This is a genomic window from Candidatus Krumholzibacteriia bacterium, from assembly GCA_035268685.1.
GTDB lineage: Bacteria > Krumholzibacteriota > Krumholzibacteriia > JAJRXK01 > JAJRXK01 > JAJRXK01.
The window spans coordinates 1-56,867 of record DATFKK010000021.1 but is presented as its reverse complement, the minus strand read 5'-3'; the positions used below and the strand labels follow the sequence as shown (position 1 = coordinate 56,867).

General features: G+C 69.0%; 53 protein-coding genes and 2 pseudogenes (1 of these 55 running past the window's edge). 24 read left to right on the top strand and 31 right to left on the bottom strand.

What is annotated here, in order from left to right; genetic code table 11:
* Positions 1-1,070: the 5' portion of an outer membrane protein transport protein gene (locus VKA86_02195; GenBank protein ID HKK69999.1), read on the bottom strand. 190 nt of this gene lie to the left of the window's left edge; 1,070 of the gene's 1,260 nt are visible here — the first part of the coding sequence; the start codon lies at positions 1,068-1,070; the stop codon falls past the left edge of the window.
* 178 nt (positions 1,071-1,248) lie between these two features.
* Here VKA86_02195 and VKA86_02190 point away from each other — a divergent pair, with 178 nt between their 5' ends.
* The gene (locus VKA86_02190; GenBank protein HKK69998.1) at positions 1,249-2,397 is read left to right on the top strand and encodes an MFS transporter; all 1,149 of its coding nucleotides are present in this window, start codon (positions 1,249-1,251) and stop codon (positions 2,395-2,397) included.
* On the opposite strand, the gene VKA86_02185 is transcribed toward VKA86_02190, so the two are convergent.
* Positions 2,348-3,064 carry a phenylalanine--tRNA ligase beta subunit-related protein gene (locus VKA86_02185; GenBank protein ID HKK69997.1) on the bottom strand — a complete coding sequence of 239 codons (717 nt, stop codon included), beginning with the start codon at positions 3,062-3,064 and terminating at the stop codon, positions 2,348-2,350. The genes VKA86_02190 and VKA86_02185 overlap by 50 nt on opposite strands.
* Before the next feature lie 60 nt (positions 3,065-3,124).
* On the opposite strand from VKA86_02185, the gene VKA86_02180 reads away from it, so the two are divergent.
* Positions 3,125-4,417 carry a HEAT repeat domain-containing protein gene (locus tag VKA86_02180; GenBank protein ID HKK69996.1) on the top strand — a complete coding sequence of 431 codons (1,293 nt, stop codon included), beginning with the start codon at positions 3,125-3,127 and terminating at the stop codon, positions 4,415-4,417.
* Between the two features lie 138 nt (positions 4,418-4,555).
* Positions 4,556-4,972 carry a hypothetical protein gene (locus tag VKA86_02175; GenBank protein HKK69995.1) on the top strand — a complete coding sequence of 139 codons (417 nt, stop codon included), beginning with the start codon at positions 4,556-4,558 and terminating at the stop codon, positions 4,970-4,972.
* Between the two features lie 13 nt (positions 4,973-4,985).
* Here VKA86_02175 and rfbB read toward each other — a convergent pair whose 3' ends face one another.
* Genes rfbB through VKA86_02160 form a run of 3 tightly spaced genes read right to left on the bottom strand, consistent with a single transcriptional unit; the run spans position 4,986 to position 7,609 of the window.
* Positions 4,986-6,008 (bottom strand): dTDP-glucose 4,6-dehydratase, encoded by a 1,023-nt coding sequence (rfbB, locus tag VKA86_02170; protein ID HKK69994.1) that lies wholly within the window; start codon positions 6,006-6,008, stop codon positions 4,986-4,988.
* Positions 6,009-6,038: 30 nt separating this feature from the next.
* Positions 6,039-6,767: a sugar phosphate nucleotidyltransferase gene (locus VKA86_02165; protein HKK69993.1), complete on the bottom strand. Its 729-nt coding sequence runs from the start codon at positions 6,765-6,767 to the stop codon at positions 6,039-6,041.
* Complete coding sequence (locus tag VKA86_02160) at positions 6,764-7,609, bottom strand: BtpA/SgcQ family protein (GenBank protein ID HKK69992.1); 846 nt, start codon at positions 7,607-7,609, stop codon at positions 6,764-6,766. The genes VKA86_02165 and VKA86_02160 overlap by 4 nt, the downstream gene beginning before the upstream one ends.
* Before the next feature lie 185 nt (positions 7,610-7,794).
* Between VKA86_02160 and VKA86_02155 the strand changes: the two genes are divergently transcribed.
* A complete protein-coding gene (locus tag VKA86_02155; protein ID HKK69991.1) occupies positions 7,795-8,355 on the top strand; it encodes a thymidine kinase in 561 nt (186 codons plus the stop codon).
* A gap of 8 nt (positions 8,356-8,363) precedes the next feature.
* On the opposite strand, the gene VKA86_02150 is transcribed toward VKA86_02155, so the two are convergent.
* Positions 8,364-10,193: an HDOD domain-containing protein gene (locus VKA86_02150; GenBank protein HKK69990.1), complete on the bottom strand. Its 1,830-nt coding sequence runs from the start codon at positions 10,191-10,193 to the stop codon at positions 8,364-8,366.
* A 253-nt stretch (positions 10,194-10,446) separates the two neighbouring features.
* On the opposite strand from VKA86_02150, the gene queD reads away from it, so the two are divergent.
* On the top strand, positions 10,447-10,815 hold the full coding sequence (gene queD, locus VKA86_02145) for a 6-carboxytetrahydropterin synthase QueD (GenBank protein HKK69989.1): 369 nt from the start codon (positions 10,447-10,449) through the stop codon (positions 10,813-10,815).
* On the opposite strand, the gene VKA86_02140 is transcribed toward queD, so the two are convergent.
* Genes VKA86_02140 through VKA86_02085 form a run of 12 tightly spaced genes read right to left on the bottom strand, consistent with a single transcriptional unit; the run spans position 10,812 to position 25,823 of the window.
* On the bottom strand, positions 10,812-11,726 hold the full coding sequence (locus tag VKA86_02140; protein ID HKK69988.1) for a histone deacetylase: 915 nt from the start codon (positions 11,724-11,726) through the stop codon (positions 10,812-10,814). The genes queD and VKA86_02140 overlap by 4 nt on opposite strands.
* Positions 11,727-11,749: 23 nt before the next feature.
* Positions 11,750-14,644 carry an excinuclease ABC subunit UvrA gene (uvrA, locus tag VKA86_02135; GenBank protein ID HKK69987.1) on the bottom strand — a complete coding sequence of 965 codons (2,895 nt, stop codon included), beginning with the start codon at positions 14,642-14,644 and terminating at the stop codon, positions 11,750-11,752.
* Between the two features lie 35 nt (positions 14,645-14,679).
* Positions 14,680-16,812, bottom strand: a complete 2,133-nt coding sequence (locus tag VKA86_02130) for a glycosyltransferase family 39 protein (GenBank protein HKK69986.1) — start codon at positions 16,810-16,812, stop codon at positions 14,680-14,682.
* Positions 16,809-17,681 (bottom strand): bifunctional DNA-formamidopyrimidine glycosylase/DNA-(apurinic or apyrimidinic site) lyase, encoded by an 873-nt coding sequence (mutM, locus tag VKA86_02125; protein HKK69985.1) that lies wholly within the window; start codon positions 17,679-17,681, stop codon positions 16,809-16,811. The genes VKA86_02130 and mutM overlap by 4 nt, the downstream gene beginning before the upstream one ends.
* Before the next feature lie 24 nt (positions 17,682-17,705).
* Positions 17,706-18,467, bottom strand: a complete 762-nt coding sequence (locus VKA86_02120; protein ID HKK69984.1) for a tetratricopeptide repeat protein — start codon at positions 18,465-18,467, stop codon at positions 17,706-17,708.
* Positions 18,460-20,214 (bottom strand): BatD family protein, encoded by a 1,755-nt coding sequence (locus tag VKA86_02115; protein HKK69983.1) that lies wholly within the window; start codon positions 20,212-20,214, stop codon positions 18,460-18,462. Before VKA86_02115 ends, VKA86_02120 begins: the two co-directional genes overlap by 8 nt.
* The gene (locus VKA86_02110) at positions 20,204-21,043 is read right to left on the bottom strand and encodes a tetratricopeptide repeat protein (GenBank protein ID HKK69982.1); all 840 of its coding nucleotides are present in this window, start codon (positions 21,041-21,043) and stop codon (positions 20,204-20,206) included. The genes VKA86_02115 and VKA86_02110 overlap by 11 nt, the downstream gene beginning before the upstream one ends.
* On the bottom strand, positions 21,040-22,047 hold the full coding sequence (locus VKA86_02105; protein ID HKK69981.1) for a VWA domain-containing protein: 1,008 nt from the start codon (positions 22,045-22,047) through the stop codon (positions 21,040-21,042). The genes VKA86_02110 and VKA86_02105 overlap by 4 nt, the downstream gene beginning before the upstream one ends.
* 15 nt (positions 22,048-22,062) lie before the next feature.
* A complete protein-coding gene (locus VKA86_02100; protein ID HKK69980.1) occupies positions 22,063-23,049 on the bottom strand; it encodes a VWA domain-containing protein in 987 nt (328 codons plus the stop codon).
* A complete protein-coding gene (locus tag VKA86_02095; GenBank protein ID HKK69979.1) occupies positions 23,049-23,897 on the bottom strand; it encodes a hypothetical protein in 849 nt (282 codons plus the stop codon). Before VKA86_02095 ends, VKA86_02100 begins: the two co-directional genes overlap by 1 nt.
* The gene (locus VKA86_02090; protein ID HKK69978.1) at positions 23,894-24,814 is read right to left on the bottom strand and encodes a DUF58 domain-containing protein; all 921 of its coding nucleotides are present in this window, start codon (positions 24,812-24,814) and stop codon (positions 23,894-23,896) included. Before VKA86_02090 ends, VKA86_02095 begins: the two co-directional genes overlap by 4 nt.
* 22 nt (positions 24,815-24,836) lie before the next feature.
* Positions 24,837-25,823 (bottom strand): MoxR family ATPase, encoded by a 987-nt coding sequence (locus VKA86_02085; protein ID HKK69977.1) that lies wholly within the window; start codon positions 25,821-25,823, stop codon positions 24,837-24,839.
* Between the two features lie 264 nt (positions 25,824-26,087).
* On the opposite strand from VKA86_02085, the gene VKA86_02080 reads away from it, so the two are divergent.
* From VKA86_02080 to VKA86_02070, 3 genes are read left to right on the top strand one after another with little or no spacing between them, the layout of a single operon-like run.
* Positions 26,088-26,363, top strand: a complete 276-nt coding sequence (locus VKA86_02080) for a DUF507 family protein (GenBank protein ID HKK69976.1) — start codon at positions 26,088-26,090, stop codon at positions 26,361-26,363.
* Between the two features lie 15 nt (positions 26,364-26,378).
* Positions 26,379-26,663: a DUF507 family protein gene (locus tag VKA86_02075; protein HKK69975.1), complete on the top strand. Its 285-nt coding sequence runs from the start codon at positions 26,379-26,381 to the stop codon at positions 26,661-26,663.
* Between the two features lie 6 nt (positions 26,664-26,669).
* A complete protein-coding gene (locus VKA86_02070; protein ID HKK69974.1) occupies positions 26,670-27,938 on the top strand; it encodes a glycosyltransferase family 4 protein in 1,269 nt (422 codons plus the stop codon).
* Here the strand turns inward: VKA86_02070 and VKA86_02065 are convergent.
* The 3 genes from VKA86_02065 to VKA86_02055 all read right to left on the bottom strand — a co-directional run bounded on the left by VKA86_02065 (position 27,890) and on the right by VKA86_02055 (position 31,151).
* Complete coding sequence (locus VKA86_02065) at positions 27,890-28,579, bottom strand: class II aldolase/adducin family protein (GenBank protein HKK69973.1); 690 nt, start codon at positions 28,577-28,579, stop codon at positions 27,890-27,892. The two genes, VKA86_02070 and VKA86_02065, sit on opposite strands and share 49 nt — an antisense overlap.
* Entirely contained in the window at positions 28,569-29,846 is a 1,278-nt protein-coding gene (locus tag VKA86_02060; GenBank protein ID HKK69972.1) for a hypothetical protein, read from the bottom strand. The genes VKA86_02065 and VKA86_02060 overlap by 11 nt, the downstream gene beginning before the upstream one ends.
* A gap of 147 nt (positions 29,847-29,993) precedes the next feature.
* On the bottom strand, positions 29,994-31,151 hold the full coding sequence (locus tag VKA86_02055) for a tetratricopeptide repeat protein (GenBank protein ID HKK69971.1): 1,158 nt from the start codon (positions 31,149-31,151) through the stop codon (positions 29,994-29,996).
* 71 nt (positions 31,152-31,222) lie between these two features.
* Here VKA86_02055 and VKA86_02050 point away from each other — a divergent pair, with 71 nt between their 5' ends.
* A complete protein-coding gene (locus tag VKA86_02050; GenBank protein HKK69970.1) occupies positions 31,223-33,112 on the top strand; it encodes a FlgD immunoglobulin-like domain containing protein in 1,890 nt (629 codons plus the stop codon).
* A gap of 9 nt (positions 33,113-33,121) precedes the next feature.
* Here VKA86_02050 and VKA86_02045 read toward each other — a convergent pair whose 3' ends face one another.
* Positions 33,122-33,670, bottom strand: coding sequence for an HNH endonuclease (locus tag VKA86_02045; GenBank protein ID HKK69969.1), 549 nt, complete (start codon positions 33,668-33,670; stop codon positions 33,122-33,124).
* Positions 33,671-33,728: 58 nt separating this feature from the next.
* The gene (locus VKA86_02040; GenBank protein HKK69968.1) at positions 33,729-35,294 is read right to left on the bottom strand and encodes an HAD-IG family 5'-nucleotidase; all 1,566 of its coding nucleotides are present in this window, start codon (positions 35,292-35,294) and stop codon (positions 33,729-33,731) included.
* 140 nt (positions 35,295-35,434) lie between these two features.
* On the opposite strand from VKA86_02040, the gene wecB reads away from it, so the two are divergent.
* On the top strand, positions 35,435-36,580 hold the full coding sequence (gene wecB / locus VKA86_02035; protein HKK69967.1) for a UDP-N-acetylglucosamine 2-epimerase (non-hydrolyzing): 1,146 nt from the start codon (positions 35,435-35,437) through the stop codon (positions 36,578-36,580).
* Positions 36,577-37,443: an SDR family oxidoreductase gene (locus VKA86_02030; protein ID HKK69966.1), complete on the top strand. Its 867-nt coding sequence runs from the start codon at positions 36,577-36,579 to the stop codon at positions 37,441-37,443. Before wecB ends, VKA86_02030 begins: the two co-directional genes overlap by 4 nt.
* A gap of 7 nt (positions 37,444-37,450) precedes the next feature.
* Here the strand turns inward: VKA86_02030 and VKA86_02025 are convergent, their stop codons facing one another.
* The 3 genes from VKA86_02025 to VKA86_02015 all read right to left on the bottom strand — a co-directional run bounded on the left by VKA86_02025 (position 37,451) and on the right by VKA86_02015 (position 40,235).
* Positions 37,451-38,842: a glycosyltransferase gene (locus VKA86_02025; GenBank protein HKK69965.1), complete on the bottom strand. Its 1,392-nt coding sequence runs from the start codon at positions 38,840-38,842 to the stop codon at positions 37,451-37,453.
* Positions 38,843-38,925: 83 nt separating this feature from the next.
* Positions 38,926-39,165 (bottom strand): sulfurtransferase TusA family protein, encoded by a 240-nt coding sequence (locus tag VKA86_02020; protein ID HKK69964.1) that lies wholly within the window; start codon positions 39,163-39,165, stop codon positions 38,926-38,928.
* Complete coding sequence (locus VKA86_02015; GenBank protein HKK69963.1) at positions 39,162-40,235, bottom strand: hypothetical protein; 1,074 nt, start codon at positions 40,233-40,235, stop codon at positions 39,162-39,164. Before VKA86_02015 ends, VKA86_02020 begins: the two co-directional genes overlap by 4 nt.
* 98 nt (positions 40,236-40,333) lie before the next feature.
* Between VKA86_02015 and VKA86_02010 the strand changes: the two genes are divergently transcribed.
* Together VKA86_02010 and VKA86_02005 are read left to right on the top strand one after the other, a co-directional pair.
* Positions 40,334-40,873 carry a TrmH family RNA methyltransferase gene (locus tag VKA86_02010; protein HKK69962.1) on the top strand — a complete coding sequence of 180 codons (540 nt, stop codon included), beginning with the start codon at positions 40,334-40,336 and terminating at the stop codon, positions 40,871-40,873.
* Positions 40,874-40,974: 101 nt separating this feature from the next.
* Positions 40,975-41,349 carry a hypothetical protein gene (locus tag VKA86_02005; GenBank protein ID HKK69961.1) on the top strand — a complete coding sequence of 125 codons (375 nt, stop codon included), beginning with the start codon at positions 40,975-40,977 and terminating at the stop codon, positions 41,347-41,349.
* A gap of 27 nt (positions 41,350-41,376) precedes the next feature.
* Here VKA86_02005 and lat read toward each other — a convergent pair whose 3' ends face one another.
* Together lat and VKA86_01995 are read right to left on the bottom strand one after the other, a co-directional pair.
* A complete protein-coding gene (lat, locus tag VKA86_02000) occupies positions 41,377-42,714 on the bottom strand; it encodes an L-lysine 6-transaminase (GenBank protein ID HKK69960.1) in 1,338 nt (445 codons plus the stop codon).
* A gap of 405 nt (positions 42,715-43,119) precedes the next feature.
* Positions 43,120-44,013 (bottom strand): DUF72 domain-containing protein, encoded by an 894-nt coding sequence (locus tag VKA86_01995; GenBank protein ID HKK69959.1) that lies wholly within the window; start codon positions 44,011-44,013, stop codon positions 43,120-43,122.
* A gap of 156 nt (positions 44,014-44,169) precedes the next feature.
* Here VKA86_01995 and VKA86_01990 point away from each other — a divergent pair, with 156 nt between their 5' ends.
* From VKA86_01990 to VKA86_01975, 4 genes are all read left to right on the top strand, one after another.
* On the top strand, positions 44,170-44,829 hold the full coding sequence (locus VKA86_01990) for a sigma-70 family RNA polymerase sigma factor (GenBank protein ID HKK69958.1): 660 nt from the start codon (positions 44,170-44,172) through the stop codon (positions 44,827-44,829).
* Positions 44,826-45,410 (top strand): hypothetical protein, encoded by a 585-nt coding sequence (locus VKA86_01985; GenBank protein ID HKK69957.1) that lies wholly within the window; start codon positions 44,826-44,828, stop codon positions 45,408-45,410. Before VKA86_01990 ends, VKA86_01985 begins: the two co-directional genes overlap by 4 nt.
* 135 nt (positions 45,411-45,545) lie before the next feature.
* Positions 45,546-47,033 carry a peptide MFS transporter gene (locus VKA86_01980; protein ID HKK69956.1) on the top strand — a complete coding sequence of 496 codons (1,488 nt, stop codon included), beginning with the start codon at positions 45,546-45,548 and terminating at the stop codon, positions 47,031-47,033.
* Between the two features lie 3 nt (positions 47,034-47,036).
* Entirely contained in the window at positions 47,037-47,426 is a 390-nt protein-coding gene (locus VKA86_01975) for a co-chaperone GroES family protein (GenBank protein ID HKK69955.1), read from the top strand.
* A 46-nt stretch (positions 47,427-47,472) separates the two neighbouring features.
* Here the strand turns inward: VKA86_01975 and VKA86_01970 are convergent, their stop codons facing one another.
* Positions 47,473-49,905, bottom strand: coding sequence for a SpoIIE family protein phosphatase (locus tag VKA86_01970; protein HKK69954.1), 2,433 nt, complete (start codon positions 49,903-49,905; stop codon positions 47,473-47,475).
* Between the two features lie 286 nt (positions 49,906-50,191).
* Here VKA86_01970 and VKA86_01965 point away from each other — a divergent pair, with 286 nt between their 5' ends.
* The 7 genes and pseudogenes from VKA86_01965 (at position 50,192) to VKA86_01935 (ending at position 55,103) form a co-directional block, all read left to right on the top strand.
* Complete coding sequence (locus tag VKA86_01965) at positions 50,192-50,554, top strand: response regulator (GenBank protein ID HKK69953.1); 363 nt, start codon at positions 50,192-50,194, stop codon at positions 50,552-50,554.
* Between the two features lie 4 nt (positions 50,555-50,558).
* Positions 50,559-51,599, top strand: a pseudogene (locus VKA86_01960) (chemotaxis protein CheW).
* A pseudogene (locus VKA86_01955) lies at positions 51,585-52,151 on the top strand (methyl-accepting chemotaxis protein). Before VKA86_01960 ends, VKA86_01955 begins: the two co-directional pseudogenes overlap by 15 nt.
* A gap of 56 nt (positions 52,152-52,207) precedes the next feature.
* Positions 52,208-52,858, top strand: a complete 651-nt coding sequence (gene cheD, locus VKA86_01950) for a chemoreceptor glutamine deamidase CheD (protein ID HKK69952.1) — start codon at positions 52,208-52,210, stop codon at positions 52,856-52,858.
* Positions 52,859-52,872: 14 nt separating this feature from the next.
* A complete protein-coding gene (locus tag VKA86_01945; protein HKK69951.1) occupies positions 52,873-53,163 on the top strand; it encodes a hypothetical protein in 291 nt (96 codons plus the stop codon).
* Positions 53,164-53,248: 85 nt separating this feature from the next.
* On the top strand, positions 53,249-54,433 hold the full coding sequence (locus tag VKA86_01940; protein ID HKK69950.1) for a methyl-accepting chemotaxis protein: 1,185 nt from the start codon (positions 53,249-53,251) through the stop codon (positions 54,431-54,433).
* On the top strand, positions 54,417-55,103 hold the full coding sequence (locus VKA86_01935; GenBank protein ID HKK69949.1) for a hypothetical protein: 687 nt from the start codon (positions 54,417-54,419) through the stop codon (positions 55,101-55,103). The genes VKA86_01940 and VKA86_01935 overlap by 17 nt, the downstream gene beginning before the upstream one ends.
* A 4-nt stretch (positions 55,104-55,107) precedes the next feature.
* On the opposite strand, the gene VKA86_01930 is transcribed toward VKA86_01935, so the two are convergent.
* Positions 55,108-56,088, bottom strand: coding sequence for an alpha/beta fold hydrolase (locus VKA86_01930; GenBank protein HKK69948.1), 981 nt, complete (start codon positions 56,086-56,088; stop codon positions 55,108-55,110).
* Between the two features lie 6 nt (positions 56,089-56,094).
* On the bottom strand, positions 56,095-56,733 hold the full coding sequence (locus VKA86_01925; protein HKK69947.1) for a hypothetical protein: 639 nt from the start codon (positions 56,731-56,733) through the stop codon (positions 56,095-56,097).
* Between the last annotated feature and the right edge of the window lie 134 nt (positions 56,734-56,867).

The window sequence follows — 56,867 nt, the reverse complement described above, 5'->3', positions numbered from 1 at the left end:
TCGGCGTCGGGCAGCAGCGCCGAGATGCTCTCGACCGGCTGTGGGGTCTGGTCGTAGACGAAGCCGCCGAGCAGGCGCGTCGACTCGTTCCAGAAGTACTCCACGCCGAAACGCCACTGCTGGCCGTCGTCGTAGTTCTCCTCGAGAACCGTGTCGAAGCTCGGATCGTCGAAGCTCAGCTCGACCTGGTCGAACACGCTCCAGTCGAACCACACGAAGTCGAACATCAGGGCGAGCCGTTCGGTGGCCATGAAGCGGATTCCCGCCGACAGGATCGAGGGGTAGTCGAGGTCGCCCGAGACCTTCAGCGCACGATCGAGCGCCGTGCTGCCCCGGAAGTCGAGGTCGGCGTCCTGCTCCTCGAAGGAGTTGGTCACCCCGCCCTTGAAGTTCAGACCCAGACTGAACTGGTCGTTGGGGCGCACCATCACGCCGAAGGCGGGCCCGAAGGAGATCTCGCTCCAGCCCGACAGCTCGAAGTCGGCGAGGTTCTGCGCGAGGTCGGTCCCCCCGGTGACGATCCGCTCCAGCTCGAGATGCGTGACCACCGCGTGGCCGCCGGCGGACACGGCGAAGCTCGGCACCGGACGCCACGTGACCATGGGGCTGATGTAGATCCCCTGGATCTGCGAGTTGGTGGCCAGCGGTCGACCGGCGAAGTCGTCGGGGTCGGCCCACTCGACACCGAGGCCGAAGGGCGTGAACACGCCGAAGCCGAAGGCCCATTCCTCGTTCGGATGGTACGAGGCGTAGATCCCGCCGGGCGTGAAGACCGCGGCCTCGGTCTCGGCCGTGTCGTCGCCGGGATAGCCGACGACACCCGGCGACTTCTCGTACCTGGACTCGGGCAGGATGAACGAGACGTTCACGCTCGTGTGCCAGCCCTCTTCGAGCCAGGCCAGCCCCGCCGGATTGTAGAACAGGGCCGAGCCGTCGTCGGCGGTCGCGGTGAAGGCCCCGCCGAGGGCGGTCGCGCGTGCGCCCATCTCGTAGACGTTGAAGCCACCGGCACGCGCATCGCCGGCGATCACGCACGCCGCGAGCGCGGCGACCCAGATGCACTTCTTCACGTCGACCTCCAGGAGTGCACGAACGCGGGCCGGTCCTCGTGACCAGGGCCCGTACATGAAGTGATCATGAAGCACCAAGGGGTACCACGGCACCGACGCCGGGACAAGGCAAGAAGCGGACGTTCGGCGGGTCGAAGCGGTGCTTGGAGCCGACGCCCGGGAGTGCGATGCTGCCGGGATGCACGCTCGACACCGACTGGGCCTGGCCGCGATGTTCACGGACCTGGGCCTCTACCTGCTCATGCTGAGCCTGCCGTACCGGCTGCTCGATCTCGGGGCGTCGTCGGCCGTGATCGGCCTGGTGCCGCTCATGTACGCCGCGCCCTACGGACTCGTCGCGCTGATGGCGGGACGCGTGAGCGACCGCTTTCCGCGGCGGGGACCGATCCGGGTGGGGCTGAGCTTCGCCGTTCTCGCCACGGCCTCCCTGGCCGCCGTGGGTCCGATCCCGATGATCCTGACCCTCGTGGCGGCGGTGGGCGTGGGCCTGGGATTCTTCTGGCCCTCGGTACAGGCCGGATTCTCCGAGGTCGCCGCCGGCCGTGACCTGCACGGCCTCACCCGTCTCTTCAACGTGAGCTGGAGCACGGGCAAAGGGCTCGGGCTCCTCTTCGGCGGCCTCCTGCTCGACGTGATCGGGGCCGAGAGTGTCCCGCTCGTGGCCGCCGCGTCCTTCGCCGCCTCGGCGCTGGCCCTGCCGCGCATGGAGCGCCCCGGAGATCACAGCGAGGCCATCGCCGAGGAGGGCGGGGCTCCCCCACCCCGGACCCAGCAGGCCTTCCGCCGCGCCGCGTGGATCGCCAACGGGATCTCGTTCGGCGTGGCCGCGACCGTGAACCATCACCTGCCGAAGGTCCTCCTGGGCGTCGGGATCGGCGGACGTGACTTCGGGATCTTCTTCGGGTCGGTGTTCCTGGCCCAGACGCTGCTGTTCGTGACGGTCGGCAATCTCCGCAGCTGGCACTACCGCGCGATCCCGCTCGTCGGCATGCAGGTCGTGCTGGCCGCCGGCGCGATCGCAGTCACGGGAGTCGACTCCTTCGTGACGCTCATGGCCTTCGCGCCCCTGCTCGGGGCCGGGCTCGGTTTCGCCTACCAGTCGAGTCTCTACTACTCGCTCCACGCGCCGGTGTCGCGGGGAGCACAGGCCGGCGTGCACGAGGCTGCGCTGGGACTGGCGAGCGCGACGATCCCGGTGGCCGGTGGCTTCGCCGTGGCCGGGGCGGGGATCAGGGCGCCCTTCGTGCTGGCCGCGGCCTGCATGGTCGTGAGCGCGGTCATCGGAGCGGCATGGATCCGTCGTTCGTTCCGGTCACGGGGCCGCTGAACAGGATCCGGCCTCCGGCGTGGTCGACGAGTCGGGTGGCGAGGGCCTCGCCGGCCGCTCGCAGTCGCGCGGGATCCACGTCGTGGGGACCGAACAGGATCGCTGCCACCCGGCGCGTGGCAGCGCGGATACAGGTGCGTGCGCTGTCGCTGGTCGGGCTCCCGAATGGACCCTCGCGGTCCGCCACGCACAGCCGCCCGTCGAGGTGCACCGCTCCCTTCCGGATGCCCTCGTACTCCTCGCCCGCACGGCCGACGCGGACGACGGCGACGTCGCCGACGATGCGATCGCGATCGTACAGACCGAGCGGAAGCAGCCACTCCAGCGAGACCCAGTTGCCCACGTCGACCACTTCGTTCAGGCGGTAGATCGACTGCCCCTTGCGCGCGCGGCGCATCAGCGCTTCACTGCTCGGCCGGTGCCGGGTGGGATCCACCCCGAAGGCCCGGTACAGCCGGCGCGCGGCGTCGATGCCCTCGACCTCGCCGATGGCGACCGAGGTCGCCGCGGTTCCGCGCGCGCGGGCGAGCGCTTCGAGGCTTTCGTGGGCGCGACCTTCGTCGCGGACCTCGACACCGTCGACCTCGATCGCCCATGCGCGGACGCGATCGACCACCGACGGATCGAGGCTCCACCCCAGCACCGGTGTCGGATTTCCGTCATCCATGACCCTCTCCCGTGCGACGAGGTTGACACCCTCGCCCGATTTTCGAATCCTCAACGTACCATGATCGACTTCGGACGAAAGCCACTGCGCGGACAGGTCCGCGGATTCCTCGACCGGATGCGCGCGTCGTTGCACGACGGGCTCCGGGTGGGCGACGCCTACCGGGCGCTGGCCGATGCCCTGCACGCCGAACCGGCCGTGGCCGAGCAGACGCTCACCGAGCTGTGCCTGTGGTCCGACGACGATCTCATGACCTTCCTCGACGGGGCCTGGACCAGTGAGGTCCCCGAGGCCCTCGACGTGGCCGCCGCGGTGGTGCAACGGCGGGGACTCACCGGCCTGTTGCCGTGGATCGATCGTCTGCTCCAGGACGAGACATCGACCCGCTGGCTGGTCGACGTGCTGTCGGAAGTGCGGGACGACGATTCGACCCGACTGCTGATCCGCCTCATGGATCACGGTTCGAGCTCGATCCGTCGCCGGGCGGCCGACGGTCTGGCCGCGCACCGCAGCCACGTCGACGGTCGTGCCCTGGTGCGCTTCCTCGCCTCTCCGCTCGTGCAGACACTGTCGTACCCCGACCCGCTGGCCGCGGTGAGGGCACTGCACCGTCTCGCGGATCCCTCGCTCGAACCCGAGTTCGGTCCCGACACCGCGCGCCGGGCCGAACGGGTCCTCGTGAACTGCGTGGTGCACGAGCGCCGGGCGCCGGTTCGCGGCGACGCCATCGCATCCCTGGGCGATCTCGGCAGTCGTGCCGCCGTCCGGTGTCTGATCGACATGCTGCACCGTGACTCGGAGAGCTTCCACCGCGACGTCGTCATCGCCCTTCGGAAGATCCGTCCCGACCGCGCGTTGATCGCGCTGCTGGGCCTGCTGCGCAGCCGTGACCCCATCATCCGCGAGGAGGCCGCCCACGCCCTCGGCGAGATCGGCGACCAGCAGGCCGTACGACGCGTCCGTTCCCTGCTCGACGACGAGAACTCGGACGTGCGCCAGGAGGCCGTGCTGGCCCTCGGAAAGCTCGGTGGCCGCGAGGTCCTCGACGCCCTCGACCGCGCCCTGGCCGACGACGACCCCCACGTACGCATCAACGCCTGCAGTGCCCTGGCCGAAGGGATCGGGCGCAGCGCCCAGGGCAAGTTGATCCGCGCGCTGTACGACGGGTCACCCGACGTCCGGGCCGAGGCGGCCCACCTGCTCGGTGACATCGGCGACGAGGAAGCACAGCGTCACCTCGAGCTGATGCTCGGCGACGGTGCGCGAGACGGTTTCGGCGACCGCGTCGGCAGCATCGTGCGCAAGGCCCTGGCGCGACTCGAGCGGAGTCGGCGCTACGGGCCCGCCGCCTGATCTCACGTATCGACAACGGTTTTCAGCGATCTTTTCGCGTGGATCGGCGTGCACCGGACCCCGGAATTCCTATACTGTTCCCGACGATGAAGGCTTCCTCCTCCATCCGTCCCGGCCCTTTGCGGTAGGAGGAATCGCATGCCCATCCGGTACGACGTCGACCACGGTCTGCGTCTGGTCTGCTCACGTGCCAGTGGAGTGCTCGGTCCCGACGACCTCGTCGATCACGTGCGCTCGGTGGCCACCGACCCCTCGGTCGGCGTGGGCTTCAACGAGGTCCTCGATCTCCGTGACGCGAACGAGTGCCTGATCCAGGTTCCCGATCTCTATCGTGTCGTCGAGGAGTCCCAGGACCACCCGCACCGGCTCCGCCGTTCGGCGCTCGTCTGCGCCGACCACGAGATCCTGCCGAAGCTCCTGCTGTACCAGGAGTTCTCGAAACAGCTGCCCGTCGAAGTCGGCGTGTTCGACCGACTGTTGAGTGCGGCCGCCTGGCTCGACGTGCGCGGGACCGAGATCGAGGGGTCCGCCCTCTCGGTCCCGAGCCCAGTCTGACTCCGTCCCGGAGTCAACGCGCGAAGCGCGAACGATCACCGTACATGGTGTCGTAGTAGGTGCGGTATCCCCCGCTGCGAACCTGTTCGAGCCACGGACCGTTGTCGCGATACCAGCGGATGGTTTCGCCGAGACCGTCCTCGAACACGATCCGCGGCGCCCAGCCGAGTTCCTGGCGGATCTTCGTGGCGTCGATCGCGTAGCGCCGATCGTGCCCCGGCCGATCGGTCACGTAGGTGATCAGATCGTGCGACTTGTCCAGATGGTCGAGCAGTGCGCGCACCACCTGGATGTTCTCGCGTTCGCTGTCGCCCCCGATGTTGTAGACCTCGCCGCTTCGTCCACGACGCAGGACCACGTCGATCGCCCGGCAGTGGTCCCGTACGTGCAGCCAGTCGCGCACGTTGCGGCCGTCGCCGTACACCGGGAGTTCCCGGTCCTCCATGGCGTTGGCGATCATCAAGGGGATCAGCTTCTCGGGGAACTGATAGGGCCCGTAGTTGTTGCTGCACCGCGTGATCACCACGTCCACCCCGAAGGTGTGGTGGTAGGCGCGGCACAACAGATCGGCCGAGGCCTTGCTGGCCGAGTAGGGACTGTTGGGAGCCAGTGGCGTGGCCTCGGTGAAGGCTCCGTCGGGTCCGAGGCTCCCGTAGACCTCGTCGGTGCTCACCATGACGAAGCGACCCCGGCCGAGTGCGCGCATCCGCTCGAGCAGGACCTGGGTCCCCATGACGTTGGTGCGCAGGAACACGTCCGGCCCCTCCACCGAACGATCGACATGGCTCTCGGCCGCGAAGTGCACGGCCGCATCGACGCTGTCGTCGAGCACCGCCGCCACCGTGTCGGCGTCACAGATGTCCCCGCGCACGAAACGGTAGCGGGGGTCGTTCTCCACCGAGCGGAGGTTCTCGAGATTGCCCGCGTAGGTGAGAGCGTCGAGATTCACGATCTCGAGGTCGTCGTGGGTCGCGAGCATCTCGAGCACGAAGTTCGCGCCGATGAAACCGGCGCCGCCGGTGACCAGGATCTTCAAGACTGCACCTCCCGCCCGCCGGGCGGTGGATCAGGGATTGTTGGCACCCGTCTCGGCGACGAGCTTGCTGGCGCGCAGCAGCGACTCGAAGGTCCCGGCGTCGGTCCACCAGCCTTCCATTTCACTCCACTGCATCTCGCCGCGCTCGATGTACCAGTTGTTCACGTCGGTGATCTCGAGTTCGCCGCGATCACTGGGCTTGAGGGTCTCGATCACCTCGAACACTCGGTTGTCGAAGATGTACACGCCCACGACCGCGAAGTCGCTCTTGGGCTGCTTCGGTTTCTCCTCGATCCGGACGACCTTGTCACCCTCGATCACGGGCACACCGAAGCGCTCGGGGTCGGGCACCTTCTTCAGCAGGATGCGCGCGCCCTTGGCCTGCTGGCGAAAGCCCTCGACCGCGTGGCGGATGCTGCGTTCGAAGACGTTGTCGCCGAGGATCACGCAGATCGGTTCGTCTTCCGCGAAGTGACGGGCCAGACGCAGGGCATCGGCGATCCCGCCTTCGCCCTCCTGGTACGTGAAGTTCATGGTCGGCAGACCGAACTCGCGCCCGTTGCCCAGCAACTCGAGGAAGTCACCGGCGCTGTTGCCGCCGGTCACCACGAGCACGTCCTCGATCCCCGCCTGCACCAGCGCCCGGATCGGGTAGTGGATCATGGGCTTGTCGTAGACCGGCAACAGGTGCTTGTTGGTGATCTTGGTGAGGGGATAGAGCCGGGTTCCGAGACCTCCGGCCAGGATCACGCCCTTCATCGATGCGAACTCCCGTGGGATGGGGTACGGAGCGAGGCGGCCCGTGTCCAGGCCGCGAGGAAGCGACGCGCTCGGTCGGGATCGACCCCGGCTCCGGCGCGGCCTCCGTGCATGAGATCACTGCCGACGATCGCGCCATCGACGCGCTCGATCCAGGCCGGAGCCGAATCGGCCGTCACACCGCTGGCCACCAGCAGTGGGGTATCACCGACGGCGTCGCGCAGCTCCACGACGTCGCCGGGGTCGGCTTCGGCGCCGGTGGCGCGCCCGGTGAGCAGGAGCGCGTCCGCGCGGCCCCGCGTGCGGGCGTCGGCGGCCTCGTCCGCGAGACTGCGCGCGGCGAGCGGAGCGGCATGCTTGACGGCGACGTCGGCGAGAATCCTGACGCCGCTGCCGCCCCATGACCTCCGTGCACGCAGGACCTCGGCCGCGCGCCCCTCGATCAGGCCCTGGTCGGTGACCGCCGCCCCGACGTGCACGTTCACGCGGATCGCGTCGGCTTGACAGGCCGTCGCGATCGCCAGCGCCGACAGCGCGTCGTTGCGAAGGCAATTGACCGCCACCCGCATCTCCGGATGACGCTCGCGAACGGCGGCCACCACGCGGGCCATCGCCGCCACCACCACGGGTTCGACCGCCGTCGCGTGGAAGGGGGCGTCGCCGAAGTTCTCCACGACGACGCCGGTGAATCCCACCCGCGCGAGGTGACTCGCGTCCTCCAGCGCACGGCGCAGGGGGCGATCGGGATCGTCCAGGTAGTCCGGGGCGCCAGGGAGCGCCGGCAGGTGGATCACACCCCACACCGGCGGATCCATCCACGACCGGTACTCGTCGCGCGTCATCGATTCCACGGTGGAAACACCCGTTCCCGGGTCGGAGTGCGGGAGCCGCGACCGAACCGGTCGACTCCGGGCCAAACCCGGCGAGTGTAACACAGGGGTTCGCTCCCGGCCGACCGCCGATCCCCCTTGCCCGCCCGGCCCACCCCGGGTACCCTGCTCGGCCCCCGCACCCGAAGAGGTCGACCATGAACCCGAGGCCCGGCTCCGGAGGCTGGATCGAGACGATCACGGGCTGCATGTTCAGCGGCAAGAGCGAGGAACTGATCCGTCAGCTCCGACGCGCCGTGATCGCACGCCAGGCGGTCCAGATCTTCAAGCCGCGGCTCGACGACCGCTTCGACGAGGAACACATCGTCACCCACAGCCAGATCCGGTTGAAGAGCCGGGCGGTGCTGGACGCCGACGAACTCCGGCAGGCGGTCGCCGAAGACACCGACGTCGTCGGGGTCGACGAGGCCCAGTTCTTCGACCAGCGCCTGGTGGGCGTCGCCACCGAACTCGCGGGGGCCGGCCGGCGGGTGATCGTGGCGGGTCTCGACCTCGACTACCGGGGCGAACCCTTCGAGCCCATGCCGCAGTTGATGGCCGTGTCCGAGTACGTGTCCAAGCAGCTGGCGATCTGCATGGTGTGCGGCGACCACGCACACTTCTCCCAGCGGCTGACGTCCTCGACGGAGCGGATCGAGGTCGGTGCGGGCGAGACCTACGAGGCCCGCTGCCGGCTGCACTTCGATCGCCCGGAGTGACCGGCGGATCAGACCGAGAACAGTTCGCGGTCGAGGGCGCGCTCGGCCACTTCCTCGGAGACGGCCGCGATGGCCTCCTCGTCCATCCCGAGGATGCGAGCCGCCTCGGTATCGGCGAGGGGATCGTCCCGCGTCTCGGTCGGGCCGCCGCCGAGACGGAGAGCGAGATCCTCGGCCAGCGCGATGACGGCGGCGAAGGTCCTGTCCTCACCCGTGACGCTCGACAGTCGATGGTGGGCCGACACGGCGCTCACCAGTTCCGGCGCGAGTCCCCAGCGTTGCAACAGGATTCCACCCACGTCGGCGTGGTCGAAGCCGAGCAGACGTCGTTCGAGATCCACGTAGCCCTGCTCGGCAGCGCGACTGCGGAGGTCGATCTCCTCGAAGATCTCGGCGTGGCTGCGGGCGAGCACGAGCAGACCGATGTTCTGCATGAGACCGCCGACGAAGGCCGTCTCGGAGTCCATGGCGCGGCTGCGCGCGGCGATCAACTCGGCACCCAGGGCACCGAGCACCGACTGTCGCCACAGCACCATGGTGTGCTCGCGGGCATCCTCCCCGACGAAGACCTGCCGCGTGACCGTGGCCAGCAGCCACGAGCGGATGGCGGTGAAACCCAGGCGCATGATCGCCTCACCGATCGTGCCCACCTCGCGCAGGCTCCCGTACAGCGAACTGTTGGCGATCTGCATCAGCCGTACGGCGATGGACTGGTCGGTCGAAACGAGTTCCTGCAGCTGGGTGATCTCGGTCTGGGGATCGTTCAGCAGCGTGATGAGCCGTGCCGCCACGTGGGGCATCGCAGGCAGATCCCCGATGCGGGCGAGGATCTCGTTGCCGTCGAGCGGATGCACGAGATTGCCGTCGTCGTCGAAGCGGTCCTCGCCCACCGGGTCACGGAGATCCGGTCCCTTCCGGGATCGCTTCCGCGACAACGGATCGAATTCGTCGCCGTCGCTCTCGGGTGACGTTCGCTCGGCCTCCGTACTCGCCGCCTTCCCCTTCTCTGCGCGGCGGCGTTTGCGCTCGCGCAGCGTGGCCACCCGGAACGCCCGCACGCGTTCGGCGGGCTCGTGCGGACGCACCCGTGCCGCCCTCGACTGCAACACGGCGAGCCGCGCGATCATCTCGATCTCGAGGAGCCTCTCGATGTCGCCGTCGACGACGTCGAAGTAGAGGAAGGTGCCCCACCGATTGCGGTACGGCAGTGGAACCACCACGCACCAGGGGGGCGCCTTCTTGCCCATGACCAGAACGAGGTCGACGGGCAGCCCGCGGTGGGGCCGCGGACCCGAGTAGACGGCGCGGTCCTGGGCCGTGGCACCGAACAGCGCGTCGGGATCGAAGGGAACGACCACCTTGCGAAGCCGGCCGCTGCGGGCCCCTTCGAAGTTCGCGAAGCCGAAGGCGTCCTCGGCGAACAGCGATCGCCCCCGCTCCTGCAACCGCATGCCCCGCACGCCACGCGAACGGGCGAATTCCCACAGGAACTCCTGCAGGCCCTCGGCACTCTCGATACGATCGACGGTCTGGGCGTGACGCTGGAGTCCGGCGTAGACGCGACGCGCCTCGGCCCCCGTGGTTCCACCACTCCCCCGGGGCTCGTTCGTCGCGGGCGATCCGATGGACCCCTTCGACGCCGGTTCCCTCGACTCCCACGGAGCCGGGCGCACCGCCGCGCTCGATCGGGCCGAGCGGGCGCGCTCCTCGGCGGCCTCACGCGCACGCTGCTCGTCGGCCAGGTGCTGCGTCGCCGCCTCGAGAGCCTGCTCGCCCTCCTTCTGCGCAGCCGCCAGGGTCTCGAGGACGTCCCGCAGCGACGCGAGCGCCTCCCGCACCGGAAGATCCTTCCGGTCGGCGGGGGCCGGGCTTTCCGTGGACGGGGCCATGGGACTCCAGATCGCGCGCCGGCAGGGGTCGAAAGCGGACTCCACGGGCACCGCGGAGTACGATCGGGAATGGCGAGCAATCCCCGGACCGATCGCCCGCGAGCCGGCTCGGACCTGGCGCCACCCCCCACCCGGCCTCACACTGTGGCGGTCGCGACCCCGCGACCGGGATCCTGAGAGTCCTTCGCCCCCGGAGACACCGATGCACGTCCGTCTGGTGAAGACCTTCCACTTCGAAGCGGCCCACCGCCTCCCGCGGGTTCCCGAGGGCCACAAGTGCGCCCGGCTGCACGGGCACAGCTTTCGCGTGGACGTCGAGGTCGAGGGACCGATCGACGTGTCGAAGGGCTGGCTGATCGACTACGCCGACATCAAGGAAGCCTTCGCCCCCCTGCACGAGCGACTCGACCATCACTACCTGAACGAGATCGAGGGGCTCGAGAACCCCACCAGCGAGATCCTGGCCGCGTGGATCTGGGAGCGGTTGCAGCCGCGTCTGGAGGGATTGGCGCGGGTGGTCGTCCACGAGACCTGCACGGCCCGCTGCGCCTACGAGGGTCGACGCGACTAGACCGACGGAGGTCCGGCCGCCTCTTCCACCGCCTGCACGGTCTGCAGGTGCAGTCGCGCGGTCGTCTCGGCCGAAGGCGCGTAGCCTCCGGCCAGGAACACGGCGACCGGAGTCCCCCGGCCCACGTACCTCCCGAGCACCATGCGATCGCGCCGCGCGAGACCTTCGGCGGTCAGCCCGAGTCCACCCAGTGCGTCGTCGGCGTGGGGATCGACGCCGGCCACGATGCACACCAGTTCGGGTTCGGCGAAGCGTTCGTCCAGGATCTCGAGGTCGCGTGCGAGGAGTCCCAGGTACTCCTCGTCCCCCACGCCGTCGTCGAGTCCGTGGTCGAAGTCGCTCCGCTGCTTCAGCGGGTAGTTGTTCGTCTGGTGGATGGAGTAGGTGAAGGTCTCCCGGTCGTCGGCGTACACGACGGCCGTTCCGTTGCCCTGGTGCACGTCGACGTCGACGAACAACACACGCCCGAGTCCCGTCTCGGCGCGCTGCCGCTCCACCGCGATCGCCATGTCGTGCAGGTAGCAGAATCCCTCGGCGTGGTCGGGGAAGGCGTGGTGGAATCCGCCCCCCAGGTGCATGGCGACACCATGCTCGGCGGCCAGACGCACCGTGGCGATGCTCCCGCCGACCATCTGCGCGAAACCGGCGATCACGTTACGGTCGACCGGGAGCTCGCTCTTCACCGTGGCCCAGGTCCGGCGGGCGAGCCGCAGGTCCTCGACGTAGCGAGGGGTGTGCACCCGCTCGAGGTCCTCGGGAACCACGTCGTCCCAGGGATGGATCCGGACCGGATCCACACCCAACTCCTCGCGCACGAGGCGCGCCAGGATCTCGTACTTCTCCGTGGGGAAGACGTGGTCGCCCAGGTCGATCGCCGACAGCGATTCGTGCACGTAGTGGACGGCGGCCATCAGGTCTCTCCTCGCTCGGTGGCTCAACCCGTCGCGCGGCGCGCACGGCGCGAGCGCGTCGTCGCCCGGCGGACCCGGCTGCGTCCGGAGCGCAGCAGCGGCCGAAGGTATCGACCGGTGTGACTCGCGTCCACCGCGGCGACCTCCTCGGGCGTTCCGGCGGCGACCACGAAGCCACCCCCCTCACCACCCTCGGGGCCGAGATCGACGATCCAATCGGCGCTGCGGACCACGTCGAGGTTGTGCTCGATCACGATCACCGTGTTGCCACCGTCGACGAGCCGGTGCAGCACCTCCAGCAGGCGCTTGACGTCGTGGAAATGCAGACCCGTGGTCGGCTCGTCGAGGATGTACACGGTCCGCCCCGTGGCGCGGCGGGCGAGTTCGCGGCTCAGCTTGATCCGCTGCGCCTCGCCCCCGCTCAACGTGGTCGCCGGTTGACCGAGTTTCAGGTAATCCAGGCCGACGTCGTGCAGGGTCTGCAGGATCGCCCGGATCCGCGGATGGTTGCCGAAGAACTCCAGGGCCTCCTGAACGTCCATCTCGAGGACATCGGTGATGCTCTTGCCCCGGTAGCGGACCTCGCGGGTCTCCTCGTTGAACCGGCGCCCCTTGCACACCTCGCAGGTGACCCAGACGTCGCTCAGGAAGTGCATTTCGATCTTCTTCTGCCCGTGGCCCTCGCAGGCCTCGCAACGCCCACCCTTCACGTTGAAGCTGAACCGTCCGGGCGAGTACCCGCGCGCCCGGGCCAGGGGGAGCTGGGCGAAGATCTGACGGATCAGATCGAAGACCTTCACGTAGGTCGCCGGATTGCTCCGCGGCGTGCGTCCGATCGGGTCCTGGTTGATGTCGATGACCTTGTCGACGTTCGACAGTCCGGTGATCCGCGAGTGCGCGCCGATCTTCGGCATGGCACCGTGCAGGTCGCGGGCGAGAGCGGGGTAGAGGGTCTCGTTCACCAGGCTGCTCTTGCCGGAGCCGGACACCCCCGTCACACACGTGAACAGTCCCAGCGGGAAGCGCGCGTCGACCTTCTTCAGGTTGTGATGACGCGCGCCCTTGACTCCGAGCCACTTCCGCGGCGGCGACCGGCGCTCCCGCGACTCGACCACGTCGAGGTCCCCCGACAGATAGGCGCCGGTGAGGCTCCGCTTCGAGGCGCGGCGGAGACGGGCCACGGTTCCCTGGAACACGATCTCCCCGCCCTTGATCCCCGCCCCCGGACCGAAGTCGACGACGTGGTCGGCGGCCTCGATCGTCTCCTCGTCGTGCTCGACCACGACGACCGTGTTCCCCATGTCGCGCAGGGACTCGAGCGTGCGCAACAAGCGACCGTTGTCACGCTGGTGCAGGCCGATCGAGGGCTCGTCGAGGATGTAGAGCACGCCGACCAGAGCGCTCCCGATCTGACTGGCCAGACGGATGCGCTGACTCTCGCCACCGCTGAGGCTGGGCGCCGAGCGGTCGAGGGTCAGGTAGTCGAGGCCGACGTCCAGAAGGAACCCCAGACGGTCGCGCACCTCACGCAACGCGTCCTGCGCCATGGTGCGCTGGTGCGCCGGCAGGTCGATGTTCTCGAAGAAAGCACACGCCTCACGGATGGACAGCGCTCCGAGTTCGGCCAGGTCCAGTCCACCCATGCGCACGGCCAGGCTCTCGGGCCGTAGCTTCGACCCCTCGCAACTCGGACACCATCCTTCGTGCAGGAACTTCGCGTAGTAGCGCCGCCGGCGCTCGCTGCGGGTCTGGCGGACCAGGCGCTCGACCTCGTTGGCCACGCCCACGACCTCACCCTCGAAGTCCCCCTTGAAGTTCTGTCCCTCGTAGCGATAGCGGATCCGCTGCGAGTCGCCGTACAGGAGTACCTCGCGGTGCTTCTTCGGCAGCCTCCGCCAGGGACGGTCGAGGTCGATTCCGTAGTGGTCGGCGATCTGCAGGAACTTCTGTGTCCACCACCCCAGGGTCTCCTTCTCGGCCAGCGCGCCCATGAACGCGACGGCCCCCTCGTTGATCGAGAGATCGGGATCGGTGATCAGTCGTTCGGGATCGGCCGTGAGCAGGGTGCCCAGCCCGTTGCACCGGGGGCACGCGCCGCGGGGCGAGTTGAACGAGAAGTGCTGGGGAGCGAGTTCCTCGAAACTGATTCCGCAGTGGACGCAGGCGCGATCCTCCCCGAGCAGGATCTGCTCGCCCTCCGTGGTCTCGGCCAGGAGGTTGCCTCCGCTCAGACGCAGCGCCGTCTCGATCGAGTCGACCAGGCGGCTGCGTTTGGCGCGGCCCACGACGACCCGGTCGACCAGGGCCTCGACGTCGTGGCTCATGGTCTTGCTCAGGCGCGGTGCGTCCTGCGCGTCGAGCTCGTAGAGAGCGCCGTCGATCCGGAGCCGCACGAAGCCCTCGCTCTTGAGCCGGGTGATCAGGTCGCGGTACTCGCCCTTGCGGCCGCGGACCATGGGCGCGAACAGGAGCAGCCTGGTCCCCTCGGGCAGCTCCTGCAGGCGCTCGGCCATCTGCTGCGGGGACTGGCTTCCGACCTCGCGACCACAGACGTGGCAGTGCTGCACGCCCAACCGTGCGTAGAGCACGCGCAGATAGTCCATGATCTCGGTCACGGTCCCGACGGTCGAACGCGGATTCCGCGACGGCGCCTTCTGGTCGATGGAGATCGCCGGCGACAGTCCGTCGACATGATCGACCTGCGGCTTCTCGAGTTGTCCGAGGAACTGTCGGGCGTAACTCGACAACGACTCGACGTACCGTCGCTGGCCCTCGGCGTACAGGGTGTCGAAGGCCAGCGACGACTTGCCGCTGCCCGACACCCCGGTGAACACCACGAGCCGATCCCGTGGAATCGACAGGTCGATGTTCTTCAGGTTGTGTTGCCGTGCGCCTTTCACACGGATCTCACGGTGCATGGATCTCCTGTCTCGCGCGCCCGGTCACGACCCGCTCAGAAGTCGGTGGGGCGATCCGTCCCCGAGGGGTGCTCGTGGTCGAGGCCCATGCGGTTGAGCATGATCGACACGTCATGATTGTTCGGATCGAGCCGCATCACCTCGCGGTAGTGGTAGATCACCCGCGGCGTGTTCTGTTCGCGCAGATAGACCTGGCCGAGCACATGGTGGGCACGGGGGGTGTCCCAGTCACGCTCGAGGGCGTCGATCGCCATGCGCTTGGCCCGCTCGACGTTCCGGCGACCGTTCAACTCGACGTTGGCCAGTCCGGCCATCGCCTCGGCGTTGCCGCGGTCCAGTTCGAGGACCTGCTGGAAGGTCCGCTGCGCCGCCGTGTAGCCGCCTCCCTCGAACTGACACCACGCCAGGCCGAGCAGGGACTCGGGAGTGACGTGGCCGGCTTCGAGTGCCCGCTCGAACTCCCGGAACGCGTGGTCGAAGCGATGCCGCCACAATTGCTGGCGACCCCGGAGCACCCACAGTTCGGGATCCCGGGCCCGTTCCGACTCCAGACGGTCGAGGTGCTGGTCGGCGGCGGCGTACTCGCCCAGCCCGAAGAGGGCACGCACCATGTTCTTGCGAACCATGCGCTCGACCTCCTCGAAGTGCTCCAGGGGATACCGCCGGGAGATGTCCAACGCGGTCTGGTACTCCGACAGCGCCGCGCGGTACTCGCCCTTGCGCAGGTACATGTTCCCCAGGGTCGACCGGCTGAAGGCGTCGACGTCGACACGATCGTTGTGGAAGCCGATCCGGTCGGCCGAGCTCGTTCCCCAGATCACCAGCACCGTGGCCAGCACCATCGCGCCGACCCGCCATTGCCGCGACCGGGCGAGGGCTATGAGATGCGCCACCGTGATCCCGGCGAAGACGGCGAGGATCGTGGCCACCGGCAGGCGGAAGCGCTCGTTGAGGAAGAAGAGCAGCAGACCGACGGCGTACAGGGCGAGGAAGGCCCAGAGCGGGGTCGCCTCGACGCGGCGGCGACAGAGAACGATCCCGACCAGTCCCAGCGCCAGGATCGGGGCGAAACCGGGGTAGATCGGCCAACGCAGGATGTCGCTCTGCGCCCGCCAGAAGTGCAGGTTCTTGTTGTTGGGCCGTTCCGATGCACCCAGGAGCTTGCGCAGCTTCAGGCCGTAGAGCTGCAACGCGTCGACGGGCTCGTCGATCCAGTAGCGCAGCCCCTGTTCGTAGTAGTAGCGGCTGACCTCGCTCGGCTTCAGCTCGCGTCCACGTGCATCCTCGGCCCGCGCGATCGTGTCCTCGTAGCCACCGAGCCATGTCCCGCGCGTCCCGGGCACCACCGCCCGCTGCCCGTCGCTCTCCGGGTTGTTCCCGATGTAGAAGTTGACACCACCCTGGCTGGCGATGAACACCCAGTCGTCACCCACGACCTGGTTGCGCACCGTGAGCACGAGCCCGGGCAGGAGGACCAACGCGAGCATCGCCGCGAGGTGACGGCCGCGCTGCGCGTTCAGACGGGGTGCTTCGAGACGGGGCCAGGCCCACCAGGCCAGCAGCGGCAGGGCGGGAAGGAAGGTCAGCGCCGTAGGCCGTGCGATCGAGGCGACACCCAGGAGCGCCGCCGCTGCCCACACCAGCCACGGCCGATCCGCCGACGTCCCGACCACGAAGCACCACAGCGAGGCCACGAGGAGCGCCACGAAGAAGGTGACGATCAACAACTCGCCCGCGAAGTAGATCGACGGCCAGTACACCGCGAGCAGCAATCCCCCGGCGAGTCCGGCCACCGGACCCGCCAGCCGACGGCCGAGGTCGGCCACGAACGACACGGTGAGCGCGCTCAACAGCGCCTGCGCGATCCGGGGCAACAGGTAACCCGGATCCAGGGCGTAGATCGCGTCGAGGAACCACATGTACAGCGGGGCCCGGAAGTAGGGCACACCCTCGTGGAACATCGTGGACTGGCCGCGCGCCCACATGTCGTGGATCGCCTCGTCCATGATCGGCAACGCGAAGGCGATGCTGTCGCGGAAGTCGAACACGTAGAGCAGCCGCAGGAGCGCGGCCGCCGTCCCCGCGATCATCGCCGGTAGCCAGAACGGGACGGTGCGCCCTCCGAGGGCCGCGCCCTCCGTGGATCGGTCGTGCGTGTCGGAACTCACGGTGTTCCTCCCCTCGGACGACGAGCCGTGCGCCGCCGGGGCCGACGGCGGCGGCGAGGCTGACACTGCGGACAGAAGTGGGTGCCCCGTCCGGACAGACGGACCTTGCGCACGGGGGTGCCGCAGACGAGGCAGGGCTCGCCGGCACGCCCGAACACGCGATGCCGCGCCGTGAACTCCCCGGCGCGGCCATCCGGACTACGATAGTCACGAATCGTGCTTCCCCCACTCTCGATCGCCTCGTCGAGGACGGCGCGCATGGCCTCGACCAGGCCGACGATCTCGGGCGCGAGCAGGCGATCGGCCTCGAGCCGCGGGTGCAGGCCCGCACGGTGGAGGATCTCGTCCACGTAGATGTTCCCGAGACCCGCCACGAGCCGCTGGTCGAGCAGGACCGACTTCACCGGCCCCCGTCGCGCGGCCAGACGCGCCGCCAACGCGTCGGCGTCGAGATCCTGCGGCTCGGGACCCAGGGATCGCAGGAACGGTGTGCCCGCCCGGTGCTGCCGCGTGGCCACCTCGACCCTTCCGAACCGCCGGGGGTCGACGAAGCGCAGTTCGCGCCCGTCGTCGACGGCCGCGGTGACGTGCGTGTGCGGGCGCCGGGGTGTCGACGGATCCTCCAGCGAGAGCCTTCCGGTCATCCGCAGATGGACACTCATCCCCAGGTCCCCCTCGAGATCGAGCAACAACAGCTTGCCCCGGCGGTGCACGGCGACGACACGGCGCGGACGCCACGGGTCGATCTCGACCCCACCGCCGGCGATCAACACGCCGGGGAAGTGGCAGTCGAGGGCGAGCAGACGCCGGCCGCACAGGGCGGGGCGCAGTTCACGCGCGACGTTCTCGACTTCGGGGAGTTCGGGCATGGATGGCCGGGAACCGGGACGGGGTCACAACACTTCGAGCGATCGCGTCGGAACCCAGCCGACGAGTTCGCCCCCGAGATCGATGCGGACCCAGTCGGGACGCCGTTCCGAGACCTCGACCTGCAGGCCCTCGTGGACCCGGAAGGCGAGACTGTAGTCGGAACCGGGCCCACTGCGCACCTCGACCTCCTGCTCCACGACCACGGCCCCGGTCCGCGCGACCTCGGTCCGGTACCGCACGACGCCCATGGTGGCCGAGACTCCGGCCACGACCGTCAGTCCGAGGACGAGCCGCCGCACCCACGGTGGATCCAGGCGCTCCCACTGACCGGCGACGGACACGAGCACGATCAGCCCGAAGACGACGAGCGTCAGGATCCACCACTCGTTCAGCGAGAACCGGTCGTAGAGCCATCGTACGGGGACGAAGACCGCCGGAAGGCTCTCGTCGGCGAGTTCACGGTCGCGGATCTGGGCGCGCGCCACGCGGAGGTTGGCGCGGATGCGATCGTCGCGTGGAGCCCGCCGCTGGGCCCGCACGTAGCTGGCGATCGCCTCGCCCAGCTCTCCCGACTTGAAGAGGGCGTTGCCGAGATTGTAGTGCACGATCGGATGGTCGGCGCCCGCGGCGAGAGCGTCGCGGTAGTGCTCGACGGCCGCTCCGAAATCACCGGCCTCGTACGCGACCCGCCCGGCCTCCATGCTCGGCGGCGGATCCATGGCGGCTGCGGACGGCGGACCCACCAACCCCACGACCAGCACCAGGACCAGGGCCGGCTCACGCATTACGGGTCTGCTCCTCGAGCCGGGCCAGGAGTCCACGGGTCTGCTCGACGAGGTCGGCGGCCGTTCCGCCCAGTGGGGCGTAGCGCGCGGCGTCGCAGCGGTCGAGCAGTGCCCGGAGTTCGCGCGTCAGGGCCGGATCGGCCCCGTGACGCGTCGCGAGCTCCACGACGTCGTCGTGGGTCAGGCCCGACGCGGCACGATCGAAACGATCGGCCGCCCAGCCGTGCACGGCGCCCACGACCGCGTGTTCGTCGACGCCCGGGGCCCCGAGCGTCTTCCGCGCCCGCTCGAGTGCACGGCGGGCGCGCAGGCGACGCGGATCGCGCATCAGCTCCCGCCGGCGCCGCGAGACGCGCGCGCTCACCGCCCACGCCAGGGCCGGGACGCCGAGGGCCGCGTAGAACACGGCACGGTGCGGAAGGGGCCCGGCCCACGGCGACAGGCTCCCCGGGACCGGGGCGATGTGCAGGATGTCGCGCGCGAGCAACTCGATCTCGCTCTTGCGCCCGCCCACGAAGACGCCGCTCCCGCCACCACTCCCCTCGACGGCGCGCACCTCCAGCGCGATCGGCTCGGTGCGCAGGGTGACGTAGTCGCGGCGCCCGGTGTCGAAGTAGGTGTATTCGATCGAAGGGATCACCACGCGCCCCGCCGTGCGCGGAACGAGCAACGACTCGACCAGGCGCGTCCCCTGCAGACGACCCCCCTGGGGCCGACTGTCCGCACCTCCACCCGCATCGTGCACACGGAACTCCTCGAGGCCCTCCAGCGACGGCACGGCCGCACCCGGCAGGTTCCCGCTGCCGGCGAGCCGCAGTCCGAGCGTGACCGCCTCGCCCTCGTCGAGCGTCCGCCGGTCGACGGTGGCGTCGAGCGTGAGATCGCGCGCCACCGTGCCCGTGAAGTCCTGCGGTTGCGGCTCCGGGAGAGGGTCGACGTGCACGGTGATGGGATCGGCACGGAGTACGCGCGGCCCGCGCGGCTGCCGGCGATCGCGCCGGAAGAACGAACCGAAGGTGTCCTCGGGCAACCGCACGATCGCCTCGCCGATGGTGAGGTCACCGGCGCGGGTCGGGAACAGCGCGTACTGGATCTCGGTGACCTGGTAGCGACGGCTGCGGATCACCCGGGTGGTGTGGCGTTCCGGGGGAAGGTCCTCGCGCCAGAAGCCCTCGGTACGCGGCGGCGTGTACTCGGGGCTCTCGAAGGCCGACATCCGCGTGGCGCGATGGAAGCCGAAGGTCAGCACCACCTGCTCACCCACCACCACCGAGTCGCGGTCGACCGACATGGTGACGAAGGCATCGCGCTCGGACTCGTCCTGCGGATCCGATCGATCCGGAGACGCCGGCACCGGCGATGTCCCCGCGGCCACCACCTCGAGCTCGAGGGAAGGGGTTCGCACCACCTGTCCGTCGGCGCGGACGGCGATCGGATCGATCGTGAAGTTGCCCTCGCGCTCCGGCTGCAAGTAGTAGGTGAAGCTGTGCTCGGCCGAGGCCCGCCCGTCGACGAAGCTGAAACGCTGCGACTGTCCTCCACCGAAGACCCGGAAATCCGGCAACGAGGGAAGATCCGGAGGGCTCACGCGTCGGGCCTCGCCGGTGACGGTGACGGTCAGCACCACCTGTTCGCCGACCGGCACGCGCTCGCGATCGAGCGTGGCCCCGACCTCGACGGCCGCCCGCGCCGGCGACGTGAGCGCCAGCAGAGCCAGGAAGAACGGCAGCCATCGTCTACCAGTCATTCTCGTCCTCTTCCCGGTCACCGCGCAGGCGTCGTTGGATCGACTCGCGCAGCTCCTGTTCGTCGAAGTCCAGGGCCTCGAGCAGACGCATGGCTTCCTCCGGCGTCATCTGCTCGGGCCGCGGCGGGGGCGGCATCTGCGTGCTGTCGGCACCCGCCTCCTCGGGATCCGGGGGCGGCGACTGCTGCTGGGTCGAGTCCGGCGGTGCCTGCTGCGGATCGTCGGACCGTTCGGGCTGCTGCGGATCCTGCTGCTGGTCCTCCGGCGGGGGCTGCTCGCCCTGGGAGTCCTGTTGCTGCTGGTCCTGTGGCGGCTGCTCGCCGTCCTGCGGCTCGCCGTCCTCGCCCTGCTCCTCCGACTGCTGACTCTGCTGCTCCTGCTGATCCCGCAACCGCTGGGCCAGCTCGAGGTTGTGCAGTAGATCGGGATCGGGCTCCGAGTCGCCCTGCACCAGCGCCTCGGTGTAGAACTGCAGCGCCCGCTCGTAGTCCTGCTGCTCGAAGGCGGCATTGCCCGCATTGTACAGGGCCCGGAGCCGTCGCGGCAGGGGGGCCTCGGGATCGGCGAGGGGAGCGTACTGGCGCATGGCGGCCTCGAACTCACCACCGTCGTAGAGGGTCTCGGCCAGGCCCGCCCGGATCCGTGGATCCTCCGGCGCCAGCGCCTGGGCGCGGAGCATGGACTCCAGCGCGCCGAGCGTGTCGCCGCGTGCGAAGGACTCCTGGGCCTGATGGGCGGCCCGCTCGGCGCGCTGCAGAGGATCCCAGGCCTGGACCGGCCGGGGACACGACGCCACGATCAGCACGACGACGACGAGGACGCTCCTCATGGCTCCTGCCTCCTCCGGTCGCGAAGGAAGCCCTCGACCAGCAACAGGATCACCGCGGCCGCGAGCGGCCAGGCGTAGCGCTCGCGGTAGCTGACGATGCGCTGGGCGCGGATCGCCGAACCCTCGATGGTGGAGATCTCCGATCGCAGACGTTCCACGTCCAGTCCTCCGCGGTCGGCACGGGCGTAGGCACCCTCGGTCGACGACACCAGGCGCAGCAGCTCGGCTTCCTGCAAGCGGCTCATGACGACCTCGCCGTCTCGATCGCGGACGAATCCCTGCTGACGGCCGGAATCGTCGTACTCGGGGATCGGCGCCCCCTCCGACGTGCCCATCCCCACCGCGTACAGGGTCACGCCCTGCTCCCGCAGGGCCTCGAGCGCGGGGTCCAGATCGTCTCCGAAGTCCTCGCCATCGGTCACCACCAGGACCACGCGCGAACGGCCTCCCTCGTCGTCGAAGAGTTCCAGGGCGGTGAACAGCGCCGAGGACAGATCGGTTCCCTGCGCACCGATCATGGTGGGGTCGGCCTGGTTCAGGAAGAGCCGTGCGGCGGCGTAGTCCACCGTCAACGGACACTGCGGGAACGCCGCACCGGCGAAGAAGACCAGTCCGACCCGGTCGCCGTCGAGCGATTCGACCAGCTCGGCGATCTCGAGCTTCGCGCGGTCCAGCCGGCTGGGCCGGACGTCCTCGGCCTGCATGCTGCGGCTGATGTCGAGCGCGACGACCAGGTCGATCCCCTCCTGCTCGACCTCGATCTCACTCGCGCCCCATTGCGGCCGGGCCGCCGCGATCACCACCAGGGCCAGGGCGATCAGACGCAGGGCCGCCCGTGCGACCCTCCTTCCGTCGCGCCCGCCGACACCGAGCGCGCTCTGGACGGACGGACCGACGAAGTCGCGCAACCGCCGTTCCGCGCGGACGCGCGTCGACCAGAGCATCGCCCACACGAGCGGCACGGCGAGCAGCAGCCACAGGAGTTCGGGATGGGCGAAGCGCAACTTGGCTCGGCCTCCTCAGGGCAGCACGCGGAACAAGGTGGCGGCCAGAACGGTCTCGAGCAGCAGCAGCAGCAGGCCGGGGATCATCCACCACGCCGCCAACGACTGGTAGTTGGTGAAGACCTCGGTCTCGATCTCGGACTTCTCGAGTTCGTCGATGGTGTCGAAGATCCGCTGCAGGCCCTCACCGCTCTGCGCGCGGAAGTACTGACCCTCGGTGAGCTCGCTCACCTGTCGCAGCAGGTCCTCGTCGATACGCGTCTCGATCTGGGTGTAGCGACGACCGAGGATCGGATGATCCACCGGATACGGAGCGAGGCCTTCCTTCCCGACACCGATCGTGTAGACGCGGACACCCAGCGCGCGCGCCGCCTCGGCAGCGGTGAGCGGATCGACGGTCGTCACGTTGTTCACCCCGTCGGTCAGCAACACCAGCACCTTGCTCTGCGCCTCGCTGCGGGCCAGGCGCTTGACCCCCGTCGCGATGCCCAGTCCGATGGCCGTGCCGTCCTCGATGAGCCCGACGTCGACCTCGTCGAGGAAGCGCACGAGCACGTCGTAGTCCAGAGTCAGTGGACACTGGGTGAAGGCCTTGGCCGCGAAGACCACCAGCCCGATACGGTCCTGCTTCCGGCCGTCGACGAAGTCACGGATCGTGCGCTTCGCCACGGCCAGCCGGTCGTCGGGTTCGAAGTCGAGCGCGCGCATGCTGCCACTGATGTCGAGCACCAGGGCGATGTCGATCCCTTCTCCCCGAATCACTTCGCGGTCGTGGGCCAGACGCGGGCCGGCGAAGGCCACCAGCAGCAGGCAGATCGCGACCGCGCGGACCACGGTGGTCCAGGGCCGCAGGCGGGCGCGCCAGCCGCGGCCGACTCCGCGGAGCAGGCCGTGGTCGCTGAAACGAACCGCGCTCCCCCCGCGAGCGAAACGCGCAGCCGCCGCGACGATCAACAGGGCGATCGGAATCGCGAGCAGGACGAGCGGGCGGGCGAACTCCATCACCGATCCCTCCCGTCGCGCAGACGTTCCGCGGCCCGGATCGCGTCGGGTGTGCTGTAGACCACGGGAACCGCGGTACGCTCGATCCACGCCCGGGCGTCGTCGATCCACCGCTCGGCCTGGTGCTCCGTCGGGCGTCGCGCCGCGAACTTCACCGAGTCGGCGGCGCGCAGGAGCGGATCGACGTCGGCCACCTCCGATCGCTCGTATCCGGCGCCCGTCAGACGCTCGATGGTCTCGTCGGTCGTCCAGTCCAGTGCGGGGACACGGTAGCGCCCGCTCACGTAGCCGCGCAGGGCCTGGCTGGCGTGCACGTACACGTCGTCGAAGCGCCCGGCGGTGATCCACCCGGAATCCCGGATCTCGTCCAGGCGCCGCAGGGCCACCTCGTGCGGAGGATCCAGGGGCACGGAGGGAGCAGCGCCCGGCAGGCTCCGGCGGCGGCGGCGCCACCACAGGGAGAGGATCAACAGGAGCACGGCGAACGCGGCCAGCCCGTGGATCCACCACGAGGGGCCGATGTCCCCCACGCGTTCGATCGGTCGCAGGCTGTCGGGCGTGGCCTGGGCCAGACGCGGGCTTACCGCCCAGCGCAGCGTGTCCCCGGTGGCCGGCAGGGCGATCGCAGCGTCGCCCACCCGCACCGCGACCACGCGGTAGGTGCGCGGATCGACCGTCTCGCGCAGGACCACACCGGTGCCGGTGGGAATCTCGGTGCTGTCGGCGGGAGCGGTCTCCAGGCGGAGCGTGGCACGCTCCCCGAGCTGGGGCTCCGCCGGCTCGAGCGTCCCCGCCCGTGCCACGCCCGCGAGGGCCACCGCCGCGACGCAGAGCCACGCCCTCGTCATCGTCGTGCACGCCCCCGCTGCCGGAAGAAGCGCTGCAGCGGCTCGACCACCGACCGGCTCACGTCCACGGTCACCAGATCGCAGCCGGCGCGTCGCAGTTGCCGCTCGAACTCCGACTGCCAGCGCTCGGTCCGTCCGGCGTAGGCCTCGACCACCCGACGGTCGCCGGCGTCGACGAGCACATCGCGTCCGGTCTCGGCGTCGTACAGCCGCACCAGACCGACCGGGGGCAGGGCACGCTCGCGCGGATCCACCAGCTGCATGGCCACCAGGTCGTGCTTGCGCGCCACGATCGACAACGCCGTGTCGTAGCCGCGGTCGAGGAAGTCGCTGAGCAGGAAGACCACCGCTTTGCGCTTCTGCACGCGGTTCAGCGTGTCCAGTGCCAGTCCGAGATCGGTGCCCCGTCCCCGCGGAGGGTGGTACAGCAGTTCACGGATCACGCGCAATCCGTGCGAGCGGTTCTTCCGCGGCGGCACGTAGAGCTCGATCTCGTCGGTGAACAGGATCAAGCCGACCTTGTCCTGATTGCCCAGGGCCGAGAACACCAGCAGTGCCCCCAGCTCGGCCATGGCGGCCGACTTCAAGCGGTGCGCGCTACCGAAGCGCTCCGAGGCCGACAGGTCGGCCATGACGATCACCGTGAGCTCGCGCTCCTCCTCGAACTGCTTCAGGTAGGGATCGCACATCCGTGCGGTCACGTTCCAGTCGATGGCCCGCACGTCGTCACCGGGCAGGTACTCGCGCACCTCGCGGAACTGGTTGCCCTGCCCCTTGAACACCGAGTGGTACTCACCGCCGAACAGCTCCTGCACGATCCGTCGCGTACGGATCTCCAGACGACGCACCTGGGCGATGAGATCGGGAGGGATCCCACGCACCGAATCGTCGGCGTTGCGGCGATCGGACTCGCTCAAGGCGGACTCCGGGGTTGGCGGTCTAGGGAACCTCGACGTGATCGAAGACCAGACGGACGATGTCGTCGCTGGTCAGTTCCTCGGCCTCGGCCTCGTAGCTGATCGACACGCGGTGGCGCATCACCAGCGGCCCGATCGACTTCACGTCCTCGGGCGTGACGAAACCCCGGCCGCGGAGGAAGGCGTGGGCCCGCGCCGCCCGCGTGAGGAACAGCGTCGCGCGCGGACTCGCCCCGTAGGCGATCAACGGCGCCACCGAGAGGTCGTACTCGGCGGGCTCACGCGTCGCCCGCACCAGGTCGAGCACGTACTCGCGGATCTTGTCGTCGACGTAGACCTCCTTGACGATCTCCCGCGCCCGCAGCAGTCGCTCGCGCTCGAGCACGGCACTCACCTCGATCTCGTCGCCGTCGAGCATGCGATCGAGGATCTTCCGTTCCTCCTCGCGCTGCGGATAGTCCACGATCGCCTTCAGCATGAAGCGATCGACCTGCGCCTCGGGCAGTGGGTAGGTTCCCTCCTGCTCGATCGGATTCTGCGTGGCCAGGACCAGGAAGGGCTGGTCGAGCGGGAAGGTCTCGTCGCCGATCGTGATCTGCATCTCCTGCATGGCTTCGAGCAGGGCCGACTGGACCTTGGCGGGCGCGCGGTTGATCTCGTCGGCCAGGATCACGTTGGCGAAGATCGGGCCCTTGCGGGTGACGAAATCACCGTTGCGCTGGTCGTAGATCAGCGTGCCGATGAGGTCGGCCGGCAGCAGATCGGGCGTGAACTGGATCCGTGCGAAGCTCATGGCCAGCGCCCGGGCCAGGGTGCTCACCGAGAGCGTCTTGGCGAGTCCGGGCACGCCCTCCAGGAGGACGTGGCCTCCGGTGAGCAGACCGATGAGCAGTGCGTCGACCATGCCGCGCTGTCCCACCACCACGCGACCGATCTCGTTCTGGAGTTCGCGCACGAAGTCGCTCTCGCCCTCGATGCGCTCCTGTAGCTGGTTCAGATCCTGGCTCACCGTGTTCCTTCCCGTTTCTGTGCGCATGACCGGTCGACGCTGGATTACGCGCCTCACGGGGCGGGGGTTCCGTCGGAGACGAGGGCGGCATAAAATGCTTGCCACCGCGCCGGGCACCGCTAGCGTGGCGCCGGGCGCCTCCGCGGGCGGGCGAGACCCACCCGAGCGCCCGGAAGGGCTAGACTAGGGCGGGGCCGGGCTGCTGGCAACGCATCCCCCACCCCACCGAATCCACCCCCGACGCCCGAGGTCGACGCCGTGCGCATGTCGCAGGACAAGGTCAAGGACCTGGCCGCCCAGATCGTGAAGATGCTCGACGAGCACCCGGGCGTGACGCTGCAGGACCGGCAGGAAGCGCTGCGCGTGACCGTGGGCAGCGTGATCCTCGACGACCTCGAGGAAGAGGACGACATCGACCGCGAGGTCGACGCCCTCTTGAACGAGCACGCCCGCGAGATCGACTCGCAATCCATGGACCACGAGACCCTGCGCCGAAGGTTCCGCGACGAGATCGCCCGGCGCCGCGGCTTCACGCTCTGACCCGGAGAGGCTACCGTGCGTCTGAACGAGGAACGCATCGATGCGATCGCCCTGGCGATCACCGACCGTCTCGCCGAGGAGGAGCTCGTCGACCTGACGATCGACGAGGACGACCTGGCGAACCTGGTGGCCAACGTGATCACCCGTGATCTGGCTCGCGAGGACGAGATCCAGCGCGAGGCGGTGGAGTTCGTGCAGAAGACCAAGCCGCAACTCGACCCCGGGAGCACGGGGTGGAGCATCGAACTCGAGCGCGCGCGCGACCAGATCGCGGTGCGCCGCGGCTACGTGCTGCCCTAGCACCACGTGCGCTGGCTCGTCGTCTCCCCCTACCTGCCGCACCCGGCCATCGGTCACGGCGGCGGGACCGCGGTCCTGCAGCTGTGCCGCGCGCTGGCGCGGGTCCACGACACCCGATTGCTGTGCTACCGCCGCGAGCGCGAGACCGGCCTCGAGTCCTCGCTGGTGGAGGCCGGAGTCGACGTCCGGACGGTGGACTTCCGCAGCGAGCAGGCCTCCGGGGCGTCGCGCCTGGGATTGATGGCCGACCGCGCCCTGCACGCCCTGCGTGCTGCCCGTGACGGCCGCCCGCTCATGGTGGCCAAGTACGATCGCGCCGCCATGCACGAACGGCTGCGGGCCGAACTGAGCCGGTGGAATCCCGACGTCGTGCAGGTCGAATACGGCTTCATGGCCCCCTGTGCGCGCACCGTCGTCGAAGCGAGGGACGGGGAACGACCTCACGTCGTCCTCAACACCCACGAACTGGGCAGCCTGGTCCGTCTACGCCGCGCCGCCGCGGCCACCGACCGGCGTCGGCGCCGCCGGTGCGGACGAGATCTCGCGGACTGGGCCCGCCACGAGACGTCGGTCGTCCACTGGGCCGACACCGTGACCTGCGTCACCGAGGGCGACCGCCGCGTGCTCGAGGCCATGACCGCGGCCACCAACCTCGCCACCGTGCCCCTGGGCACCGAGGTCGAGTCCTTCCCGCCCGTCGACCCCGGCGGTCGGACCGGCGCTCCTCGGGTGCTCTTCGTGGGCAGCTTCGCCCACCCGCCGAACGCCGAGGGCGCGGAGCGTCTCCTCGCCGACATCCTGCCCCGCGTCCGTGCACGCCACCCCGCGGTGGTGGCCGAGATCGTCGGTGCGAACCCACCCGAAGCGATCCGTCGTCACGCCGGCCCCGGAGTCGAGATCCCCGGCTTCGTCGACGATCTCGGCGCCTCGTTCCGTCGCGCGCAGGTCTTCGTCGCGCCGTTGTTCTCGGGCGGTGGGATCAAGATCAAGGTCCTCGAGGCCATGGGCCGCGGTGCGGCCGTCGTGACCACGCCGATCGGGGCCGAGGGGATCGATCCGACGGGTGAGGCCTGTCGGGTGGTCGGCGATCCGACGAACTTCGCGGACACCGTCGCCGACCTGCTCGACGACGCCGGGGCACGGGCCGAGCTCGGACGACGCGCACGCCACCACGTCGAACACCACTACTCGTGGCCGGCGATCGTGCGGCAACTCGAGGATCTGGTTCAGTCGTCGCAGGCACGGCACGGCGGCACCGGACGCTCGGCGCCGTAGACCCCGCGGATCGACAGCAATCGATCGACCTCTTCGCGGCCGAGCGAGCGGACCCCACCGAGGTTCTCGGCCAACCACGTGACCTGCGCCAGGCGTTCGACCGTCTCCATCACGTACATGGCGGCGGTGGGACCGGCGGCAGCGGCGACCGCCCCGTGATTGCGCAGCAGACAGGCATCGTGATCGGCGAAGACGGCTCGGACCGCGTCGGCGACCTCGGAGGTGCTCGGGGTCCCGTACGCGCTCAGTGGAACGGCACCGAGCGTGCAGACGACCTCGGGCAGGACGCAGGCGTCGAGCGCCCGATGGGCGGCGGCGAACGCGGTCGCGTGCGGGGGGTGGGCGTGACAGATCGCCTGCAGGTCGGGTCGAATGCCGTAGATCGCCAGGTGCATGTCGAGTTCCGTGCTCGCACGCCCGGCCCCGATCACCCGTCCCGCGAGATCGACCTCCACCAGATCGGCGGCGCGCAGGCGGCCCTTGTCGGCCCCAGCCGGCGTGGCGAGAACCCTTTCGGCGTCGAGCCGGACGCTCAGATTCCCCTCGGTCGCGACGACGAGGCCACGATCCCGCATGCAGCGCCCGACCTCGACCAGTTCGTCGCGCAGACGCCGCTCGGAGACGTGCCGATCAGAATCCACCGCGCAGGACCCAGAGGTCCATCTTCTGACCCTCGAACGAGTCGTCCGGATTCCGGCGCGTGCTGAAGACGATCATGCCGTCGGCCATCGGATCGTTGAAGTCGTAGTTGGCCGCGAAGGGGAAGTTGTCGTCCTGTCTGCTGACCACCAACGGCCGGCGGCTCGATCCGTCCCCGTTCATGATCCACAGGTTCCGGATCCGCTGCGACGTGCAGGGCGGACGCTGCGTGCTGGTGAACACGATCTGACCGTTGCGCAACCATGTGGGATCCATGCTGCTCTCGGGCAGCTTGAGCTGGTCGACGGTGTTCGTCAGGCGGATTCGACCATCGGTGAAGGGATCCCCCTGTGCGCGGACCTCGGCCGGAGCGTCCGGGTCGAAGGCCACGCGGTAGATCTCGGGCTGACCCGCGGTTCCGAGGTTCGCGGTGAAGGCGATCGACCGGCCGTCGGGTGACCACGTCGGCTGGTCCTCGCGCAACGAGCCGTTCGTCACCCGGACGATCCGCCCGTCGTTGAGGTTGTAGGCGTGGATGGCCGGCTGCGAGAACTCGTCGTCGGCGTCGTCGAACAGATTGGCTCCGAGATCGAGGAAGAACCGTGAGTACGCGATCCATTCCCCGTTCGGCGACACGGCCGGAGTGCGGTAGAAGTACTGGATCCGCCGGTTCTCGCTGTTCTCGGCCAGGAATTCCTCTTCCACGACCCCGCGCTGGATCGCGCTGATCTCGTCGAGGTCGGTCCGAGGACCGAGTTCGACCAGGAAGATCCGATCGAAGCCGAAGAAATTGGTCATGGTCACGGCCAGCGTCTGGTTGTCGACCCAGACGACCTCGCTCTTGAAGGAGTTGACCGTGTCGATCTGCTGTCCGGTGACGTCGATGACGCCCGTGAAATCGACGCGCCGGGCGTTTCCGATGTTCTCCAGGCGATCCGTCGGCGGACGATTCTCGTCGGGCCCCGGGACGTCGATCACGCCGATGTCCCGCTGACCCTGCTGCTTGAGTCCGGCGTTCTGGAAACGGTCGAGACCGGTCCAGTAGTCGGTGGAGAACGCGATGCGTGTGCCGTCGGGGGCCAGGGCGGCATCGAAGTGGTCGACCGTCAGCGTGTCGGTGGTGACCTGCGTCAGGGTGCCCTGCTGTTCGAAGCAGTCTTCCTCGATGACCTCGTCGCAGCCGGTGCCGGCCGCGACGACCGCACCGACGAGAGCCACGGTCACGGCCGTGCGGCGCAGCGGCGACCCGTGGAGAATTCGGTCCAGCATCGTCGTGAAACCTCGGAATGGACGGCCCTGCCGGCCCCGGGCACGCGAACTCGCGCGAACGTCCGGGGGACGGCTCGGATGGCAAGACACTGGAAGTTACGTCACGGCACAGGCCTTGTAAACCCGTGGACCCGGCTCCGCGGCCGCTCAGGGACCGCCCGTCGCGTCGAGGTTCGCGCGGGCCTCGGCATGGTCGGGGTCGATCTCGAGCGCGCGCCTCCAGGCCGTGCGGGCGGCCCCGGAATCGCCGGATTCGGCGAGCAACACACCGTGCAGGGAGTGGAGGTCGGCGTCTCGTGGGTCGAGGACGAGTCCTCGCTCGACGGCGGCCCTGGCCGCGTCGGGGCGGTCGGTCTCGCGCAGGGCCAGTGCGAGCACGCCCCAACCGGCGCCGGTCGCCGGTTCGCGCCGCTCGCGCAGGGCGGTGACGGCTTCGGGCCCCCGGGCCCGCAGCGTGGCCAGATACAGGTTCTGCAGCGCGACCGACGAGAGGTCCTCGACGACCGGCGCGAGCCGTTCCCTCGCTTCCTCCGGACTCCCGGCCTGCAGCAGCAATGCCGCTGCGGCCTCGCGGCAGTCGATGGCGGCGGGGTCACGCTCGGCACAGCGGTCGTAGGCCTCGATCGCCGAGGCCGGCTCGGTGTCGACGACGAGCTCGGCGATCCGACGCGCGATGGTCGCATCGGGGGCGACCCGCTCCGCGGCCCGCCAGCTCTCCAGCGCCAGGTCCGTGCGATCCACCCCGACCGCGGCCTCGCCGAGGACCCGCAGCACACGGGGATCCCGGGGCGCGAGCTCCCTCGCCCGCTGCAGGGGATCGAGCGCGGCCCGGAACCGACCCAGACGCACCAGCTCGCGACCGAGACCCAGATGGGCGTCGACCCGCTCGGGATCGAGTTCTGCCGCCTGCCGGAATTCGCTGAGGGCCCGGCCGGTCGCACCGATCCGGATCAGGGAGACGGCGAGGTTCAGGTGGGGTTCGACGAGAGAGGGATCCAGCCGGATGGCCCGGGTGTAGCGCTCCACCGCAGCGGCGTGGTCGCCGCCCGCCGCGAGGACCGTCCCCCAGAGGTTCTGCCATCGCGGATCGGCCCGGACCTCCTCCGCGAGCTCGTCGAGCACCGGTTCGACCTCGACCGCACGGCCGTCCTCCACCATGGCCGAGAGCCGCGCGAGCTCGGCCTCGAGCGATCGCGAACGATCCAGTCGTTCCTCGAGGCCCGTCGCCCCGACCCGCCCGGCGATCAGCAACAGGAGCACCGCGAGCCAGACCGAATTGACCCCCCGTGGACTTCGTCGATACACTGGGGACTCCCCCGTTCGCGCCCCGGCGACGAGATCCGCCACCGATTCGGCTCCAGAGACGGACACCCGGCATGATGCATCTCTTCGACCGCCCCGACCACCCGATGTCTTCGTACGTCCCCTCCCGGCGCCCGTGGCCGTGGACGTCGTGCACGGCGGCCCTGCTGCTCGCCGTGTGCCTGGTCCCGACGACGGCCACCGCCCAACGGGTGCTCTTCGACTTCGAAGGGCCGTATCTCCTCGATCCGGGACGCACGATCAAGGACCACTCCCTGGTCTACGACGACAGCACGCAGACCTGGCACGCCTTCTACATCCGTGGCGAGGTCGGTGCTCCCGGAACCTCCAGCGAGCAACAGCTCGGACACGCGACGAGCGCGAATCTCCGGCGGTGGTCCATCCTGCCTCCGGTGATCGAGTCCGAGGAAGGGAGCTTCGACGCGCGCAACACCTGGGCACCCACGGTGATCCGCAACGAGGACGACGACGGCTGGACGATGTACTACACGGGCCGTGACGACCAGTTCCTGCAGCGCACCGGTCGCGCCGACGCCGTCGATCTCTTCGACTGGCAGAAGCTCCCCGCGAATCCGATCCTCGAACCGGACTCCACGGTCTACCTGTGGTCGCCCGACCTGGCGGTGCCCGAGCTCAGCTCCTTCCGCGATCCCTTCTTCCTCGAGATCGACGGCACCTTCCACCTGCTGCACACGGCCCTGGTGCCCGACAGCACGGTCGGCGCCGGCCGTCGCGGTGTCGTGCACCACTTCGAGAGCACCGACCGCCAGAACTGGGTGGACGTCGGCCCGCTGGCCGTGAGCAACAGCACCCAGGGCGTGTGGCGCGACATCGAGTCGGTGCAGATGGTCGAGCACCAGGGGACCTGGACCATGTTCTTCACGCTCTTCGGCGTCCAGGGCGTGCAGTACATCCAGAGCGAGGACTTCGCGTCGGGATGGGACTTCACGACCGCGCAGGAACTCGACTTCGGAATCGCCGCGGAGTTCCACCGGGTGGCCCCGGACAGCTGGATCTACACACGCCACCTGCCGGCCGTCCACCTACCCACCCATCCGCAGGCGGGCGAGATCTTCTACACGCTGCGAGCCGACACGATGCGCTTCGACCCCGACACGGGCGAACCCGTCGTCGTCCCGACCGATCCGCTCGGGCCCGACTGGATCGAGGAGACGGGCACGGCGTTCCTGGCCGCTCCGACCTTCGGCGACAACCAGCTCGAGCGTGGTGAACCGGAGGTCGGTGCCTTCGGCCACGGCTACGTCAGCAGCCGGGAGTTCTACAACGGCCCGCTCGGTGTCGCGGGCGCGCTGGGAGCTCAGCTCGGCGACGAACCGGTGGGCACGCTCACCTCGCGCTGGTTCACGATCGAGCCCACGGATTCACTGATCACCTTCCGGATCGCGGGAACCGAGGACCCGGGCTGCAGGGTGGAGCTGGTGCAGCGCGTGTCGGCCGACCCCGAGTCCCTGGCCGTCGTGCGCAGCACGATCCCGAGCGGGACCCGCAGCATGACCTCCGACTGGTGGGACGTGCGCGACCTCCGCGGAGCCGAAGTCCGCGTCGAGGTGATCGACGAGTCGGCCGAGGGTTGGATCGCACTCGACCACTTCCGCACGCTCGTCGAACCGGTCGTTCCGACTTCTGCCCCGCCGCAGCGATCGTCGGGCCGGATCGAGCGCGTGGCCCCGAACCCCTTCAATCCGCGCACGGTGATCGAATTCTCGCTCGACCGCCGTCAGCCGGTGCAACTCGTGGTGCACGACCTGCGCGGACGGCGGGTGCGGACCTTCGACCGCGGCCGTCTCGACGCCGGAACCCACCGGGTGATCTGGAACGGCACCGACGACGCCGGGAGCGAGGTCGCCAGCGGCGTGTACCTGGTGCGGCTCCTCGGCGACGCGACGCTCGGACCGGCCCGCAAGCTCACGCTGGTACGCTGACCAGGCGGCTCACATCCCGAGGTAACGACCCCACGTCTCGGCCCAGCCGTCGTTGCGAGCGGTGCGGTGGACCAGCGGCAGGAACCAACGCGGCTTCGTGGGCTTCGACCGCAACTCCATGCCCGCTTCGTCGGGCGTGCGATCGCCCTTCTTCAGGTTGCAGGCCAGGCACGCGGTCACGCAGTTGTCCCAGCTGGTCGGTCCGCCCCGCGGATGCTCCCGTGTCCGGCGGCTGCGCGGTACCACGTGGTCGATCGTCAAGCGCTCGGCGCTGCCGCAGTACTGGCACCGGTGGTGGTCCCGTGCCATGACGTTGCGTTTGTTGAATCGGACCTGCAGGGTCCGGTACACGCGGTGCGCGACCGCGATGAACAAGCGGATGATCCGCGGGCAGTTCAGGCTCGCCCGCTCACTGCGCAGGACGATCGCCGGATCCTCTTCCACCGCCACGGCCTTGCCCGTGGCGATCAGACGAAGTGCCCGCCGCATCGGCACGACGTTCACGGCCTGGTAGCCGGCGTCGAGGACGAGGACGGGTCGGAGCAGCGTTGGGCCCATGGTCGTTCCATGACGCGCCCGACGAGCAGACGTCGGTGAGTTCACGTCTCCCGTGCGCCTACCACTCGTGGGGCATGCGTTCCTCCGGGGCGATGAAATAGAAGTTGCCGGGGTAGTTCAGGAAATTTGCCACACGCGACGTGTAGATACACGCGAATTCCTTCACCTGCCGCCCGAAGCGGCTGACCTTGTTGCCCTCGCGGAACAGCCAGCCCCACTGGGGATTGTAGGAGTCGCGGATCCTCGATTCCAGGATCCGGGCCCGCGAGCCGGTCTGCGCCACCAGGAAATCCAGTCCGTCGAGCGTGCTCTGGAGTTCGGCCACCCGCACCGACCGCTCGTCCTCGGTCAGGGTGAGGAAGTCCCGGACCTCCCGCGCGGTGTAGCCGTGCGCCCACTCGGGGACCTCCTGGGTCACGGGCGCTCCAGAATCCAGGCCTTCGAGTGCTCGCATCAACAGCATCAACTGGTCGCGGTCCCGGGCCAGGTCCTGGGTGCGGGCGATCAGATCGCGCACCTCGCTGGCGAGGTGCGACCGTCGCTCCTGGATCCTCACCTCGTGCTCGAGTTCGAACACGATCATGGCCGTCCTCCAGCCCACCGTCTTCTTGCTGCGCAGGATGTCCCCGTAGGTGTGGTCGCCGAAATAGAGGACCTGATCGCCGTTCGCGCCCAGGAAATTCTCGATGAAGCTGGCGTTGCCGCCCAGGAACACGAAGTCCTCCTCGTGGGCGCAGTCGGGGGTCGGCACCGGCTCGGCCTCGCGGCCGTCCATGAAGAAGCCCGGCTTGGCCGACGAGCAGATCACGAGGTCGAAGAGGTCCTTCCAGTCCTCGTGCGCGTTGCCGAGCAGATGGCGCATGACCGCTTCGGTGTACTCGTACTCGCTGTTGGTCAACAGGAAGAGCCGCTTGCCCAGGGCACGGAAGCGCAGCAGTGTGGGTCGAAGGTTGGGGTCCTCGATGAAGTAGCGCGGCAGATCGTCCATGATGACGCTCTTCAGGGAGCCGTCGCGGTGGACGGTGTCCACGGAATCGCGGACGTCGTCGAAGATCTGCGCCATGCGGACCTTCTTCATCGCCCCCGTTCGGTCGCTCTCCTTGAGATCGACCACGGCGGCGAAGAGCGAGCCCTCGGGCATGCTGAACAGCGTGTCGAAGCTCTGGTAGCGCTCGCTGCGCAGGTTCACGCGCAGGTTCCGATAGGCCCGCAACCGCTGCTCGCGGTCGAGCTTGCGCGTGCCGTGGTAGACCACCGCCACGTAGCCGTGCGCGTCGATCTTCAGGAGGTTGCCCAGCTTCTTGTCGACGACCAGGCCACGAATGATGAAGTCGGGCTGGTAGCGGACCTCGCGCAGGACCTCGGGATAGCCCTTGTCGCGGATCAGCGTCTCGACCGCCATGTCGAAGGTGAGCTGCTCGAAGGTCGCGCGGTCGTAAAGGGCCAGGGTGTGGTCCATGTCGAAACCGATCGCCTCGATCCGTTCCATCCGCAGGTTGCGGTTGGTGAAGATCCGCTGCGTCCGCGGAATGTTGCGCTCGCCGGGCAGGAAGTGGTCGGCGAGGGCACGTCCGCCGCTGGCGGTTTCGAGCGATCCGTGCTGTGATTCGTTCCGATCCGGCATCTGGACTCCGGCTGATGGGACGATCTCGGGGCCGCGGCCCTCTCCCGGGGCGCCCGGCACCGGGTTTGCGATCCGGATCAACTTACAACGGGCCGTCGTCTCGGCCCACGCCCGATCCACAGCTGCCTCGGGAGGACAGCTTGAGCACGCACGAGAAATCGACCCACGTGGTGGTCGTGGTGGGAACACGCCCGGAAGCGATCAAGCTGGCGCCGCTGGTCCTGGCGCTGCGCGCCGACGGAGTCCCGGCCCGGGTGACGCTGCTGAGCACGGGGCAGCATCGGGAGATGCTGCGACCCGTGTTCGAGCTCTTCGCCCTCGAACCCGACGTCGATCTCGATCTGCAGCGCCCCGACCAGACCCTCGACGACGTGGTCTCGGGTGTCGTCGCGCGGGTGGGGGCGGCAGTCGCCGAGCACCGGCCGGACGTGCTCGTGGTCCAGGGGGACACCTCGACGGCCTTCGCAGCGGGTCTGGCGGCCTTCCACCATCGTGTCCCGGTGGCCCACGTCGAGGCCGGCCTGCGGACCGACGATCCCACGAACCCCTTCCCCGAGGAGATGAACCGACGCCTGGTGTCGCGCCTGGCGAGCCTCCACTACCCCCCGACCGAGCGCGCGGCGCGGGCCCTGCGCACCGAGGGTGTGGCGGAGGAACGGATCCACGTGACGGGCAACACCGTGATCGACGCCCTGTACTGGTTGCGCGACCAGCGACGCGACCGCATCGCCTCGGACACGGCGCGACTGCTCGACCCCCTCGGCATCGGCGACGAGCCCCTCGTGGTCGTCACCGGACACCGCCGCGAGTCCTTCGGAGAGCCACTCCGACGCGTGTGCCGGGCCCTCCGACGCATCGCCGACGAGAACGAGGACCTGCGCCTGGTGTATCCGGTGCACCTGAACCCGAACGTCCAGGGAGCGGTGCACGAGGCCCTGGGCGACCACCCGCGGATCCATCTGGTCCCGCCGGTCGGCTACACCACCATGGTCGGCCTGCTCGAGCGCGCGACGATCGTGGTCAGCGACTCGGGAGGCATCCAGGAGGAGGCACCGAGCTTCGGCGCCCCCGTGCTCGTGACCCGCGAGACGACCGAACGGCCCGAAGGGGTCGAAGCCGGCGTGGCGCATCTGGTCGGCACCGACGACGAACGGATCGTCGAGCGCTTCCGCGAACTCCGCGCGCGCGGCGTCGCGGCACGGCCGGACCACCGGTCGAACCCCTACGGCGACGGAAGGGCCTGTGAACGCATCGTGCAGACCCTCGTCGGATCGGAGATCCCTTGATCGCGGGCGATTCGGATCGGAACCCCTCGCGCACCGTCCTCGTGACGGGCGCCACCAACGGCATCGGCCGCGCGGCCGCACTCGAACTCGCCCGGCGCGGTGCACACGTGATCGTGGTCGGACGCGATCCCCGACGGACCCGCGCCGTCGTGGCGGCCGTCGAGGCCGAGCAGGGGTCGGCCGAATCCCGCGTTGCCGACCTGTCCTCACAGGCCGAAGTGCGCGCACTGGCCACCGCCGTGCTGGCCGATCATGCGCGCCTGGACGTCCTCCTGAACAACGCGGGCGCGATCTTCCGGGATCGCCGCCTCTCGACCGACGGCTTCGAGATGACCTTCGCGCTCAATCACCTCGGCTACTTCCTCCTGACGAACCTGTTGCTCGACCGTTTGATCGAGAGCGCACCGGCGCGCGTGGTCAACGTTGCCTCGCGCGCACAGGAACGCGGTCGGCTCGACTTCGACGACCTGCAGAACGAGCGCAACTGGTCGATGATGCGGGCCTACGGCGATTCGAAGCTGGCCAACGTCATGTTCACCGCCGGCCTTGCCCGCCGGATCGACGGGCGTGGCGTGACCACCTACTCCATGCACCCCGGCTTCGTGGGCACCGGCTTCGCGGCGAACAACGGCGGATGGCTGCGCCTCGGCATGAAGCTGGTGCGGCCGTTCATCCGGTCTCCGGAGCGAGGAGCCGACACCGCGGTGTGGTTGTCCGAGGCGCCGGGGATCGAGGTGCACAACGGTGGCTACTTCGTCGACCGGCGCCGGGTCGATCCGGTACCCCGGGCCCGCGACGTGGACGCCCAGGAACGACTGTGGAGCGTGAGTGCAGAGATGACCGGCGTCACGGTGACGTCCTGAGCGCGGCTCAGGCCCGACTCACCGCCGGCACACCCTCGATGCGCGTCAACAACTGCTCGACCCGCGGCTCCTCGGGCACGGAGTTCGACAGCTTCTGCAGCCACGACCGCGCGTTGTCGTCGAAACCCAGCCCGATCAGGACCTCGGCTCCGCCGATCCACGCGTCGATCTCGTCCTCGTTGATCGACAGTGCCTTGAGGTAGACCTGCAGCGCGTCGCGAACACGCCCCTCGGCCTCGGCGACGCGGGCGAGTCCACACAGGGCTCCCGTGTAGTCGGGATCGTTCGAGAGGGCCGTCCGGAAGTGATCGCGCGCTTCGACGATCTCGCCGGCGGCCAGAGCGGCCGCTCCGAGATAACGGTGCGGGTAGACCTCGAAGTAGGCATTGCCGATCGGTGCCGGCTCCAGACTCGCATCGCGCTCCAGCATCAGGTGCATGCGAGCAGCACCGGCCGCGCGGAACTCGTCGGCCGCCTCGCCCGGCTGGACCTCGGCGGCGGCGAGCAGGGCCCGACCCTGGGTGAAGCGCAGGAGTGATCCCTCTCCGAATCGGTCGAGTCCCTCGGCGCAGGTGTCCAGAGCGTCCAGCGGGCGGCCGTCTGCGAGTTCGGCCGCGGCCGTGCGGGCGTAGAGATCCGGGCCGTAGCCGACATGGGCGCGCCGCCTCTCGTCGAAACCGCGCACCTGGGTGATCGCGGCCTGCAGTTCCGACATCATCTGCCGGAAACCCTTCACCGGCAGAACCTTCTCCTCGAGGTGCACCGCGATCTCGCAGGCCAGGCGGTAGCGGAAGTAGGGTTCGTCGGGGTACTGGTCGATGGCACGGTGGAGCAGGCGCTGATTGCGGGCCCGGGTGCTCTTGTCGTCGTCGTCGGGACTGCCGTAGTGGACGATCGACAACGGGCTCGGGAGGAACTCCCCGCCCGTGCGTTGGGCGATCTGCGCGATGGACGGCGTGACCTGCTCGTGGATCGGATAACGGAAGCGGATGTCGGGATGGTTGCGGAACAGGCGCACCTTGTCGTGCACCGTCGAACCGCGCCCCGAACTCTCGTCACGCAGCCGCGCGTAGTAGGCCACGGCGTCCTCGTCGGCCAGCAGCCGCCCGATCTCCACGGGACGGATCGTCTCGAGCACCTCGTCGGCGTCGAGGATCAGGATCCAGTCGCCGTAGGCCGCCGACAGGCCGGCGTTGCGCGCGGCCGAGAAGTCGTCGTGCCAGTGGTGATCGATCACCCGGGCACCGTAGCCCTCCACGATCAGCCGCGTGTTGTCGGTGGATCCGGTGTCGACGACGACGACCTCGTCGACGACGGCCAGCGCACTCTTGATCGCGCGTCCGACGGTGTCCTCGGCGTCCTTGACGATCATGCACAACGAGAGCGAATTCTTCTGCATGTCCTGGTCCCGTCCCTGGTCGACCGCACCCGGTCGAGAATTCCTCGACGACGCCACCCGACGCCGCCAGGACGGACTCCGGATCAGGACTCCCGCTTGCGGATGCGGGCGGTGAACTCGCGGTCGTGCCGGTCGAGCGCGAGCAGATCGTGCCCGGTCCCGGCACACCATGCCCGGACGTCGGCGGGGAAGGCCGCGTCGTCGCTCAGCACCACGAGTTCGGCTCCGGCCGGCAGCGCCGTGATCTCCGCGGCCAGATCGATGATCGGCTGCGGGCACAGGTCGCCCCGGGTGTCCAGGGTCCGTCCTCGGCCGGCGCTCATCGCAACATCCAGGCCTCGACGGCCTCGGGCGCGAGGGGTTCCACCCGCAGCGCCCGCGGGCCGTCGCCGCCCTCGACCTCGACCGTGACCACCGGCTCGCGCTTGCCCTTCGAGTAGCGCGCGGTGATCGCCGCCGCGCGTTCCAGGTCGAAGGGATCGAGCGGCGCGCCGGGAGCGAGATCGAAGACCGCCACCGGCCCGACGTGGTCGCGGACGTGCAGGCGAGGGCGCTCGCCGCTCCAGGTCTCCAGGAAGCGGTTCTCGTCCTCGAAGCGTGCCACCACCAGCTTGGCGTTGGCCGAAAGGCGGAAGTGACGGCCGACCTTGCACAGGAGCAGGTCGTCGTGGTCGACGTCTTCGCGGCGTCCGTGCTGGAACAGGTCGAACACGCGATTCGAGTAGCCCTCGTCGGTGAGCGCGCAGCATCCACCCGCCGGCTGGGGTGTGTCGTCGAGACCCAGCTCGCGGGCCAGACGCAGCTGCGGATTGCGGTCGCGTCCGGTGAGGGCCAACAGCTCCGCGCGATCCAGCCAGCCCTCGCGCTCGGGCAGGGTGGGCGCAAGCGCGCGGGCCGACAGCGGCCGCACGAGGCGATCACCGAGACCGCTCTCCTCGGCCACGATGTTCATGGCGCGGCGGGTCTGGCTCTTGGGTCGCTGCCCGAGGACCTCGCCGGTGAACACGAAATCGGCGCCGATCTCCTCCATGAACGTGCGTGCGCGGCCCATCATCATCGTCCGGCAGTCGATACAGGGGTTGGCGTTCTTCCCGTAGCCGTGCTTCGGGTGGCGCAGGACGTCGAGGTAGTCCCCCGCGATGTCGATCACGTGCACGGGCACCTCGAAGTCGGCGCCGAGGCGCAGGGCCTCGTTCCGCAGTTTCGAGGGGTCGGTACCGGGACGCCGCACCTGGCGCTTGTGGTCGGCCCGGCAGAAGCCGGTGGAGAAGTTCACGGCGACCACGTCGACGCCCTGCCTCTGCACGAGGGCAGTGGCCAGGGTGCTGTCGAGGCCGCCGGAGATCATGCCGACGGCGCGCGGATGCGGCTTCGCAGAAGGACTCTGGATCATGGGACACGGCCGGGCGGAAGGGGGAGTTCGACGGAGAGCGAGAAGGTAACACGGGACCGCGGTGGCCTCACCCCCACGGCCACCGTACACTCCGCCCCATGGATCCCCGACGCCCACGCGCGCCGCTGCCACCGGTGGTCGGCGTGATCGAGAACGTGCGCAGCCTTTGGAACGTCGGCTCGATGTTCCGCAGCGCCGACGGTGCCGGCGTGCACCGTCTGGTGCTCTGCGGTTTCACCGCCCATCCTCCGCGCGCCGAGATCAGCAAGACGGCTCTCGGCGCCGAGCAGGCGGTCCCGTGGGAGTACTGGTCGAAGGCTCGCGAGGCCTGCGAGGCGCTGCGCTCGGCAGGCTTCCAGGTGATCGCGCTCGAGCGCGCGCCGGCGAGCGTCGAGCTGGAGACGCTGAAGCTCCGCCCGCCCGTCGCCCTGGTGGTCGGTCACGAGACCGAAGGCGTGAGCGAGGCCACACGCATGGCCTGCGACACCACCGCCCACCTTCCCATGTTCGGCACCAAGCAATCGCTCAACGTGGCCGTGGCCTTCGGCGTGGCGGCCTACGCGGTGCGCCGCCGTCTCGGCTTCCAGCCCGTCCACGGCGCGGGCGGCACGATCGGGCTCGACCCGCCGGAGCCTTGACGCGGAGGGGGGCCGAGGACCATGGTCGCGCGGCGAGCGATCGTCTCGACCGTCGCCCCGACGAAGACCGGATCGGTGCCCCCAGCGCCCCGGAGGCCCGCATGACCCTCGCCTACTTCTGGTTCAACGCCGTCGCCTACACGGTCTTCGCGGTCTGGTGCACGATCCGCCCCGAGCAGACTGCCCGATTCCTCGGCTTCGAGCTCGACGGCTGGAAGGGTCAGGCCGAGTACGTGGCGGTGTACGGCGGGATCGAGGCCGCCTTCGCGGTCTTCTTCGCCATGGCGGCCCTGCGCCCGGCCTGGCACGGCCCGGCCCTGGGCTTCGCCACCTTCCTCTACGGCGGACTGGTGCTGTTCCGCACGATCGTGCTCGTACGCAGCGGCTTCTCGATCGGTGGCGCGATCGGACCCTACGTCTTCGAGTGGATCATGGTCGTGCTGGCGATCCTGCTGTGGCGGCGACACGGGGTCTGAGTCCGTACCGCCGCCACGCGATCACGATCACACACGCGCGAGGACCCTGCGCAGGATCGACACCGCCTCGTCGGCCTCGTCGACGGTGACGCTCAGGGGCGGCCGCGCCCGGATCGACCGAGGCCCCGACGGAAGCAGCAGGAGACCTTCCTCCTGGCACCGGGCGAGGACGCTTCCGCGCGTGACGCGATCGGGCAGGGTGAACGCGATGAACAGTCCCCGCCCGCGAACGTTCGACAACAGCCCCCCGAACTCGTCCTGCAACGTGTTCAGTCCGCGCAGGAAGTGTGTGCCGACCGTCGCCGCGTTCTCCACCAATTGCTCGGCCTCGATCACCTGCAGATAGCGCGTGGCGCGGACCATGTCGACCAGGTTGCCACCCCAGGTCGAGTTGATCCGACTGCTCGACCGGAACACCCCCTCGACGTCGTCGAGCCTTGCACCGGCCAGGATCCCGCACACCTGCATGCGCTTGCCGAAGCACAGCACGTCGGGCTCGATGCCGTGGTGCTGGTAGGCCCACCACCGTCCGGTGGTGCCGGTTCCCGTCTGCACCTCGTCGACGATCATCAGCATCTCGTGTTCGTCGCACACCGCGCGCAGGGCCTGCAGGAACTCCGGCCGGAAGTGGTTGTCGCCGCCCTCGCCCTGGATCGGCTCGATGATCAGCCCGGCGATGCGATCGCCGTCGCGCTCCACCGCCTCGCGGATCTGCGCGAGCGAACGTTGCTCGGCCTCTTCGACCTCGGCGAGATGATCGGAGAGCGGGAAGGTGATCGGCGCCGCGTCCACGCGCGGCCAGTCGAACTTCGGGAACCACTTGGTCTTGTGCGGATCCGTGTTCGTCAGGCTCATTGTGTATCCACTGCGGCCGTGGAAGGCGTGGCGGAAGTGCAGGATCGACAGGTTCTCGTCGTCGGGCAGACCGCGGGCGGCCCGCTTCTGGAACTTCCAGTCGAAGGCCGCCTTGAGGCCGTTCTCCACCGCGAGCGATCCGCCGGCCACGAAGAAGAGGTGCGGCAACGACGCGGGCTGCGCCGTGTCGTGCAGGGTCTGCACGAAGGCCGCCATCTCCTCGGTGTAGAAGTCGCTGTTGCTCGGGTTGGTGATCGCCACCCGCCCGAGGTGGGCCACGAACTCGGGATCGACCATCGCCGGATGGTTGTGACCGAGAGGCTGGGTCGCGAAGTAGTTGAAGAAGTCGAGGTAGTCGCGACCGCTCAGCGCGTCGTGCAATCGGCTGCCCGAGCTCTCGTCGAGGTCGACGACGAAGGGCATCCCGTCGGCGAGCATCGACCCGCCGATGACGTCGTGGACGTGTTCGGGACGCACCCGGGGAACGGAGATCGTGGAGTCGGTGGCCATGCCCCCACCTCCGGCAAGAGGGTACCCGCGAAAGACCGCCGGCACGCTAGCAGAGGCCCGCCCGGCCACAAGACGGGGTTCTGTGATCCATCGGAGCCGGCGAGCGGGTGGGGATCTCGACGCGGGGCGGGAGCCGGAACGACACCGGGAAGCGACTCATTCCCGACACCGGTCCGCGTCTCCCGCTCTGCGACCATACGAGGAACCGTGCAGCCACAGACCCCGCGTCCGGGACGGCGTGATCTCGCCGATTCACCACCATCCCACTTCGAAGTGTACCCGAAGCCGCTGCGGTTGCGACACATCCCGTGCCCACTTCTCGCCCCTGCGGCCGGATTCGCCGGCGCAGACGTGAACAAAAGGAGTAAGTAAGGCCCCGCACGCAGCCCGCTCGGCGAACTCCCGTCAGTCGCCGCTCTCCTGCATCTCGCGGTCGACCATCTCCATCAGCCGTCGAACCGTGGTCGGCGCGTGACCGGCATAGTGGTTGTTCACGTACACCAGCGCGTTCCGGCCCTGCCGGACGTGCCGGCTCAGGAACGTGGCCCAGCGCTGCAAGCGCTCGCGCCGGTCGATGACCTCGGTGTCCCAGGTCTTCGTGATCGCCTCGATCTCCTTGCGGTCGCCGAGCAGACGCACGTACATCCGCGGGCCGGTGACGGGGTCGAAACGTTGCTCGACCTCGTCGGCGTGCGGCATCCACGCCTGGTCGACCAGCACCATGGTCACCCGATGGCGGCGCAGCAGGTGCGCGAGGTCGGGACCGACCCACGAGCGATTGCGGATCTCGACGGCGTACTCGAACTCGCCGGGCAACTCGTCGAGGAAGTGGTCGAGACGCTGGAGGAATTCACGGGGGTCGGCGAAGACCGCCTTGCCGAAGTACGGGAACTGCAGCACCAGCGGTCCCAGTCGATCGCCCATGCGGGACATCACGTCGAGGAAGGCGTCGCGCTCGCCGAAGGTGTGTTCGGGAACGAGGACCTTCCCGCCGTCCGGCCGTGGCCCCTCGCCCGCGTGGCAGATCGACTTCGGGAACTTCGCGCTGAGCAGGAAGCCCTCGGGGGTCTTGTCGACCCATCCGTCGACGATGCTCGCCTTCGGAATCGCGTAGTAGGTGGCGTCGACCTCGACGGTGTCGAAGTGCTGGGCGTAGACCCGCAGGAAGTCACGGGGCTGGGTGCCGGCGGGATAGAACGGACCGACCCAGTCGTCGGACGAGAACGAGGAACATCCGAAGCGGATGGGGGCTTCCTCGGCGGCGTTGCGAGGCAACGGGGCACGGCGTGGTTGCGCCATGGGCCCTCCTTTCGGCGAGACTCCGCGGAACACGTCGCGCCGGCGGGAACACGACGGCCGCGTCGGAGCGCGATTCTAGGAGAAACGCACACCCGATTCCAGCGTCGCCCGCTTCGCCGCTGGTCGTCGCGGCGTCCCGGTGGCAGGATGACGGGAATGGAACCACGGCGCACGGCGTACTCCCGGTCGGAGGGCCATGCGTCGAACTACCGGAGCCGGACCGTGGCCGCGACCGACGACACCGATCTGCACGACTTCGTCCTGCGGGCTCGCGGCGGCGACCCCGATGCCTACGGCGCGGTCGTCCTGCGTCTGTCGTCGTGGCTCCGGATGCGTCTGCGGCGGTACGTCGCCGGCGACGACGACGCGCTCGACGATCTGGTGCAGGACACCTTCGTCCGCGCCTGGGAACGGCTCGAGGACTTCGATCCGGAGCGATGCTTCGAACCCTGGGTCGCGCGGATCGGCGTGAACCTCGCGCTCGACCGTCGCCGGAGCGCGTCGCGGCGCGACGAGGTGGACGACGCCGAGCCGTGGCTGGAAGCGATCGCCGTCCCGGCCGACGCCCCGCGGGCCGTGGACGACGCCGAGATGCTCGCCGAGGTCGAGCGCGCGCTCGCCGATCTCCCCGCGGGCTGGGCCCTGGTCCTGCGGCTGCGCGCGGTCGAGGAGATGAGCACGACGGAGATCGCGACCGCGCTGGATCTGCCGCTGGGAACGGTCCTCTCCCGACTGTCCCGCGCCCGCGCGCGGATCGCGATCCGTCTGGCGGAACGCTACGGCGATCCGCGAGCACCGGAGGAGGGCACGCCGTGAACCGGAATCGTTCCGAACGTGAGATCGCCGAGGGCCTCGGCGGCGACGAGGCCCGCCCCACCGGCGACGGACCCGCCGATGCGTGGGCCGAGCGTGTCGACGATCTGGTGCGGGCGAGCGATGACCGCGAGCACGGCGAGGACGACGTCGCGGCCGAACTCGATCGGAAGGCGGTCGTGGACCGCATCCGCGTTCGCCGTCACCGGGATCGCCTTCCGTGGTGGCGGATCGCGGCGCCGCTCGCAGTGGCCGCGGGCCTGGCCGGACTGTTCTTCCTGCACGAGGTCGAACCGCCAGCGGATCCGAACGTGGGCGACCCGGGAACGACCGGGGAAGCGCTCCGGGCACCTGAAGTCCGGCGAATGGCGCCGCCGAGAAGCGTCGACGAGGCCACCTCGATCGATCCCGTCACCCGCGAGGTCGAATCCCTGCTGGAACGATTGGGCACTCCCTCGCGGCCGTCGTCAGTGACCGGAGCCGTCCGCGACAGTCTCGTCGAACGACTCCGGACCCTGCGTCCCCGGCTGGACGACCCACGCCTCGTCCGTCGCGTCGACGCCTGGATCGCGCCGACGGAGTGAACCCACTGGATCACGCAACCGCTGATCCCACCAAGGTTTCGCAGCGTTGCCCCGCACCGATCGGTGGGATAGACTGCCGCGAGTGTCCTCGATCCGGCCACGTCAGCCGGCCGACCCCGTCAGGAAAGCCGTTCCATGACCGAACCCACCGCTCGAACGGCCGCGGACGATCACTCCTTCTTCGGACATCCCCGCGGCCTCGCGACCCTCTTCTTCACCGAGTTCTGGGAGCGCTTCAGCTACTACGGCATGCGCGCGCTGCTGGTCCTCTTCATGACCGACACCGCGCGCCACGGCATGGGCCTCGAGACCGAGACCGCGACGGCGATCTATGGTCTGTACACCTTCGGTGTATACGCTCTGGCACTGCCCGGCGGGTGGATGGCCGACAAGATCTTCGGTCAGCGCCGAGCCGTCCTGATCGGCGGGATCATCATTGCCGCCGGCCACTACACGATGGCCGTGCCCACCGATCCGAGCTTCTTCCTGGGTATGTTCCTGATCGTGCTCGGCACCGGCCTGTTGAAGCCCAACGTGAGTTCGGTGGTCGGGGATCTGTATCCCGAGGGCGGGGCGCGCCGTGACGCCGGGTTCTCGATCTTCTACATGGGGATCAACTTCGGTGCATTGCTCGGTCCCCTGATCTGCGGTTACCTCGGCGAGGAGGTCAACTGGCACCTGGGCTTCGGCGCCGCCGGCGTCGGCATGACCTTCGGTCTGCTGCAGTACGTGCTCGGTGGCAAGCACATGGGCAACGCGGGGTACCTCAAGGGCGACGCCGCGGATCCCGCATCGGTGAAACGCGCCGTGTCGCAATTCACGTGGGGCGTGGTCTTCATCGTGGTTCTCAGCGCGGTCATCATCGGCCTGTCGGCTGCGGACATCCTTCCGCTGACCCTGGTCGGATTCGCGCAGTCCACCGGAATCATCGTCCTGGTGCTCGCAGCCTTCTACTTCGTCTACGTGGCCTTCTTCGCCTGCAAGGACGGCGTGGAGCGTGCACGGATCGGTGTGATCTTCCTGCTCTTCCTGGGCGCGGCCATGTTCTGGAGCGGCTTCGAACAGGCCGGATCGAGCATGAACCTCTTCGCCGAGAATTTCACCGACCGCGTGATTTTCGGCTGGGAGATGCCGACCACCTTCCTGCAGAGCGTCAATCCGCTGTTCATCATCATCCTGGCTCCCGTCATGGGAATGCTCTGGGTGCGACTCGGCGCGTACAACCCCTCGATTCCAGTCAAATTCGGTCTGGGATTGGTCCTGCTCGGCAGCGGTTTCTTCGTGTTGGCCTGGGGCGCGCAGTTCATCGAGGCGGGAAAGGTCAGCCCGATGTGGCTGGTCACGACCTACTTCCTGCACACCGTGGGCGAGTTGTGCCTGAGCCCGATCGGATTGAGCTCGATCACCAAGCTTGCGCCACAGCGACTCGTGAGTCAGATGATGGGTACGTGGTTCGTGGGTGCGGCGCTCGGTAACCTGATCGCAGGTCTGGTAGCGGGCTTCATCGAGGACATGCCGCAGGACCAGTTGTTCTCGACGGTTGCCCTGATCGTGATCGGTTCGGGCGTGGTCTTCCTGCTCTTCGCCAAGCCGATCGGAAAGCTCACCCATGGCGTGAAGTAGGCCATGGCCTCGATCCGCAAGCACATGCTGGTCGTCGGCGACCGGCTGCTGGTCAAACCCGTGGAGGGCGAGGAACGGACGGACACCGGCCTCGTCCTCCCGGCCACGGCCGTCAGCGACCAGCAGGTCCGGTCCGGTCGCGTGATCAAGGTGGGGCCGGGCATCCCCGTGCCCGAGCCCATGGACCACGACGAACCGTGGAAGAAGCGCGAGCCCTCGGCGCGCTACGTGCCGCTGCAGGCGCGCGAAGGCGACACGGCACTGTTCCTGAAGAAGGCCTCGGTCGAGATCAAGTTCGAGGGCGAGAACTACCTGATCGTTCCGAACAGTGCCGTGTTGTTGCTGGTCCGAGAGGAACTGGATCTCGGCGAGGACCGACCGGACCGGCACTGAGCCGGACCGCGCATCCGCGTACGGTGCACCTCCGCATACGCCACGATCAGGCTGCCCGGCGCTTGATCACCACCAACGTCACGTCGTCGGACTGAGGAACGTCACGCACGTGCCGAGAGACCGCGTCGAGGATCGCCCGGCGAATCGACGCCGCGCTCTCGTGGCGTCGTGCCACCGCGATCTCGCGGAGCCGGTCCTCGCCGAAGAAGTTGGTGACGATCTCTTCTTCGTCGTCGCCGTTCTCGTCGTCGATCGAGCGGTCGTGCCGCTCGATCGTGGGCTCGGTCGACGCGGGCAGGGCCCGCAGGTCCAGTCCCGGAATCCGCGTTCCCGGCCCCATCGCCTCGGTGATCCCGTCCGTGTAGAGGATCATGCTGTCGCCCGGAGCGAGCACCGTGCTGCACTCGGTGTAGCGCTGCCCGGGAAGCATCCCCAGGATCAGACCGCCGGCGGGCAGGGTCTCGAGTGTGCCGTCGGCCCGCACCACGAGGGGCGGATCGTGACCCGCGTTCACCCCCACCACGCGACCGGTCGCGGGTTCGAGCACGCCGTAGAAGAAGGTCGCGAACATGTGCGTGTCGGTGCTGCGGGCCAGCAGGTCGTTCATGCGTTCGACGACCTCGGACACCTGCGCTTCGTGCAGGAGCTGTCCCTGCAGACTCGCCTGGAGGTTGCTCATGAGCAGCGCGGCCGGAATGCCCTTGCCGCTGACGTCGGCCACGGCCACGCCCAGCCGGCCGTCGGGCAGCGGAATGAAGTCGAAGTAGTCTCCACCGACCTGCTTGCTCGGCGTACTGCCGCCGTCGATCTCGTAGCCCTCCACTTCGGGGAGCGACTCGGGGAGCAGACGGATCTGGATCCGGCGGGCGGTCGCGATCTCCTGCTCGAGTCGTTGCTTCTCGACGATCTGGTCCTGTGCCACGTGGATCGCCCGGGTCATGTCGTTGAAGCCCTCGGCCAGGTCACCGAATTCGTCCTGGTTGGGCAGGTCGACGCGGGTATCGAGATCGCCCCGGGCCAGTCGCCGCATCGCCTGGTGCAGTCCGCTCACGGCCAGGGTGATCCCTCCCACGATCCGCAGACCGAAGTACAGCGCCAGGGCCTCGAGCATGAGGAACAGGGCCGCGATCACCAGCAGCGCGACCCCGACGATCTGATTCACCACGTTCGCGTCCGAGGTGACCAGCGCCACCAGGTCGGAGGGCCGGGTCCGTAGCCGGATCAGGGCACCCGTCGCGTCGAGGCTCCCCCCTCCGAGATCGTGGACCTCGAAGGTCGCTCCCCCGAAGATCCTCCACTGCTCGGTCCACGGGGAAGACTCCGTCGTGGTGTCCACCGACCGGGGCTTCGCCCGCAGGCGGCCCTCGCCCTCGCCGATCGGGATCCCGCCGGAACGAGACCCGCCGAGAGTCAGATGCAGATCGGAATCCTCGACCGCTCCCATCAGGTCGACCTCGCAGCCGAGCTGGTCGGCCAGGCGTTGGATGCTCTTCGGTCCGAGCCGTCGGCCGCCGAGCAGGACGCGCTGCCCGTCCTCGTCCACGCCGGTCCGCACGGCCCAGATCTCGCCGTTCCGACGGACCCACAGGCCCGCCGGAACGGGGCCGAAGCCGGAGTGCTCGATCGCGTCGGCCAGTTCGTCGCGCCAGGGCGGCGGAGCCGGGCTCTCGATCTCCGCCGCGATTCCGACCGCGCCGAAACCTTCCTCGAAGGGTCCCGGACCGTGCAGTTCTCCCGTTGCCACACGGTCGAGCCAGCCGGCGAGCACCGACTGTGCGTGGGAACTCGTGCTACTGCCCACCACGCCGTAGACGACCACCACCGCCAACGCGGCCAGCAGGACCACGGGTACGGCCGCGATCAGGAAGCCGGCCACGGCCAGCTTCGGACGCAGTCGCAGGAAGTGCAGGCGGATGCCCAGGAACAGATGGACCGCGGTCAGGGCCGCGGCCACCACCAGCGTCAGCCGGGCACTCCCGTGCACACCGTGCAGGATCTCGCCGAACCAGCCGCGGACCTCACGCAGATCGGGGACGAGGACCATCAGTACGATCGCACCGACACACCCGCCGAAGACCAGCGCCCGGTGCCAGGACGGAAGAACACCCAGGACACGGTGTCGCCGCAGCAGCAGGAACACCACGATCGCCGTGGAGAACAGCACGCGGCCGACGTCCGAGGCTCCCGGAACCAGCAGCGGTGCCCCCGCGATCGCCAGGCCGGCGGTCCACACCCGCGGGGCCAGCACGTGCGGACGATGCATCCGGACGAGTTCGACGATCAGGACGGCACCGGCGGACGCGCCGACGAGATGGCTCCAGATCCCCGGCAGCCACCCCCCGGCGAGCATGATCAGGGCCGCCGCACCCAGGCGTCGGAGCCGACGCAGAGCGGCGCTCGCCTCCGGCGAGGTCGGTCGACGGCGGACCCGGCCTCCGATCATCTGCAAGGGAGTGTCGATCGCTCGCTCGTCGGACATGACAGCGGTCTCCCGGAAGGAATTGCCGGGTGCGACGGCGACCCAGGCCCCGCCGGTTCCGGCGTTCGGACTCTAAGGGCTCCGACCTCCACGTCAACGCCCCTCGGGAGGAGGATCCGGGTTCAAGATTTCCCGGACGCCCTCCGATACCCACCGGACGAGACCAAGGAGACGCGGACGTCTCGCTTCGACATTCGCCACGCTCGGGTTCGAGCCGGCGTTCGCGCGGGCCGCGGGGACGGATCCCCCGGCCACGATCACCCCGCAATCGGGAGAAGAGTAGACCATGGCGACGATTCTCGCGGTCGACGACTCGCGCTCGTTGCGCCAGATGGTGACGGTCACGCTCCAGAGCGCCGGCCACACCGTGACCGAAGCAGAAGACGGCGTGCAGGCCCTCGACCTGGCCAAGACCGGAAACTTCAACCTGGTCCTGACCGACGTGAACATGCCGAACATGGACGGCATCACGTTGATCAAGGAGCTGCGTCAGCTGCCCAGCTACAAGTTCACGCCGATGCTGGTGCTCACCACCGAATCGGGGGACGGCCGTAAGAGCGACGGCCGTCAGGCCGGGGCCACGGGTTGGCTGGTCAAGCCCTTCAACCCCGAGCAGCTACTCGCGGTGATCAAGAAGGTGCTGGGGTAGTTCGATGATGATCGACGTCGCACGCTCCCGCCCCCACGGCACGGACTCTCGCGTCGACCGCTCCGTGGTCGCCGGACGCCACGAGGACCCGATGGCCTCGGTGCGGGCATTCGACGAACGCGGCCCCATGGTCCGACGTGAAGACGACATGAAGGTGTTGACCTTCGTGCTCGCCGGCGAGGAGTACTGCGTCGACATCGTGCACGTACAGGAGATCAAGGGCTGGGAGGACGCCAAGCCCCTGCCGAACACCCCCGACTTCGTGAAGGGCGTGATCGAGCTACGGGGAACGATCGTGCCGATCGTCGACCTCCGTGCCCGCTTCGGCCTGGAGCCCACGGTCTACGGACCGACCACGGTGAACATCGTCCTGCGCGTACACGCCGACGCGATCGGCGAGCGCGTGATCGGCGTGGTCGTCGACGCGGTGAACGACGTCCGGGATCTCGACCGCGAAGCGATCGAGCCCGCGCCCGACTTCGGGGCGAGTGCCGACCTCGATGTCGTCTCGGGACTGGGGATCGTCGACGACCGCATGCTCGTCCTGCTCGATCCGTCGCGCTTGCTCGACACCGCTTCGTTCGACGTGGTCCCGACGGACCGCCTCGGAACTCTGGCCGGACACCTGGTGGAACGGGTCCGTGCGGTGGCTCCCGCCGTCGACGTCGAGCCGGTCGCCGTCGAGCGCCTCCGTACGGCCGTGGGTCTGGCCGCCGAGGCCCTGGACCATCCGCACCGGCTCGAGGAACTGGTCCGGGACTGGGCCCCGACCCTGCACGCCGTCGGCCTCCGCCCGGCCCACCTGCGCACGCTCGCGACCGAGATCGCCGGACTGGTCGCGTCGCTCAGCGTGCCCGGACCCGAGCCCGACCGCTGGCAACGTGCGGCCGACATCGAGGCGACTCGGCTGCGCGCCGCCGTCGACGGGGCGAGCACGAACATCGTGATCTGCGACCCCGAGCTGAACATCACCTACGTGAACCAGGCCACCGTCCGTACCCTTCGTCGCCACGAAGCCGCCTTGAAGCGCGTGTGTCCGCAACTCGACATCGATCGTCTCGTCGGTTTCGACATCGACGCCTTCCACGCCGATCTCGAAGGGGTGCGCGCGCTGCTGCGCGATCCGTCGAGCCTCCCCCACCGCGCCCGCGTCCAGGTCGGCCCACTGGTCTTCGACCTGAACGTGACCGCCGTCCTCGACGACGAAGGCCGGTATCTGGGCATCTGCAACGAGTGGAGCGACGTCAGCGACCAGGTCGACGCCGAACGGGAGATCCAGGCCCTGATCGAGAACGCCGTGGCCGGACGGCTGGACCGACGCATCGATCCCGACCGCTACGTCGGCTCCACGAAGAACCTGGCCGCGGGGGTCAACCGTCTGCTCGACTCCGTGGTCGAGCCCACGCGCCAGGCAGCGGCCAGCATCACGAGCGCAGCCGACGACATCGCATTCCGGACCAACCTGCTGGCGCTGAACGCCGCCGTCGAGACCGCACGAGCCGGCGAGCGGGGCCCTGGCTTCGCGGTGGTCGCCGCCGAGGCCCGCGATCTCGCCGGCCGTAGTGCGGACACGGCCAGGGAGATCAAGACCCTGATCGACGACCGCCCCACCCGGATTCCCGGCCGCAGCCGCGATCGGAAGGCGGTCCACCGATGAACGCGCACGCCACTGCCCCGGCTCCGAGTCCGCCGCGCCCACTGCGGGGTTTCGAACACATCGGCTTCTACTGGGACCGCCGCTACGGTCGCTTCGCCGCGAAGCTGAATCCGGGCGAGTACTACGTCACGACCGAGGATCACCTGATCATGACGGTGCTCGGTTCCTGCGTGTCGGCCTGCGTGCGCGACACCGTGCTGGGTGTCGGCGGCATGAACCACTTCATGCTGCCCGCCAACGACGACCCGGCGAGCCTGGCCCGCCACGTGGCGCGCAGCGCGTCGGCCGCGAACCGGTACGGCACCTACGCGATGGAGAACATGATCAACGACATCCTCAAGCACGGCGGGAGTCGCGATCGGCTCGAGGTCAAGATCTTCGGCGGCGGAAAGATCCTCAGTTCGATGGCCGACATCGGCGGCAAGAACATCGCCTTCGTGCGTGAGTTCCTGCAGATCGAGGGCTTCCGTGTCTCGGCCGAGGACGTCGGCGATCGCTTCCCGCGCAAGCTCTACTACGAACCCCATTCGGGGAGGGTGCAGGTCAAGAGACTGAAGCAGGTCGAGAGCGAGGTCGTGAAGCGCGAGGAGAACTACCGCCGCACGATCGATCGCAAACCCGTCGGCGGCGCCGTCGAGCTCTTCTGAGGGACGTGAACACGATGACCACACGTGTCCTGATCGTCGACGACTCGGCCCTGGTTCGACAGATACTGCGGGAGACGCGGGATTCCGTCGGTGACGGTGCGACGGACCTGATCGAGACGAAGCACACCGGGTCGGCGACCCTGGCCCAGGACGGGGCCACGAGTTCCGTCCGGGACATGTCTGCATCCACCCATCGCCCGGCCGCGACCGACGAACCGCCCCCCCTGGGTTCGATGTGCGCCACGATCCTCGACCGTGCACGCACCCTGGACTCGACGACGACCTTCCGATCCATCGAGGTCTGACATCATGTTGCGCTGGCCACCCCATCCCTCCCCTTTCGCCGTTGCGGACGCGTCCGTTCGTGGACGGTGGATCCGCCTCTCGCTCATGGTCGTACTCGGTGCGACGCCGCTGCTCCTGTTCCTGTTCGGGAGCCCCACCTGGCTGGTGGCCGCCGGCGGAAGCGGGGTGGCCACGTTGGCATTCGGAGGATGGATCTCACACGTCGGATCGGGCGCCGACGAACCCGACGGACGACCGCGCGTGAAGGCCGACGATCACGACCACGAAGGCTTCTGTCCCGCTACGTTCATGCTCCTCTGGGAGCTGATGAGCCCGCAGATCGAGCAGGTGTCGCTGGTCCAGCAGGAGCTCGAGCAGGTCCGCGGATTGATCGGGGACGCGGTCGGCAAGCTCGGCGCCAGCTTCACGGGCATGAACGAGGGCACCCAGATGCAGCTGACGAAGGTACGCTCGATCATGAGCGACGAGAGCGACGACGGATCCCGCCGGGTGAGCCTCGAGGAGTTCGCCCAGGAGAACAACCGCCTCGTCGGCGCCTTCGTCGACCAGATCTCGGCGATCTCACAGCAGAGTCAGGACATGGTCCGCCGGATCCAGGACATCAGCGGACAGATGGACCAGGTGGCGGGACGAATCGGTGAAGTGCAGAACATCGCCGAGCGCACCCGCCTGCTCGCGCTGAACGCGAACATCGAGGCCGCGCGTGCCGGTAGCGCCGGGCGGGGCTTCATGGTGGTCGCCGACGAAGTCCGCAAGCTCGCCGCCGACAGCCACGGCTTCGCCGACGAGATCCGCTCACTGGTCGAGGGCTCGCACACCTCGATCAACCAGGCTCGAGAGATCATGGAGACCATGGCCGGCGAGGACATGCAGTCGGCCCTGGCCTCGAAGTCCGAGATCGACACCATGCTGCAGGACCTGCACGAGATCAACGAACACGCCAAGTCGACCATGGCCGAGGTCGAGGCGATCGCCGGCAACATCGGCAACGAGGTCGGTCTGGCGATCACGGCCCTGCAGTTCGAGGACATGGTGCGTCAGTTGATCGAGCATGTGAGCCAACGCACCAATCTCCTGCGCCTGTACGCGGCCGAGACCTTCAGCGACGAGACCTGGAAACTGTCCGATCCGACGAGCCTGGGCCAGGCCGAGGCCACCGTCGAGCAGCTCGCCCGGACCCTTCGCGCGAAGCACGGACTCTTCGACACCTTGTCCCACCAACCGGTGGAACAGCAGCAGATGGACTGGGGCGATGCCGAACTCTTCTGACGACCACCGGCGCTCGCCATCGGTGGCCTTCGCCACCCTGAGCGAGGAACTCCAGCCGGCCACCGGCGACCAGACCCGCGGCGTGCGCCAATCGCTCGAGCAGATCCGCTCGCTCACCAGCGACGCCACCGAACGCCTGATCGAGTCCGTCCTCGGCCACGAGGACGTCGACCGCCGCCTGGCGCGGGCCGGCCTCAAGCACTTCGTCCAGGACACCGCCGACATCCTGCAGGCCGTGATGACCGACCTCGACGACGAGCGGGGCCCGTCGGAGATCCGTCGCCACCTGCGGGAACGTCTGGCCACATTGGCGTCGCGCTCGGGTATCGAGGTCGAGCCGGCGGAGCTCGACGGTGAACACGTCCACGACCTGGGCCGCCGCATGGGCGATGCCCTCTCGGTGGTCCTGCAGTCCCTGCAGGTCGACGACCTCGTCAACCAGCTCGCCGACGAGATCCTCGGCCGCCTCGACCGTCTCGACGACCTGAGCGAGCAGATCCAGGACACGGCCGTGAACCTGCGTGACGCCGACGCCGACGAGATGCGGCGCTTCGCCGAACGGCTTCTCGAGCTGGGCGAGGCGATCGGGAAGATGCGCGAGGAGTGGGCCGGAACCCACCGCCGTGTCGGCCAGGAACACATGGACCAGGGCGAGATCGAACTGTTCTGACCGCTCAGTCCCGCGTCGAGTCCCCGCGCACGAACCCGACGATCGCGCGGACGACCTGATCGGTCGTCCCCGGCGACAGGACGTCACCGGCGAGGACGTGCCCGTCCTCGTCGCCCACGCCGGAGACGACGACCCGTTCGCTGCGGTCGGATTCCATTCTGTCGAAGACGTCGATCGCCCGATCCACACGGATCACCGTGTCGCGGTCGGAATGCAGCAGCAGCACCGGCGTGACGATCTCGCTCGGATCGAGCCGCCGTACCCCCGTCACCAGGCGCATCATCGTGGCCACCGCCTCGACCGGGTAACGCGTGGTCCAGTGCGCAGCGTGCTGCTCGTTCTGCGGCTCCCACGCGCGCTCCGGGCCCTGGATCCATCGGGTGAGCGTGAGTCCGCCCGGCCACAGCAGCAGCCCGGCCCGCACGTCGCGCGGACCGAGGTTCGGTGAGATCAGGACGAGCGCCTCGAGCTGGTCCTTCCAGTCCGGCCGTGTCGCGGCCCACACCGCCAGGGTCCCACCGGTCGACAGACCCACGAGCACCGTGCGTTCCCCGAGCCGTGCGGCCACCGCCATCGCTTCGCGCACGTCGGCCAACCAGTCGGCCACCGTGGCCTCGGCCATGGCCTCACCGTCGCGCCCGTGTCCGCTCAGCCGCGTGAGGAAGAGGTTGGCGCCGAGCGAATCGGCGACCGTCTCGGCCAACGGGAACGCCTCGCGCCGGGTCGCCGAGAAACCGTGGAGGTAGACGATGGCCAGCGGCGTTCGACGCTTCGTGGTCGGATCGTGCCATACGATCTTCTTCTCGGCGCCCGCGCGCAGGTCGTCGAAGCGAGCCTCCCGCGCGGCGAGATGGATGTCGAGGGCGTCGGGCAGGGTGGCCATGCTCGCCGGCGCCGGCAGGTCGGCCCGGGTCGACCGGAACAGCACCACGGTGGCCACGATCACGAACAGAGCGGCGGCGACGACGACGAGGGCGATCTTCATCGGTGCTCAGGCCCCGATCCGCAGTGAGGCCCAGGCCATGGCGAACTCCGTGTCGGCCCGCTCGGGTCCGTCGGGAGGGCCGGACATGCCGATCGAGAAGTGCATGGCCCGTCCGTGGGCCATCCGCGCCTGGACGTGCACGGGGAGCATCGCATCCTCGCCCATCACGTAGCGGTAGGCGAAGCCGGCTCCCGGCACTCCTCCCACCTTCATCGGCCGGACCGCCGCGGTCCGCTCGTAGCCGTGGTGCAGGCGGCGGAAGGCCCGCTCGGTCTCGCGCGCCTCGGCGAGGACATCGGGGCGCTCCAGGGGGCTGGCGTAGACGTGGATCGCCGGGCACACGGCCTCACGAGGCCCGAAGTCCTCGTGCGCTCCGTACTTCGCGATCACCAGGAGGGGGTCTCCGGACAGTTCGTGGAGGTAGCCCAGCAGGTCCCCTCCCGCGGACGGATTGTCCTCCTGCTTCCGCATCTGCTCGTGGTAGTCGGCGTTCACGACGAAGTGCCAGCCCCGAGGCTTGCAGATCCTGAAGTCGAGCCAGTCGTTCACGTACCACTCGCTCGCGGCCGACGGCGCGGGCATCGCAGCCGGTGCGGCCGGGTCGGCATCGATGCGGGCGGAGGGCCGGGGTCTCGGTCGTGGCATGCGAGGACCTCGTGATCGGGACACGGGTGCACTGTTCCCACACCCGCCAGTATCGCGACAAGAGCGCCGCGCGTCATCCCCCACGCCGACCGGACGCCCTGGCCGTCGGCGCGCTAGAAGAAGAGGAACACCGA

Coding starts and splice junctions, on each gene's coding strand:
- VKA86_02190 (HKK69998.1), top strand. CDS start 1,249: ATGCACGCTCGACACCGACTGGGCCTGGCCGCGATGTTCACGGACCTG.
- VKA86_02185 (HKK69997.1), bottom strand. CDS start 3,064: ATGGATGACGGAAATCCGACACCGGTGCTGGGGTGGAGCCTCGATCCG.
- VKA86_02180 (HKK69996.1), top strand. CDS start 3,125: ATGATCGACTTCGGACGAAAGCCACTGCGCGGACAGGTCCGCGGATTC.
- VKA86_02175 (HKK69995.1), top strand. CDS start 4,556: ATGCCCATCCGGTACGACGTCGACCACGGTCTGCGTCTGGTCTGCTCA.
- VKA86_02165 (HKK69993.1), bottom strand. CDS start 6,767: ATGAAGGGCGTGATCCTGGCCGGAGGTCTCGGAACCCGGCTCTATCCC.
- VKA86_02160 (HKK69992.1), bottom strand. CDS start 7,609: ATGACGCGCGACGAGTACCGGTCGTGGATGGATCCGCCGGTGTGGGGT.
- VKA86_02155 (HKK69991.1), top strand. CDS start 7,795: ATGAACCCGAGGCCCGGCTCCGGAGGCTGGATCGAGACGATCACGGGC.
- queD (HKK69989.1), top strand. CDS start 10,447: ATGCACGTCCGTCTGGTGAAGACCTTCCACTTCGAAGCGGCCCACCGC.
- VKA86_02140 (HKK69988.1), bottom strand. CDS start 11,726: ATGGCCGCCGTCCACTACGTGCACGAATCGCTGTCGGCGATCGACCTG.
- uvrA (HKK69987.1), bottom strand. CDS start 14,644: ATGCACCGTGAGATCCGTGTGAAAGGCGCACGGCAACACAACCTGAAG.
- mutM (HKK69985.1), bottom strand. CDS start 17,681: ATGCCCGAACTCCCCGAAGTCGAGAACGTCGCGCGTGAACTGCGCCCC.
- VKA86_02120 (HKK69984.1), bottom strand. CDS start 18,467: ATGCGTGAGCCGGCCCTGGTCCTGGTGCTGGTCGTGGGGTTGGTGGGT.
- VKA86_02115 (HKK69983.1), bottom strand. CDS start 20,214: ATGACTGGTAGACGATGGCTGCCGTTCTTCCTGGCTCTGCTGGCGCTC.
- VKA86_02110 (HKK69982.1), bottom strand. CDS start 21,043: ATGAGGAGCGTCCTCGTCGTCGTCGTGCTGATCGTGGCGTCGTGTCCC.
- VKA86_02100 (HKK69980.1), bottom strand. CDS start 23,049: ATGGAGTTCGCCCGCCCGCTCGTCCTGCTCGCGATTCCGATCGCCCTG.
- VKA86_02095 (HKK69979.1), bottom strand. CDS start 23,897: ATGACGAGGGCGTGGCTCTGCGTCGCGGCGGTGGCCCTCGCGGGCGTG.
- VKA86_02080 (HKK69976.1), top strand. CDS start 26,088: ATGTCGCAGGACAAGGTCAAGGACCTGGCCGCCCAGATCGTGAAGATG.
- VKA86_02060 (HKK69972.1), bottom strand. CDS start 29,846: ATGCTGGACCGAATTCTCCACGGGTCGCCGCTGCGCCGCACGGCCGTG.
- VKA86_02050 (HKK69970.1), top strand. CDS start 31,223: ATGATGCATCTCTTCGACCGCCCCGACCACCCGATGTCTTCGTACGTC.
- VKA86_02045 (HKK69969.1), bottom strand. CDS start 33,670: ATGGGCCCAACGCTGCTCCGACCCGTCCTCGTCCTCGACGCCGGCTAC.
- VKA86_02040 (HKK69968.1), bottom strand. CDS start 35,294: ATGCCGGATCGGAACGAATCACAGCACGGATCGCTCGAAACCGCCAGC.
- VKA86_02025 (HKK69965.1), bottom strand. CDS start 38,842: ATGCAGAAGAATTCGCTCTCGTTGTGCATGATCGTCAAGGACGCCGAG.
- VKA86_02020 (HKK69964.1), bottom strand. CDS start 39,165: ATGAGCGCCGGCCGAGGACGGACCCTGGACACCCGGGGCGACCTGTGC.
- VKA86_02015 (HKK69963.1), bottom strand. CDS start 40,235: ATGATCCAGAGTCCTTCTGCGAAGCCGCATCCGCGCGCCGTCGGCATG.
- VKA86_02010 (HKK69962.1), top strand. CDS start 40,334: ATGGATCCCCGACGCCCACGCGCGCCGCTGCCACCGGTGGTCGGCGTG.
- VKA86_02005 (HKK69961.1), top strand. CDS start 40,975: ATGACCCTCGCCTACTTCTGGTTCAACGCCGTCGCCTACACGGTCTTC.
- lat (HKK69960.1), bottom strand. CDS start 42,714: ATGGCCACCGACTCCACGATCTCCGTTCCCCGGGTGCGTCCCGAACAC.
- VKA86_01995 (HKK69959.1), bottom strand. CDS start 44,013: ATGGCGCAACCACGCCGTGCCCCGTTGCCTCGCAACGCCGCCGAGGAA.
- VKA86_01990 (HKK69958.1), top strand. CDS start 44,170: ATGGAACCACGGCGCACGGCGTACTCCCGGTCGGAGGGCCATGCGTCG.
- VKA86_01980 (HKK69956.1), top strand. CDS start 45,546: ATGACCGAACCCACCGCTCGAACGGCCGCGGACGATCACTCCTTCTTC.
- VKA86_01975 (HKK69955.1), top strand. CDS start 47,037: ATGGCCTCGATCCGCAAGCACATGCTGGTCGTCGGCGACCGGCTGCTG.
- VKA86_01970 (HKK69954.1), bottom strand. CDS start 49,905: ATGTCCGACGAGCGAGCGATCGACACTCCCTTGCAGATGATCGGAGGC.
- VKA86_01965 (HKK69953.1), top strand. CDS start 50,192: ATGGCGACGATTCTCGCGGTCGACGACTCGCGCTCGTTGCGCCAGATG.
- cheD (HKK69952.1), top strand. CDS start 52,208: ATGAACGCGCACGCCACTGCCCCGGCTCCGAGTCCGCCGCGCCCACTG.
- VKA86_01945 (HKK69951.1), top strand. CDS start 52,873: ATGACCACACGTGTCCTGATCGTCGACGACTCGGCCCTGGTTCGACAG.
- VKA86_01940 (HKK69950.1), top strand. CDS start 53,249: ATGGTCGTACTCGGTGCGACGCCGCTGCTCCTGTTCCTGTTCGGGAGC.
- VKA86_01935 (HKK69949.1), top strand. CDS start 54,417: ATGCCGAACTCTTCTGACGACCACCGGCGCTCGCCATCGGTGGCCTTC.
- VKA86_01930 (HKK69948.1), bottom strand. CDS start 56,088: ATGAAGATCGCCCTCGTCGTCGTCGCCGCCGCTCTGTTCGTGATCGTG.
- VKA86_01925 (HKK69947.1), bottom strand. CDS start 56,733: ATGCCACGACCGAGACCCCGGCCCTCCGCCCGCATCGATGCCGACCCG.